Annotated in this window: 40 protein-coding genes and 1 pseudogene; 23 read left to right on the forward strand and 18 right to left on the reverse strand. The window is 52.4% G+C overall.

Annotated elements, in window-relative coordinates:
- Positions 1–115, forward strand: a pseudogene (locus tag DEQ92_RS20575) (IS630 family transposase); the annotation flags it as partial.
- Positions 116–351: 236 nt separating this feature from the next.
- Here the strand turns inward: DEQ92_RS20575 and DEQ92_RS20580 are convergent.
- The gene (locus DEQ92_RS20580; RefSeq protein ID WP_115821672.1) at positions 352–1632 is read right to left on the reverse strand and encodes an RNA-guided endonuclease TnpB family protein; all 1281 of its coding nucleotides are present in this window, start codon (positions 1630–1632) and stop codon (positions 352–354) included.
- Positions 1633–1826: 194 nt separating this feature from the next.
- On the opposite strand from DEQ92_RS20580, the gene DEQ92_RS20585 reads away from it, so the two are divergent.
- The 3 genes from DEQ92_RS20585 (at position 1827) to DEQ92_RS20600 (ending at position 6467) form a co-directional block, all read left to right on the forward strand.
- Positions 1827–3257, forward strand: coding sequence for a sulfatase (locus DEQ92_RS20585; protein ID WP_115821673.1), 1431 nt, complete (start codon positions 1827–1829; stop codon positions 3255–3257).
- A 72-nt stretch (positions 3258–3329) separates the two neighbouring features.
- The gene (locus DEQ92_RS20590; RefSeq protein ID WP_115821674.1) at positions 3330–4856 is read left to right on the forward strand and encodes a flippase; all 1527 of its coding nucleotides are present in this window, start codon (positions 3330–3332) and stop codon (positions 4854–4856) included.
- Between the two features lie 984 nt (positions 4857–5840).
- A complete protein-coding gene (locus DEQ92_RS20600) occupies positions 5841–6467 on the forward strand; it encodes a PKD domain-containing protein (RefSeq protein WP_115821676.1) in 627 nt (208 codons plus the stop codon).
- 486 nt (positions 6468–6953) lie between these two features.
- On the opposite strand, the gene DEQ92_RS24565 is transcribed toward DEQ92_RS20600, so the two are convergent.
- Together DEQ92_RS24565 and DEQ92_RS20605 are read right to left on the reverse strand one after the other, a co-directional pair.
- Entirely contained in the window at positions 6954–7079 is a 126-nt protein-coding gene (locus DEQ92_RS24565; protein WP_394338715.1) for a hypothetical protein, read from the reverse strand.
- Positions 7080–7625: 546 nt separating this feature from the next.
- Positions 7626–8405, reverse strand: coding sequence for a hypothetical protein (locus DEQ92_RS20605; RefSeq protein ID WP_115821677.1), 780 nt, complete (start codon positions 8403–8405; stop codon positions 7626–7628).
- Positions 8406–8719: 314 nt separating this feature from the next.
- Between DEQ92_RS20605 and DEQ92_RS20610 the strand changes: the two genes are divergently transcribed.
- Positions 8720–9196 (forward strand): type IV pilin, encoded by a 477-nt coding sequence (locus DEQ92_RS20610; protein ID WP_115821678.1) that lies wholly within the window; start codon positions 8720–8722, stop codon positions 9194–9196.
- 604 nt (positions 9197–9800) lie between these two features.
- Here the strand turns inward: DEQ92_RS20610 and DEQ92_RS20615 are convergent.
- A complete protein-coding gene (locus DEQ92_RS20615) occupies positions 9801–10373 on the reverse strand; it encodes a metal-dependent hydrolase (RefSeq protein ID WP_233516919.1) in 573 nt (190 codons plus the stop codon).
- 172 nt (positions 10374–10545) lie between these two features.
- On the opposite strand from DEQ92_RS20615, the gene DEQ92_RS20620 reads away from it, so the two are divergent.
- From DEQ92_RS20620 to DEQ92_RS20625, 3 genes are all read left to right on the forward strand, one after another.
- The gene (locus tag DEQ92_RS20620; RefSeq protein ID WP_115821680.1) at positions 10546–11790 is read left to right on the forward strand and encodes a glycosyltransferase family 2 protein; all 1245 of its coding nucleotides are present in this window, start codon (positions 10546–10548) and stop codon (positions 11788–11790) included.
- Positions 11791–11985: 195 nt separating this feature from the next.
- Positions 11986–12108, forward strand: a complete 123-nt coding sequence (locus DEQ92_RS24435) for a hypothetical protein (RefSeq protein WP_004975901.1) — start codon at positions 11986–11988, stop codon at positions 12106–12108.
- Positions 12109–13332, forward strand: a complete 1224-nt coding sequence (locus DEQ92_RS20625) for an RNA-guided endonuclease TnpB family protein (protein ID WP_115821681.1) — start codon at positions 12109–12111, stop codon at positions 13330–13332.
- An 11-nt stretch (positions 13333–13343) separates the two neighbouring features.
- Here the strand turns inward: DEQ92_RS20625 and DEQ92_RS20630 are convergent, their stop codons facing one another.
- Positions 13344–13814 carry a GDP-mannose mannosyl hydrolase gene (locus DEQ92_RS20630; protein ID WP_004975896.1) on the reverse strand — a complete coding sequence of 157 codons (471 nt, stop codon included), beginning with the start codon at positions 13812–13814 and terminating at the stop codon, positions 13344–13346.
- On the reverse strand, positions 13815–14747 hold the full coding sequence (rfbB, locus tag DEQ92_RS20635) for a dTDP-glucose 4,6-dehydratase (RefSeq protein WP_115821682.1): 933 nt from the start codon (positions 14745–14747) through the stop codon (positions 13815–13817).
- 53 nt (positions 14748–14800) lie between these two features.
- Here rfbB and rfbD point away from each other — a divergent pair, with 53 nt between their 5' ends.
- Positions 14801–15703 carry a dTDP-4-dehydrorhamnose reductase gene (rfbD, locus tag DEQ92_RS20640; RefSeq protein WP_115821683.1) on the forward strand — a complete coding sequence of 301 codons (903 nt, stop codon included), beginning with the start codon at positions 14801–14803 and terminating at the stop codon, positions 15701–15703.
- Here the strand turns inward: rfbD and DEQ92_RS20645 are convergent.
- Both DEQ92_RS20645 and DEQ92_RS20650 read right to left on the reverse strand, forming a co-directional pair.
- The gene (locus DEQ92_RS20645; RefSeq protein ID WP_004041942.1) at positions 15691–15870 is read right to left on the reverse strand and encodes a hypothetical protein; all 180 of its coding nucleotides are present in this window, start codon (positions 15868–15870) and stop codon (positions 15691–15693) included. The genes rfbD and DEQ92_RS20645 overlap by 13 nt on opposite strands.
- Positions 15871–15872: 2 nt before the next feature.
- Entirely contained in the window at positions 15873–16946 is a 1074-nt protein-coding gene (locus DEQ92_RS20650; RefSeq protein WP_115821684.1) for a glucose-1-phosphate thymidylyltransferase, read from the reverse strand.
- A gap of 112 nt (positions 16947–17058) precedes the next feature.
- On the opposite strand from DEQ92_RS20650, the gene DEQ92_RS20655 reads away from it, so the two are divergent.
- Complete coding sequence (locus DEQ92_RS20655) at positions 17059–18390, forward strand: sulfatase-like hydrolase/transferase (RefSeq protein WP_115821685.1); 1332 nt, start codon at positions 17059–17061, stop codon at positions 18388–18390.
- 2 nt (positions 18391–18392) lie between these two features.
- On the opposite strand, the gene DEQ92_RS20660 is transcribed toward DEQ92_RS20655, so the two are convergent.
- Positions 18393–18857, reverse strand: coding sequence for a dTDP-4-dehydrorhamnose 3,5-epimerase family protein (locus DEQ92_RS20660; RefSeq protein ID WP_115821686.1), 465 nt, complete (start codon positions 18855–18857; stop codon positions 18393–18395).
- A 215-nt stretch (positions 18858–19072) separates the two neighbouring features.
- Here DEQ92_RS20660 and DEQ92_RS23305 point away from each other — a divergent pair, with 215 nt between their 5' ends.
- Positions 19073–20695 carry a hypothetical protein gene (locus DEQ92_RS23305; protein WP_147299524.1) on the forward strand — a complete coding sequence of 541 codons (1623 nt, stop codon included), beginning with the start codon at positions 19073–19075 and terminating at the stop codon, positions 20693–20695.
- A 68-nt stretch (positions 20696–20763) separates the two neighbouring features.
- Here DEQ92_RS23305 and DEQ92_RS20665 read toward each other — a convergent pair whose 3' ends face one another.
- On the reverse strand, positions 20764–21696 hold the full coding sequence (locus DEQ92_RS20665; protein WP_115821687.1) for a glycosyltransferase family 2 protein: 933 nt from the start codon (positions 21694–21696) through the stop codon (positions 20764–20766).
- Positions 21697–21874: 178 nt separating this feature from the next.
- Between DEQ92_RS20665 and DEQ92_RS23310 the strand changes: the two genes are divergently transcribed.
- Positions 21875–22759 carry a hypothetical protein gene (locus tag DEQ92_RS23310; RefSeq protein WP_147299525.1) on the forward strand — a complete coding sequence of 295 codons (885 nt, stop codon included), beginning with the start codon at positions 21875–21877 and terminating at the stop codon, positions 22757–22759.
- 4 nt (positions 22760–22763) lie between these two features.
- On the forward strand, positions 22764–24290 hold the full coding sequence (locus DEQ92_RS20670; protein ID WP_158547642.1) for a flippase: 1527 nt from the start codon (positions 22764–22766) through the stop codon (positions 24288–24290).
- Here DEQ92_RS20670 and DEQ92_RS20675 read toward each other — a convergent pair.
- Positions 24267–25448 (reverse strand): glycosyltransferase family 4 protein, encoded by a 1182-nt coding sequence (locus DEQ92_RS20675; protein WP_158547643.1) that lies wholly within the window; start codon positions 25446–25448, stop codon positions 24267–24269. The genes DEQ92_RS20670 and DEQ92_RS20675 overlap by 24 nt on opposite strands.
- A 239-nt stretch (positions 25449–25687) precedes the next feature.
- Between DEQ92_RS20675 and DEQ92_RS20680 the strand changes: the two genes are divergently transcribed.
- The 4 genes from DEQ92_RS20680 to DEQ92_RS20695 all read left to right on the forward strand — a co-directional run bounded on the left by DEQ92_RS20680 (position 25688) and on the right by DEQ92_RS20695 (position 29518).
- Complete coding sequence (locus tag DEQ92_RS20680) at positions 25688–26836, forward strand: glycosyltransferase family 4 protein (protein ID WP_115821690.1); 1149 nt, start codon at positions 25688–25690, stop codon at positions 26834–26836.
- A 69-nt stretch (positions 26837–26905) separates the two neighbouring features.
- Positions 26906–27436 (forward strand): hypothetical protein, encoded by a 531-nt coding sequence (locus DEQ92_RS20685; RefSeq protein ID WP_233516920.1) that lies wholly within the window; start codon positions 26906–26908, stop codon positions 27434–27436.
- A complete protein-coding gene (locus DEQ92_RS20690) occupies positions 27429–27929 on the forward strand; it encodes a metal-dependent hydrolase (RefSeq protein WP_115821691.1) in 501 nt (166 codons plus the stop codon). The genes DEQ92_RS20685 and DEQ92_RS20690 overlap by 8 nt, the downstream gene beginning before the upstream one ends.
- Before the next feature lie 395 nt (positions 27930–28324).
- A complete protein-coding gene (locus DEQ92_RS20695) occupies positions 28325–29518 on the forward strand; it encodes an orc1/cdc6 family replication initiation protein (protein WP_115821692.1) in 1194 nt (397 codons plus the stop codon).
- Positions 29519–31170: 1652 nt separating this feature from the next.
- Here DEQ92_RS20695 and DEQ92_RS20705 read toward each other — a convergent pair.
- The gene (locus DEQ92_RS20705) at positions 31171–31479 is read right to left on the reverse strand and encodes a hypothetical protein (protein ID WP_115821694.1); all 309 of its coding nucleotides are present in this window, start codon (positions 31477–31479) and stop codon (positions 31171–31173) included.
- Between the two features lie 190 nt (positions 31480–31669).
- Here DEQ92_RS20705 and DEQ92_RS20710 point away from each other — a divergent pair, with 190 nt between their 5' ends.
- Entirely contained in the window at positions 31670–31906 is a 237-nt protein-coding gene (locus tag DEQ92_RS20710; RefSeq protein ID WP_115821695.1) for a MarR family transcriptional regulator, read from the forward strand.
- Between the two features lie 11 nt (positions 31907–31917).
- Here the strand turns inward: DEQ92_RS20710 and DEQ92_RS24175 are convergent, their stop codons facing one another.
- Positions 31918–32145, reverse strand: coding sequence for a MarR family transcriptional regulator (locus tag DEQ92_RS24175; protein WP_115821704.1), 228 nt, complete (start codon positions 32143–32145; stop codon positions 31918–31920).
- 295 nt (positions 32146–32440) lie between these two features.
- Between DEQ92_RS24175 and DEQ92_RS20720 the strand changes: the two genes are divergently transcribed.
- A complete protein-coding gene (locus DEQ92_RS20720; protein ID WP_115821696.1) occupies positions 32441–33088 on the forward strand; it encodes a hypothetical protein in 648 nt (215 codons plus the stop codon).
- Between the two features lie 231 nt (positions 33089–33319).
- Here DEQ92_RS20720 and DEQ92_RS20725 read toward each other — a convergent pair whose 3' ends face one another.
- The 5 genes from DEQ92_RS20725 to glmM all read right to left on the reverse strand — a co-directional run bounded on the left by DEQ92_RS20725 (position 33320) and on the right by glmM (position 41103).
- On the reverse strand, positions 33320–35959 hold the full coding sequence (locus DEQ92_RS20725) for a GtrA family protein (protein ID WP_115821697.1): 2640 nt from the start codon (positions 35957–35959) through the stop codon (positions 33320–33322).
- Positions 35949–37040, reverse strand: a complete 1092-nt coding sequence (locus DEQ92_RS20730) for a glycosyltransferase family 4 protein (protein ID WP_199522949.1) — start codon at positions 37038–37040, stop codon at positions 35949–35951. The genes DEQ92_RS20725 and DEQ92_RS20730 overlap by 11 nt, the downstream gene beginning before the upstream one ends.
- Positions 37037–37828 (reverse strand): polyprenol monophosphomannose synthase, encoded by a 792-nt coding sequence (locus DEQ92_RS20735; protein WP_115821698.1) that lies wholly within the window; start codon positions 37826–37828, stop codon positions 37037–37039. The genes DEQ92_RS20730 and DEQ92_RS20735 overlap by 4 nt, the downstream gene beginning before the upstream one ends.
- Positions 37829–39471: 1643 nt before the next feature.
- A complete protein-coding gene (locus tag DEQ92_RS23515; protein ID WP_158547644.1) occupies positions 39472–39645 on the reverse strand; it encodes a hypothetical protein in 174 nt (57 codons plus the stop codon).
- 135 nt (positions 39646–39780) lie between these two features.
- Positions 39781–41103 carry a phosphoglucosamine mutase gene (gene glmM, locus DEQ92_RS20745; protein WP_115821699.1) on the reverse strand — a complete coding sequence of 441 codons (1323 nt, stop codon included), beginning with the start codon at positions 41101–41103 and terminating at the stop codon, positions 39781–39783.
- A 578-nt stretch (positions 41104–41681) separates the two neighbouring features.
- Here glmM and DEQ92_RS20750 point away from each other — a divergent pair.
- From DEQ92_RS20750 to DEQ92_RS20765, 4 genes are all read left to right on the forward strand, one after another.
- Complete coding sequence (locus tag DEQ92_RS20750; RefSeq protein WP_233516921.1) at positions 41682–42014, forward strand: hypothetical protein; 333 nt, start codon at positions 41682–41684, stop codon at positions 42012–42014.
- 26 nt (positions 42015–42040) lie between these two features.
- Positions 42041–43789: a hypothetical protein gene (locus DEQ92_RS20755; protein ID WP_199522950.1), complete on the forward strand. Its 1749-nt coding sequence runs from the start codon at positions 42041–42043 to the stop codon at positions 43787–43789.
- Positions 43786–44625, forward strand: coding sequence for a hypothetical protein (locus DEQ92_RS20760; RefSeq protein WP_115821701.1), 840 nt, complete (start codon positions 43786–43788; stop codon positions 44623–44625). The genes DEQ92_RS20755 and DEQ92_RS20760 overlap by 4 nt, the downstream gene beginning before the upstream one ends.
- Before the next feature lie 2 nt (positions 44626–44627).
- The coding region (locus tag DEQ92_RS20765) for a hypothetical protein (protein WP_115821702.1) at positions 44628–45382 on the forward strand (755 nt) is incomplete at its 3' end.

Below are 45382 nucleotides of genomic sequence, written 5' to 3' on the forward strand. Positions count from 1 at the left end.
ACAGCTTCAAGCAGCTCTGAGTAACCGGTTCTTCGACTCACTTGACGAGCTAACAACAGCGATTGATACTGCCCTTGAGCAACTTTCAGTTCCAAAAGTGAGTAATTACTTCTAACGACTACTATAGTTGTTGACGGGATTTAGGAACACTACCGGCGGTCTCACGTCACCGTGTGCGGGCGGGTCACTAGATCACAGATGATTCATCAGTAGAGTGATGAGAATGTGAGACGTTACGAATATTCCGAATACAACTCGACTAGGCAAGCGTCCCTGTGGTGAACCGGACCAATTGACATCCTCCCCGCGCTGAAGTGCGAGGATTCCCGACCGCAGTTGGGATATTGTGGTTTACGACGTGACCTGTTCTTGAGGTGCGAACGCACCAGTTTCCTTGTCAAACAACAACGTCGAAGGCTGTGCCAACCAGCCGTTACTCCTATTCACCGACAAACTCGGTGAACTCGGAGATACTTTCTGTCGAATGTTCTCAGCACCGTTTACATCCGCGTTCGCCACCACACCGCAGTCATCACACACGTACAACCCACGCTCCACGCGATTCGCCTTACGCTTCCGACCACAGCACGAACACGACTTCGACGTATCTCGCTCAGACACCCGCTCAACCGCGATGCCCTCCATCTTGGCCTTGTATTCCAGCATTGAGGTGAACCGGTCAAACGCCCACGAATGCAGGTCGAGATTGCCGTGCTTGCCCCAATTCTTCGACTCATTGTTCCCCTCGTCCTCACGGATTCCGGAGAGGTCGCCCACCACAATCGTTCCAACCCCCTCCTCAACACACCGTTGGACGATGTGTTTCGAAAGGGCGTGGAAGTAATAGGTGCGACGAGCCGACTTCTTCTGGTTCAACCGCGTCGCTTGGTCGGAGTCGGAGTCGCCACATCGAGCGATGCGCTTGCTGAAGTAGTAGTCGTCCTGCTTCAGACAGTTGAGCGGATACAGTTCGCTGTGGCCGTCTTCGTAGGCGAGTGCGGCAAAGTTGTTGATTCCGAGGTCAACACCTACGGTTTTCTCACCGGGCGCTTCGCTCACTTTACCTTCGACTTTGCAGACGAACTGTAGTTTCCACTCGGTTCCTGTCCAAACTGCTCGAACCTGTTGAACGCTCTCTACGGTGGAGAGGTCAACGTCAGGTCTTGTCTTGTATTCACAGAGGATGAAGTCCGACCAATACTCCTTGAGGTTCGAACCTTTCGAGAGTCGGACCCTCCCGTACTTGGTGTCGAGTTTGAAACCGGCGGCTTTGAACGTCACCGTGCTTCGGGGGTGTTCGTTGCCGTGTTTACGGTACTTCGGCGGGTTAGCCCGTGTCTCTCCGTTGCGTCGTTTGCCGTACCAGCCGGTGAACGCCTCAGCGAGTTCTTGCAGGACTCGCTGACTTGACTGCGAATGTAGGTCATCATAGCGTTCGTGCGACTTGAGGTACGAGGTGAGTTCGTTGTGACCGGGAATGTGGCCTATCTCCGACCACACGCGGTCGCAAACCCACCGTCCGACGTTCCAGAGTTTCGACGCTGAGAACCCGAGCGAATCGAGGTCGTCAGACACCTGTTGCTGGTTCCTGATGGAAGCAGTGTAGGTGCGGGTGACAACCTGTTTCGCCATACGTAACCTATGTCGGGAAGATTACTTGAAGGTATGGATTACGCAGCGTGGAATATCCTGCCGTGCAATCAAGCAGTGGGTGTGTCGTTGATTGTCGGATTCATCCCCGCCCTAAAGGACGGGGCTTTCTCCTCGATTCTTCGTAATCTCTGTGTCGATGGTTTAATCTCCCACTTCACCAATCAGCCCACTAAATGAATATACTCGTTTACGTTATTGACTGTCTGCGGGCAGACCATGTCTCATGTTACGGGTATCAGCGTGAAACAACACCGAATATTGATGCACTGGCAGCTGACGGAATTCGCTATGAACAGTGCTTCTCCCCAGCAACGTGGACGCGTCCTGTAAGCGCATCTATCCTGACGGGACTATATCCACCAGCCCACGGTGTTCGCCATCGTGAGGACACTTTCTCAAAGGGTCTTCCTCGATTGCCCAGGTCCCTCAAGCAATCGGGATTCGAGACAGTCGGTGTTTCAACAATGGGGAATGTCTCAAGTGCATTAGGCTATGATGTCGGCTTTGACCAGTTCTTTGATCTGTATAAAGAAGACGAGATAATCAGAAAACGAACGAATACCTCGACAAACAAGCAGCGGCTCTGGCATGAAAATCAAGATAAGATTGCACTACCTAAAGCGGAAGATATCAATGACTATCTCCTTCCGAGTATCAACTCATCAGGCGAGGATCTGTTTTCGTTTGCATGGAGTATTGACCCACATATGCCTCTTAACTCGTCTCCACAGTATACAGAATTCGTTAACTCGGCATATGATGGTCCCATTGATGGTACTCATGAATCAATCCCAGATGAGCTAACGGAGGCTGACCTCAACCATCTCCGTGGCCTCTATGACTCAGAAGTTCGGTATACCGACGAGCAGTTTGGGCTCGTCATTGATGAATTAAAACGACAAGGCGAATACGACGAGTCATTGATCATCGTACTTGGTGATCATGGGGAGGCGTTTGGTGAACATGGTCAGTTCTTCCATGGTAATCGACCACATGATGAGGTCATTCACGTACCACTCATTATTAAACCACCCAGAGGGACTGTCTCGACGAACTCTTCGGTTGACACGCCGGTGTCTCTGATTGACATCTTCCCAACTGTTAATCACATCGTTGACGGTGAACCGCTACCGGAACGTGTCCAAGGGAAGGTATTACCACCGTACCAACCCACAGATGAGGATCGACCAATTTTCTCTGAGACAGAGGTTCGCGATATTGAACCGGCTTTTCGATCGGTCCGTACTAGTCAATGGAAGTATATCGATATCCAATACCCATCGCTTAGACATGTGATTGAGCAAATGTACCGGCAGCGAGATATGCTTCCAAGCACTCGATATGCACTTTCAGTAATCCGCGACGTGCTCTATAGTAAGCTCTCCAGATTTGACGAAGAACTCCTGTACCAGATCGACGATGATGCTGGCGAGCGAAACAATGTTGCAACCGACTATCCTGCTGCTCTTGAGCGAGTTCAGACCACTCTTGAAGAGTGGCTCACTGACTGTCAACTGATATATGACCAAAACGCTAGCGACGACAACCACCACATTGATGATGCAACTGCTGAACAGTTACGACAACTCGGCTATACGGACTAACCAGACGAATACTAGATATTAGATACGATGGCTCTGTCGAAGTGTACACAGATCTAAGAAGAATATGCACTAATGTCCAACGAATCCTCCTCTGTATTTGCGAAGCTCTTCGCCTCGGGTGGCGTCATCTTCTTAGGATTAGCGTTCAATTTTGGCCTCGGATTTGCTGGTCGTCTGGTAATCGCTCGCTTTGTCGGGAAAGTGGCGTATGGTGCAGTTTCTTTAGGAGTTACGCTGATGGTGGCCAGCTCCACACTCATTCTTCTTGGCACGCATAATGGGATCAGTCGGTATCTCCCTCGGTACGATGACCCACAACAACGGCGCGGAGTTCTGCTATCAGCATATTCACTTGTAATTCCGCTCTCGATCGCTGTTGGCGGGTGTGTGTTTTTCTTTGCCGAGGAGATCGCGACGTCCGCGTTTGGGGACCGTACGATCGCCCCAGTCCTTGCTGTATTCGGCCTTATTATCCCCCTCGCAACCCTTGTGAAGCTGACTATTGGTAGTATTCGTGGAATGCAAGAATCGCTTCCCCGAGTGTATATTAAGAATATCTCACTTCCTGTCGTCCGATTCGGATTGATCGCAGTCGCTGTTGCGGCAGGTCTCGGTTCATATGGGATCGCATGGGCCTACGCCGGTGCCTATGCAGTCGCCGTTGTTCTTTCACTCTATTATCTTGTCAAACACACCGTTCTGTTCAAACGAATCAAGGCGGCCTCAATGCACAGAGAGCTACTCCTGTTTTCTTTGCCCCTCATGATTACGGCCGCCATGGACCTCATCCTTTCAAACTTTGACACTTTCATGATTGGCTACTTTGATACGACCGCTGCTGTTGGCGTATATAATGTTGCGTACCCCCTAGCAAATCTATTGACAATTTTTCTCACCGCATTTAATTTCGTGTTCATGCCTATGATGTCTGAATACCATGCTAACGAACGCTATCAAGAGATTGTTCGATCATATCAGGTCGTCTCAAAATGGATATTCTTACTGACGCTACCGGTGTTCTTGCTCTTTACATTTTATCCGCATCTAATTATTCAATCGACATTCGGTGCTGAGTATCTTACTGGGAGCACAGCCTTGTCGATCCTTACTGTCGGATTCTTCCTTCACACAATTGCGGGACCCAATGGGAACGTGCTCATGTCTCTTGGTCGGTCTCGTCTAATAATGTACAATACACTTCTCGTCGCCGCTGTTAACGTCGCTCTCAACATAGTTTTGATCCCTCGCTACTCTCTTGTTGGTGCAGCTATCGCAACAACCGTGGGATATGCACTCTTAAACAGTCTGTATCTCTTTCAGCTTCATACTGAACTTCATGCACATCCGTTTCGGGCGGCTATTCTCCGACCCGGATTACTTGCGGTCCTCTTATGGATCGCACTATATCTTACAGTCTCGGCTGCAACTGTAGTTAGACCACTTGTTCTCATCCCAGTACTGGTGGTGTTTTTGCCACTCTATCTCGTAATCGTTCTTCGATATGGCGGGGTTGAACAAGAAGAACTCAAACTAGTTGAACAAGTAGAAGACAGGTTAGATATCAATCTCGGATTTATTCGTCGACTCGCCCAAGAGTAACACCACCACTATCCGTTCTTGAAATCCCCGTGAGGGGTACGACTGAAACAACAGCTTGGACAGGCACTTCAATCCCAAATGGGGATCAACTGTACCGAGTATTGGTTTGTCTGTGCGCGTAAGTATGTTGCTCATGTTGTTACTTGGGTCACCCGTCGGCTGGCTAGTCAGAAGTCGCGTGGTCTCTCCCGTATTGATTCGTCGGTCGACTGTGCTGGTTGATATACTCAGAGACCACAAAGCGGCTACTGCTGTTGGGGTTGGAAGCATCAACAGTGTCTCGTCTACTCACCAGCAGTACTAGTCACACCTCGAAACAAGATCAGTTGGAATTACGGAAAGTCAAGGAGAAAGCCCCGTGCTTCAGCGCGGGGATGAATCCGACACCCCTTCCACATACGGTGTTCGACGTGTTGAACGGCTGTTTTTAAGTAGTCCGTCAGGGTACTAACATCTATCCGAGGCGGCACGCCCACCCTACTAATCGGACAATATCGGGATTCCCCGATTCCAAGCAGAAAGCACCCCTTTCTGTGCCGGAACACGGGGGTGCAGAAAGCAAGTATCTCTGAATCCCTCACGGGATAGGAGTAACGGCTGATTGGCACAGCCAGTAGTTGTCCACACCGGGGGGCTACGAACCTTAAACATCCCAACCCAGCGGTGCGGTGCCGTGGGAATCCACGCCCTTCAGGGCGGGGTGGATGTCAATGCCACGGGCACGCTTCCATGCCCTTTTGGGTGTGGTATTCGGCATGAATTCTTCTTCTGCCGCGAAGGGTAGTGGCGAATACTCGACGTTCAGATTCAGTATTCCTCTATCCAAGCTCGCGCCTACGGGTGAACCATCACACCTAGACTTCTCTTCGGACAGAGATTAGTAAGCCAGATAATAGTTAGCTGTCTAACAAATATTCTTGGGTACCCCACACAAATGTCAGCTTGAAATATAATTATACTAACAGCAAGTGGCTACTCACATGGATGTCAGATCACCTGAACTCCACTCGACGAACTGCCCTCAAACTAACTGGCGGCCTGGTCGCAGGGTCAGCGCTGATTGGGTCAGCAACCGCTGCGTCCGTCTCAATTGCAGCAACCACTACGAGTCCCTCACTGGGGGATCGGACGACGTTCGAAGCAGTTGGTTACAACCCTGGTGGAAGCTATACCCAGTACAGTTGGAGCATCGAAGATGCCGATGGCAACGACGTGTATGGTGAATGGGGCGAAGCCATCAGCCATACGTTCTCCAGCCCCGGTGACTACACCGTGTACGTCATTGCCTCGAGTGATGTCGACGACAGTCGTGCAACCGCACAGATCGACGTAACGGTCGACGAAACCGTAGATATCGAGGCCAGTACTGACGCTCCGAGTACCGGTGAGACAGTCTCCTTTGAGGCGACAAACTATGCGGCCGAAGGTGGCTATACCCAGTACAGCTGGAGCATCGATGATGCCGAGGGGAACTCCGTCAGTAGCGAAAACTGGGGACAAACCCTCGACTACTCCTTCAGCAACCCAGGAGTCTACACTGTGTACGTCATCGCCTCAAGCGACTACAGTGGCAGTAAGGCGACAGAGAACATCAAAATCGGTGTGAACTGACTGGAATACGTTCCTGCACCGCCGCTCACTAGTCCACAGGACTTGTGGTGGGCTCTGCCCAAGTTCGGACGGTGCAGTCGCGGACTGATCACGGCTCACGAAGACGTGCTGAGGAGTGTTTCAAGCCGGTCAGTCCGAGACCAAATAACCACGTTCGGACGGGAGTGTCTCTACACGATCACCGCCACTCGCCGTCGACGCCAGCTAACACCTCCACATGCCGACTCCCCCGTTTTTTCGGCTGGCAGTCTGTACAAACAGTACCTGGGCGTGACCCAGCCCAAATTCATCGGCCCAGTGCTCAGCCATCTCGTCGAGATGGTGAGACTGTTTGACCGTCCATTGATCGTGAATCACAGGCTCTGTTGAAATCCTTCAGCGTTGACATTGGAGAGAACGCTCCTTCTGGCTAGTTTCCGTGGATCACAGTAAAAACTAGTCTCTCAACAAATCGCAAGACGGGAAGAGGGTTTCAACAGAGCCGAATCACACCGACTCGGGGTGGTAGAAGAGCGCATCGACGGTCTGGATGACGAACCGAATCGAGGGGTCGTGATTGTGATGGTTCCGGAACACGGTTTCGAGAACTGACAGGCTCTCCGTGTCCTGCATCAGATTACGCACTCACCGAGATAGAAGACGAGTTCCGCATCACTCGGCTTCACGCGTTCGTACACAGTGAGTTCAACAACTGTATCGTGAGTACCGTCTTGCTGTCGACACTGACCTCTCACTAGACGAGATCGAGGTAGCTGAGGTTCTCATCGCGAATATCGTATAGAATAGAACTGTCGGTTAGGACAACCAACGGAAACGTTGGGAGCGCGAGGCAGACGCTCACCCGAGCAGCAAATAGACAGCCCACAAACTAATATTAGTTATATGTTTGTTTCACACACTATTGGGCTTAAACATATGTATTTTATCCAAAGATATTGAAGTAATAATTATCATTCTATCTTCCTATTTACCATTCTATACAATATAGTGGGGATTTAATCTCAGAAACAACATATCTCTGGAGGAATAGAGATGATATAACTTCAATTTATACATCCATCTGATATGTGTGTTTAAACGAGTAATCCTCATTCACGTCGTACTGCGACAACAGCCGTCACACATCACGCCTCCCCATTTGGTGGTGACACTTGGTGCTCAACGCACACCGAGTCGACGCGCAGCTGTCGCCGACAGATAAACGCCGTTGGTGCCGACCGAGACGGGTTCGTCGGTCACTTGTGAGACGAGCGCTGCAAGGTCGCGCCGAAACGTCTCGTTTCGCTGTTCAAGTAGCGGTGTCGTTGCTTTCCCCTCGAGTTCCGATCCCCGGCTGTCGACGTAGATTTCGACGAAATCGACCTGTATCGACAGCGGCGCGTCGTCGAGATACGCGGGGAGCGAGAGCGTCTCCAACTGAGCTTTCGGGCCGACTGGTGCGCCAGCCGCAGCGAGCACGCGTCCCAATACTGCTCCATCACGCCGGGGAATGAGTTCAGTCGCACGCCGGTCATCATCAGCGTGGATCGCCCGACTGCCGGCACCAAGCGTGGCAAGCACCTCGGTGACACCCTCGCTAGTGGTGTCGTCGACGACAAACGACGGTCGGTAGTTCTCGAGAGCGATGCTTCCGCTGGCAAACACCGCTGCGACGAGACAGTTCAGTAGGCGCGCTTGCGGGTGGCGAAGCGACTCAGGAAGCCACCCGCGCTCACGTGCCGTACGGAGCCCACGAACCACGTCAGGGACGCTCCCATCCATCCACTCACGGACGCGCCCCCGTGGGAGATTGAGGGCAGTGCTAACCGCGGTTGATCCCGAATTCGGGTTGGCCGCAACGTAGTCCATCGTCTCGCGATACTGCAGAACGTACGCCCACGGGTCATCGATCGGTGTTATGTACGTCCGCGCGACTGCTGGTTCCGTCGCAAGCGGCATGAGAGTCCGAACGTGTTGCTCAGAGATAACTATCTCGATTCAAGACATTCAGGACGAACGTAACAATGGTGATTCGTTAGATCGGTTCTGATGGGTTGTTTAGATAGATTCTCTCTGTAATTGTCTGTGTTTGTGATTATCCCGTGCTATGAGATAGTCACTCAATCTATCTTTATTACTATAGCCAACATATGTTAATTTGTACACCCTTACAGGGGTCGCCAGTACGCAACAGGTACGTCATCTGTTCGCTGCGTGCGGCACGCGCCGACCTATCGGTCGACCGCCGTCTGTTTGGGCACAGGAGATATACAATGCAACTTACACACCTCTTCAACGACGACTCCGCTGTTTCGCCGGTTATCGGCGTCATTCTGATGGTCGCGATTACCGTCATCCTCGCGGCCGTCATCGGGACGTTCGTCCTCGGCCTCGGTGACCAAGTCGGTGACACCGCCCCGCAGGCTTCGTTTACCTTTGCGTTCACAGACGACGTTCCTGGCGGTGGGACGAACGCTCAACTCGTCGTCACCCACGAATCCGGCGAAGGTATCTCGGCGGACCGCTTAACCGTAAGCATCGATGGGGCCGATGTTGCTGCTACTGGGGACGTCTACAGTTACAGCAGTACGTTCCCAACGGATGTCGCGGCTGGGAGCTCGGCAACGATTGTGAAAACGGCCCCCGCTGGGACGGACCCCGCCTGGAGTGGTGAAGTCGTGCGCGTCGTCTGGACGTCCGAATCCGGCTCGAACTCTGCAACCCTGCAGAAGCAGGCCGCTCCGCAGTAACGACCTGATTCAATCTGTTTTTGAGAACTGAGTACGCTGTCCAAGGCTGACTACCGAATACATTCGCGCACCTACCGATCCAGACGTACAACGTCATCACACTCGGGACAGTCCGCGAACACGCCAGTCCCGCCGTCTTCCGTCTCGAACTCAATTAACACGTGATACTCGCGTAGTTCCATCTCGCAGTCCGGACAACGGCCAATCGTCGTTGACTCGTCGATCATAGGGTGGCTGAGAGCGTGTGTCGTACGCGCGTGCTCCTAGCCTTGACTACCAGAAGCACGAGTATATTGATTGGGATTGCACCAACCCGTGTTCGCACGAGATCGACGCCGACCGGGGAGCGGTCTTCGTCGACACGCACGCCAACCACCGAGAGGAGACCGCGGGGACCAATCCCCTGCAAGCGTCGCGAGTCAGTAACTCACCGACCGCTGGTGGTCACTCAGATACGCAGCCGTCGTTCGATGTTGGGTGCCGAGCTGACAACTCGTTCCTACCCCCAATATTGGCATATGTTAGCATGGAACAAAATAGTTGGGATTCTAACTACTTTCATCGGCTTGTGAAACACCCATATGTACGTTATATCTTTGGAGTGTCACGCCGCCGGTCGCCGGCGTCGTCGATAGACGCTCACGAGCCAGATCGTCGCGGCACCGGCGAACAACAGATACTGGAACTGCATCTGTGGGCTGTCGAAGCCGGCGTTGAGAATCCGGACCCACGGGGCGATGTCGTCGCTCGGGTACTGGAGGGCTGGGACGACGGGCCACAACAGAAAGCCGAGTTCGCGCCACTCCTGGCGGAAAACGAGGAGATACGAATCGCCGAGGAGGTGCGACCCGATTGCGACCGCGAGCACCCGCGCTTCAGTTCCGTAGCCTCGACGCGAGAGATACCGGACGCCCAGGAACACGACGGGGACGACGATGAGGAGTGAATGTGCGAGCGACCGGCCGTTGGGGAGCACGCCCGCGTAGGCCAGCGGCTTGTCGATGAGGTCGGGGAGTTGCGTCCCGACCGCGAGGAGGGCGAGCGTCAGTCCGTGAGGGTACTGAAACTCCCAGTCACGCACGCGAGCGAGGGCCACGACGGAGAGATAGCCGAATGCGAGGTGGCCAAGGGGATACACACACCGATGGATGTGCGTCCCGCCCATAAACTCACTCATCGAAAATTGTTTCTACATATATATTATCAATATTATATTCTGTCTATACAGACTGCTCAGACGATAAACTCTTTACGAGCCTCTCCGAGTCAACACAATAGAAGCCGTTCGTGGAGTGCACCGAACACTGCACAGTGATTCGGCGGTGCTCACAAACAGGTGGTCAATCTCTATGGGAACGTCAAGCACACACAACGACACTCAGCATGCAAAACAGCTGGGTGACGGCAAACACGGTACGTCAGCATCGGATATCCAACTCAGCGGTGATGAGTTGCTCCTGTCCGCAGACAGCGAGATCACGCCCACGCTCTCGGTCGTGATGCCCACTCTCAACGAAGAGGGTGGTATCGCCCAGTGTATCGAGTGGGTCAAAGCCGCCCTTGAGGACATGCAGATTTACGGCGAGGTCGTCGTCGCCGACAGCTCGGACGACCGCACGCCCGAGATTGCGAAGGAGAATGGTGCGGTCGTCATCGAACCCGACGGCAAGGGCTACGGCTACGCCTACCTGTACGCCTTCGAGCGCGTCCGCGGCCAGTACATCGCCATGGGCGACGCCGACTGCACCTACGACTTCAAGGAACTTCCCAAGCTGTTGAACATGGTTCGGTCCGGTGATGCGGATATGGCCATGGGCTCGCGGCTGGAGGGTGAAATCTTGCCTGGGTCGATGCCGCCGCTGCACGAACACGTTGGGAATCCGTTGTTGACGAAATTCCTGAACGTGTTCTACGGCGCTGGCGTGAGTGACGCGCATAGTGGGATGCGCGTCTTTACTCGAGACGCCTGGGAGACCATGGAGTGTTCGTCGACGGGCATGGAGTTCGCCAGCGAGATGATCATGGAGGCCGGCGCGAAGGATCTCGAGATCGAAGAGAAGCCGATTACGTATCACCCGCGTGAGGGTGAGGCCAATCTGGAGAGCTTCCCCGATGGCTGGCGACACGTTCGGTTTATGTTGGTCAATGCGCCCGGCTACCTGTTTTCGGCACCCGGGTTCGGCCTGTCTGTGGTTGGTGTGTTGGCGCTGGTGCTGGCGTGGAGTGGTCTGGAGATCGGTGGTGCGCAGTTCGGCATTCACACTGGGATTGGTGGTGGGTTGTTGACGCTCGCTGGGTTTCAACTGATGCTGTTCGGAGCCTTCTCGACGGTGTCTTCGGATCCGGTTCGTGGGGCCTCTGATCCGTTTACGACCTGGTTTACGAAGCGGATTTCGCTCGAGCGAGGGGCGACGATCGGCTCGCTCGTGTTCCTCGGTGGGTTGGCCTACGGTGGCTACCTTGCAGTGACGTGGGTGACCAGTGGGTTCAGTGCGCTGCCGATCGCGGTTGCCGACGTTGTGGCGACGGTTGCTGTGGTGGTCGGGTTGCAGATGGTGTTCGGGTCGTTCCTGTTGGGTTCGCTCGGCGAGTAACCCGGCACCGCTTCTCTCGCGACGTTCCCTTCGATTACCTGAAAGTAGGCGCTAAGGCCCCTTCCTCAACGAACGAGTGAAGCGAGTGAGTAGAGAGGGGATACAGCGCCGAACGGTTCTCAAACACGTCCGGCGCTCGGCCCACAGGCCCACGCAATCGCAATTCATATTTGTGTAGTTTGTGTATTGTGTGGTATGGCAACGCGCAAGAACATCTCTATCCGTGACGACCAAGCCGAGTGGGTCGAGGAGAACCACCTCAACCTCTCATCGTTCGTCCAAGAGAAACTTGACGAACTCATCGAAGAACGCTCGTAGATGAACTACAACTACAGGTATCGACTCCGACCGTCCGACGCTCTCGAACAACAGTTAGCGTGGACTGTCGATACCTGTAGACAGGTCTACAACCACTTTCTCCACCGTCTCAACCGAACCGACGACACCTCGGCATACAGCGAACAGAAACTCTTGCCGAGTCTCAAAAAGTGGTGGAACGACCTGAAACAAGTTCACTCGAAGGTACTACAGAAGGTCGTACAACGGCTGTACGACAACCTCTCGACGCTTCGCGGTCGCAAAGAGAACGGCTACCGCGTCGGCACCCTCAAGTGGAAGGCACCGGATGAGTACCGCAGTTTCACCTACAGTCAATCCGGCTTCAAGCTCAAGAACACGAGCGGTCAGACAAAACTGTGGCTCTCAAAACTCGGAGAAATTCCGCTCACCTTCCACCGCGACCTCCCCGACGACGCCGAAATCAAGACCGTCACGGTCAAGCAAGAACCGACCGGGGAGTGGTACGCTATCCTCGGCGTCGAAACCCCTGACGACCCGCCTGCGAAACCCAAGAATCCCGAGCGGTGCGTCGGCATCGACGTGGGGATTCTCAAGTACGCTCACGACACCGACGGCACCGCCGTCGAATCGCTCGACCTCTCAGACGAACGCGAACGCTTGGAACGCGCACAGCGTGACCTCTCGCGGAAACAGCACGGGTCTGCGAATTGGGAGAAACAGCGGAAGGTCGTGGCCGAACGCCACGCCGAGTTGAAGAACAAGCGCCGTGACTTCCTTCACAAGCTCTCGGCGTACTATGCTCGGGAGTACGACCTCGTGGCCGTTGAGGACTTGGACGCGAAGGGGTTGGTCGAACTGCCGGGCAATTCACGGAACCGAGCAGGTGCGGCGTGGGGAACGTTCCTTCGGATGCTCGAATACAAGTGCGAACGCGAAGGAACGCACTTCGTCGCGGTGAATCCGCGCGGAACGACCAAAGAGTGTGCGTCTTGTGGCGTTTCGACGGATAAGCCGCTGTGGGTGCGCGAACACTCCTGTCCGGCGTGCGGTTTCGAGGCGGATAGAGACGCGAACGCGGCGTGGAACATTCTTTCTCGCGGTGTCAAGAAGCGGTTAGGAGCGGGGCGCTCCGAATCAACGCCTGTGGAGACTGCGCTCCCTGTGGATACCTCGGTATCTGCAAAGCGCGTCGTTGAAACAGGAAGCCCCACCCTCAAGCGCGAGCCGTCAGGCGAGCGGTAGGGTGGGGTAGTTCACTCGAGTGCCTGGAGGTATCGCTCGACGTACGGGTGGAGGTTTTCATACGGTGGTTCGAAGACCTCCAGTCTGCTGTGTTGGGCGTCCATCTCGAGGGTGTCGTCGTCGAGTGTTACCTCGAACGCAGTCGCAAGGTAGTGTTTCGAGTCCACGCCCTCGACCTCCGAGGTGTCGTAGAAGTGTTCGAACGTCCCCAGTCGCGACTCAATAGTCACATCGACGCCTAACTCTTCGTCAGCGACGCGGTGGACGGCATCCGTCAGTGTCTCGTTTTTCAGCACCGTCCCACCGGGAACGAACCACTCACCGCGTGCGGGCTCGTTCTCACGAAGGCCGAGGATGACGCCGCCTTCGTGGCGAATCACGAGGTCGACGGAGACCAGCGGGACGTTCGCGACGATTGCTTCCCACTCGTCATCGGGAATCCACGTGTCCTGCTCGTCCGCCTGGGTGCGTTGGTCAGCCATCTATTCGTCGTCGCCGAGGTAGTAGTCGACGCAGGCCTCGAGGCCGTCTTCGAAGCTCCACGTGGGTTCCCAGCCGAGCGCCTTCGTCTTCGTCGCGTCGATGGCGTAGCGCTGGTCGTGGCCCGCGCGGTCTTCGACGAACTCGATTTGGTCTTCCGACCCACCGGCGGCTTCGATAATCTTCTCCGTCGTTTCGAGATTGGACAGTTCGACGCCGCTGCCGATGTTGTACACCTCGCCGATATCGCCCTCTCGGAGGACGACATCGAGCGCTGCACAGTTGTCTTCGACGTAGATCCACTCGCGGACGTTCGAGCCGTCGCCGTAGACCGGGAGCGTCTCGCCGTTCGCGGCGCGCTGGATGAACTTCGGAATAAGTTTTTCCGGGTGCTGTCGCGGACCGAAGTTGTTGCAGGTCCGCGTGATGAGCGTCGGTAGGTCGTGGGTTTCTCGGTAGCTCTGAACGAGCAGGTCCGCACCGGCTTTCGTCGCCGAGTAGGGGTTTCGCGGCGCGAGTGGGTCGTCTTCCGTGAACTTCCCTTCGTGAATCTCGCCGTACACCTCGTCGGTCGAAATCTGGAGGAACCGGTCGATATCCGCATCGAGGGCGGCATCGAGGAGTGTCTGAGTCCCCTGGACGTTCGTCGAGACGAACGGCTCGGCCCCACCGATGGAGCGGTCGACGTGCGACTCCGCAGCGAAGTTCACGATGACATCGGCATCGGCCACGAGGTCGTCAACAAGCTCGCGGTCTCGGATGTCACCCTCGACGAACCGATGGTTCGGGTGGTCGAGATAGCCGGCGAGGTTGTCACGCGACCCGGCGTAGGTGAGCACGTCGAGCGTGACGACTGAATCGTCGCCGGTATCGAGCAGATACCGCACGAAATTCGAACCGATGAATCCGGCACCACCAGTAACGAGTACGTCCATATGCCACCAACAGAGGCAGCATATATTTACATTTTCATCGACACAACGAGTACATGTACGCATTCGTCACCGGCGCTAACGGCTTGCTCGGGAGTGTCGTCGTCCGGACGCTCCGCGAGCAGGGCCACGAGGTCGTCGGCGGCTATCATTCCGAGGAACCCGCCTTCGACTGTCCCCTCCACCAAATCGATATCACGGATACTGAGCGGGTTGTAGAGTTGCTTGATGAGTACGACGTTGATCTGGTGATTAACTGCGCCGCCTATACTGACGTGGACGGCTGTGAATCGAATCCCGAGTTGGCGGCTGCAGTAAACGGAACCGCGCCGGGCGACCTCGCGGCGGTGTGTGACGACCGCGAGATTCTATTCGTTCACTACTCGACGGACTACGTCTTCGACGGCGAAACAGACGGGCTCTACGAGGAGGATGCCGAGACCGCGCCGATTCAGGAGTACGGCCGCTCGAAGCTCGCCGGTGAGCGTGCCGTCCGTGAGGTGAATGCTGATGCGCTCGTTCTCCGTCTGTCGTTCGTCTACGGCGCACGTGGTGACACGAGTGATCTCGTCGGCTTCCCCCAGTGGGTCGCTTCGACGCTCGCCGCCGGTGACACGGTCCCGCTGTTCACCGACCAGACGATGACGCCCAGTCGGGCCGGCAACGTCGCCACGACGACGCTGGAACTCCTCGATGCCGGTGTGTCGGGGACGTACCACGTGGCTAGTCAGTCGGCCGTCACGCCTTCCGACTTCGGTGCGGAAATCTGTGAGGTAATTGGTGGCGATCCGACGCTCATCGAGTCGTCAGTCATGGCCGACCTCGACCGCCCGGCGGCGAGGCCGCGACGCTCGTGTCTCGATGTGTCGAAGGTAGAAGGCGAACTCGGGCGGTCACAGCCGATGTTGGACGCCGACCTCGCGGCGCTCGAAGCCGCGTTCAGCGATTACAGTTCGTAGCTGGCTTTGTTGTCGAGGAAGTGCTCTTGGTCGGCCTGGTCGAGGTCCGTAAAGCGGAGGACGTTCTCACAGCCCAGTCCGGGGCACTTCATCACGCGGTTCGATTCGAGTTCGTTCGCTGAGACGACGGTTCCACACTGCGTACAGGCGTGGGTGATGATGTGCATGGTTAGAGTTTCAGTTGGGAGTTCTCGCCAACGACGAGGCGACGACCCTCCGGGAGGAAGTCGTCCGCACTGCCGATGTTCGCGCCCTTGCCGAGGAGGCTGTCGACGATGCGGCCGGAGGTGTTGATGCTCGACTCACCGATGACGACCGAGTTCTCGATGTGGACGCCTTCGAGTGTCGAGTTCGGACCGACAGACGTGTACGGGCCGACGTAGGTTCCTTCCTTGATGACCGCGCCATCCGCGATGGAGACCGGGCCACGGACGACTGCGCCGTCTTCGATGGTCGCCGACTCCGCGAGTTCGATACGGCCATCGACGGTTGCATCGTCGCTGACAGTGCCCCGCTTTTTGAGCGACTTGTCTTCGAGGACGAGTTGGTTCGCCTCGAGGATGTCTTCGGGCTTACCGGTGTCTTTCCACCAGCCCTCGACGACGTGCGAGTCGATGGCGTAGCCGTCTTCGAGGAGTGACTGAATCGCGTCCGTGATTTCGAGTTCACCACGCCACGAGGGTTCGAGTTGCTCGATGGCGTCGAAGACCGCAGGCGAAAAGACGTACATCCCGATAAGTGCGAGATTCGTCGGTGGCTCGTCCGGCTTCTCGATGAGTTGGGTGACGTTGCCTTGGTCGTCGACGTCCGCAATCCCGAACTGCTGTGGGTTCTCGACTTCCTGGAGCGCGATGCCCGCACCGAAGTCGCCCGACTCGAAGCTCTCGACGAGGTCGACGACGCCCTCTTTGAGGATGTTGTCGCCGAGGTACATCACGAAGTCGTCGTCGCCGACGAAGTCCTTCGCACAGCCCGCCGCGTGGGCGAGGCCGAGGGGGTTACCCTGGACGATGTAGGTAATCTCGACGCCGTAGTCCGAACCATCGCCGAGGAGGTTCTGGATTTCTTCGCGGCCCTTGTGGCCGAGGATGACGCCGATTTCGGTGATTCCCGCTTCTTTGAGGTCCTCGACCGCGTATTCGAGGACGGGTTTATTCGCGACCGGCACGAGTTGCTTCGGCCCGGTGTGGGTAATGGGTCGGAGACGGGAGCCCGTGCCTCCTGAGAGAAGTACGCCTTTCATGATTGTGTCTGTGATGTTATCATACTGACTCAAGTATGGTTCGCTTGCTCGAACTATTGGTAAAATCAGCTGTAGCAAAATCTTATAAATCTTCCCCAGAAACGAGGTCTCAATGATTAAAGAGATCGGCAAAGTCGGCCTTGATAAATTTCGACAGTTACGGAGTCGATTGGTATATGAAATGAGAAGTGGTATGAACTCTCCGACGGTTGATGTGGATAAGCAACAGAACGTCCTCATCATTACTATCGACTGCCTTCGTAATGATAGGCTCTCTGTGTCCGGATATCATCGTAAAACGACCCCTTTTCTTGACTCACTCAATTCATACTCTCCAGCAATTGCTGCGGCACCGTGGACGTTCAGTTCAGTTCCCTCTATCCTCACAGGACTTTACCCTCATAATCATGGGGCAGCGTACCCAGACGACTCCTCCAGAAATCAGGATCTGAGCAACCCTCCAAATGGCATTCGAGACAATGTCCACACGCTTGCAGACTTACTCGAATCAGTAGGATACAAAACCAGGTTTATAACTGCAATTGGTACCGCAGCAATCCCTATTAAAGGTCGGTTCAAATCCGTGAAACCACGCCATGATGTAGATGCTGGAGACATTCTTTCAGACATTCAACGGTGGTGGAATAACACATCTGGTCCGAAGTTCGGCTACGTACAACTGGGTGATCTGCATGAGCCGTTACACGATCCCCAAATCGAGTATTTCGACGAAATACCTAATATCGATGGAATTGATCGTTGGCGATTCGGCTCTCCCGATGAGGTTCAGAACGATAAGTTCGAACGATACCGTTCAGCAAGAGGGCTACTATATGATACGCTTCTTCGCTACGTTGATGAAGAGATTGAGCGTGTTCTTGATGAACTAGCTGAACTTAAGGATACAATTGTTATCGTGACAAGCGACCACGGCGAAGAGTTCTGGGAATACAAATCATTCGAGGAAGAACATTTCGAGGACTCTCGAGGAATTAGCGGTGTTGGTCATGGTCACGCGCTCGTCCCTCCAGTTCTCGAAGTTCCAATCATAACCAACCTTGAATCGATTTCTGGGTCTACAACACGTCGGAGTTCAACAGACATCGTCCCGACAATTCTCTCGGAAATGGATGCTACGGTAAATGTTGAGTTTGACGGAGAACCGTTACAAGAACCTTCAACTGGAGAGACTGCGTTACTTTCCCAAGAGATCGCCTACGGACCAAACCAAATTAGCGTTACTGAGGGGAATGAGCATCTCATCTATGTCCCAACAACAGATCGCTCGGTTCTCATTGACTTTGAAACTGGTGAACAAATTGACGATCCAGAGACTAAATCTCGTCTGATGAACTACGTCCCACGAGAACGCGCTACCGGTTCGTCTGTTGAGCTATCTGACGACGTGCAAAAGCAGTTGTCCGATCTTGGATACGCCGAGTAGCGTCAGCCGTGAATCTCTGCGTTCCAGTCGTATGGAATCCGGTCGTCGTCGTACGGAATCCGCTCTTCGTCGGGGTCTTCGTAGTCGTAGAGGTTCGTCGGGTAGTTGATGAGCAGCGATGGCTCGTCACCGATGGCCTTGAATCCGTGCCAGCAGTCACCTGGAATACGGATGACCTGCTGGTTGTGCTCGCCGATGACGAACGTGTCGAGTTCGCCCTGCGTGGGCGAGTCTTCTCGGTCGTCGTAGATGCCTACCGTGATGCGGCCCTTCGGACAGACGAAGTGGTCGATCTGCCCCTTGAGATGGCGATGCCAGGCTCGTACGACTCCGGGGTACGTCATCGAGTAGTAGGACATCTCCGGGTCGATTTCGTATTCGTCCCAGTCACTTCGGAACACTTCGACCAAGTGGCCGCGCTGGTCGGCGTTGACTTGGAGGTCGCGGACTTCGACGTCGTGAATCATCTCTTATTACTTGTTGGATTTTGTTTATCAACCTTACTGTGCATATTTACATCAGTCTTTGAAACTATTGTTTCATGTTATGCGCCCAATTTCACCGGTACTAATAGCCACAGTTATTTATCAGGTTGTCCCCTTGCTATGGAATGATTGAATGGCTACAGACGATTAACTGATGATATATTATCTCAAGTACTTCATTCAGTAATGAGACTACAATGAAACGGACACTCAAGTTAGAAATAATCTGCGTACTGGCAATGATATCTGTCTTTAGCTTAGTCTTCGTACAGGATGGGACTAAATTGCCATATGACCCGTACTGGAGGTACCAGGGTAACGTTTTAGCTGAAGTAATTTCCGAACAATCACGTCTACCAGGATATAACTCGTTTAGCGAAGGGCCCGAGTTAATCGGGTGGTTGGAGCGATTTGTGCAAAATACTGCAGGTCCATTAATGGTGGTTATCAGCTCGTATGTATGGGGTGTTTCGGTTATTAAGGTTCAAAACCTGCCGATATTTACTCCCGCGATGATTCTAACCCAGGCCTTATTAGCAAAACAGTTAGTTGGTCGCAGACCTGCGTTTTTTTCAGGAATAGTACTTGCAGTCGTGTTTAAGTTCCTCAATTTCTTTCAAATGACATCTGCCCACCGTGGAGCTATTGTTTGGCTGCTTTATTTACTGATAATATATACGTTGTCAATGGAAATCGAGTCTAGAAAGAGATTATCGCTATTATTTGTTGTTGCTCCAGCATTATTGTTTGCGGGGAAGACAGTCCCTGTGGCACACATGGTTCTTTTCAGTATTATTACGATTGGTCTCTTCCTCTCAAAATATACATCAACAGGCCATGTTGCAGCGAGTATTTATTTATTAATGGTAATTGCAACCTCTTCCATTATTTTTGGTTTTTTTGCGCATGCAACTGCCCTGGTTATACCATATCTTCAATCAGGTATAGATCTCGGTGGTACCAGTAGTAACTATATCTCTAGTTATTTGTATACTATTGACTACACATCGCCGTACCGAATCGCTTTTGTTCTATCTGGGATCGTGTCGTTAATCCTTTTAATATACTCGACAAAGCCATTACTCATACGAATATCATCGAAGTTTACATCTATTAACCGACAGGAACTCGCTCTTCGACCTCATTTCACATACTCAATTGTTCTAGTTGCACTGATATCACAAGGGATAGTCAATACTGTAGCATCATTTGTAGTTGGTGGGAGCGGTGGTTTGAATCCAATCATATTAGCCATTGTATTCACGCCAATCTTCGGCTCATACCTATTTGTAGAGTTTATTGACAAGATCCAGAAGGGTGGATCTAAAACTAAGAAAGTAGCTCTAATCTCGGTTGCGGTTATATTAATTTCAGTCCCAATGGCGACGACATATTCCGTTCAAGATTCTGTATCAGCGGAAGTAAACGGAGTCTCAAGTTCTGAATTACACTCTGGAAGGTGGGCTTCGACGTTTGCCTCACATGAAAAATTCATTAGCGATTTCAACTATCTGTCTGTTCTTCACACAGTTGATTCTGGAATATATACAGATGTCCCAGGTCCGGGGACACCACCTTACGCCACCCCTGATAAGGGGTCAAAACTGGTTAGTATCTACTACACCGATCCAAAACAGGCATTTTATGGGAGGACTGTATTCGTAGTCACCGGCGATATGAAAAATACAATGATGATCCACTTGGGATCAGTAGAAACTGTTCCAAACCCAGATCTCCCTGTGATGCTTTCTGCAGTTTCAAACAAGACATACACAAATGGCGGTACTGATGTATATATGTCCGATTCAGTAAATAGTTAGTGATTGTTTGTCAACGAAATTGGGATGGGAGATGATGTCTTCTTACACAATAACTATTTGTTAGATTCCTATGGATATCTCCCACGGTACTCTTCTCCTTTGAATCCGTCAATCGTACCTTGGACTAATGCTCTTGCACCCTGAATTTCTAGGTGAATTAGTCGATGCAATAACCTCGTGGTGAACCAATATATGAAGTGAGAATAGAATCTGTTTGATGTTCCTAATTGCTTTGCGAAAATCCACTTATTCCGAGCTGTGTAGTAGGATGGTATTGGTGTGAGTGACCCCCCCGAAGACGAGCTCACTTTATGCTCGACCCATTGGTCAGTTTTGGTCTTGATCTCAAATCCAGATTTTCGTATACGACGACAATACTCTGCATCTCCGTAGTATAAGAAGTAATTTTCTGGATAATGACCGACCTGTTCATACACATCTAGTGACAAAATAGCACAAGCAAATGGAATATAGTCATTCTGAATATATGCTGATTTAAAATTGGGGCTTGATCCAAACTTACTTTTCAGTATCGAGATCAGCGAACTATACCACTCATGGCTCGTTTCTCCCGTCTTTTTGTTGATATTCCCCTTTGAAAACCATATCTTTTCTCTATCCTCATCGTGATATATTAACGGAGTCACCAAACCAGTACTACTATCGACCTCATTGATAAGCGGTCTTAATTGGAAATCCTCTGGAAGAATAATATCATTATTCAACAACCATAGATAATCAGCACCGAGATCGATTGCACATTTTGCACCGATATTAACCGCACTCCCGAATCCACCATTTTTTTCAGCAAACACCATCTCAATATCATTGAAGTTCTTTTCAATCCGTTTTCCAGAACCGTCATCTGATCCGTTATCTACCACAATCACCTCCAAATGTTCTTTATCAATACTTTCCACCATGTTAATACATTCAGCAGTATCATTGTAGTTATTCCAATTAATTATCAAGCACGCGGTTACCTCTGAATCTTCACCCATCTATGTTAGAACCGAGTCAGTTCTAGAATAAATAGCTTGTCACAAAGCAAACAAATTTTCTATATGTTACATCTCTTATGAACTCTTCTGAAACCTCTTGAATACAAGATTCGGTACCAGTTTAGCGACTTAACCAACAAGTATAAATATAAAAATGTTGTTGATTCTTAACAAGTTCATGTACACGTTACCTCACATGATGAGATATGCTAATCTAAGATTCCACAACTACTTTTATCAGTCTCGTTTTAAGAATGGTAAAGATATTCTTTCTAGTGATTGGGATAATCTCCTCTTGCTTGATGCATGTCGGTATGACATGTTTGACAAACATGTCGATCTCCCTGGCGAACTTTCAAAGGTACAGTCAAAAGGATCAATGACAGCTCAGTTTCTCGAAGAGAATTTCGAATCACGAGATGCAACAGATACAGTCTACGTGACTGGAAATCCTATGTTGCGACGAATCCAAGATAGTCACAATTTCAATTTCCATAAGATAATTGATGTCTGGTCGGAGGGTTGGGACTCTAAGTTTGGAACCGTTCTCCCCGAAACTATTTTAAAAGCTGCAAAGTCTGCAGACCAGGAGTATCCAAATAAGAGATTAATTGTACATTTTATGCAACCTCACTTCCCTTTCATTACTAATACTGAATTCGATAAACAAATTCCGGACCCAGGTGAAACATCTGAAACTCAATTTTGGATCAAACTACGCAAAGGAGACATTGAATTAGAGCCCGATGAAATCTGGCCCCCATACGTGAAGAATTTAGAAAAAGTAGTACCGGCTCTCAGAGAACTTCTATCTATTCTCAGAGGAAACACAGTAGTCACTTCGGATCATGGCAACATGGTTGGTGAAAAGTCATCACCAATTCCAATTTCAGATTGGGGCCACCCGCGTGGTTTGTACACTCCAGAGCTAGTTGATGTACCATGGCTGTTCTATCAGTCAGATACTCAAAAGAACATAATCTCCGAGGAGCCAGAGAAAAAGGAGTCTTTCGACCAAGACGTAATTGGCGATCGGCTCAAAAACCTAGGGTATGTCGAATAACACCGTGAGTGAAGAGAAATCAAGCTCTTTAGCGTCGACAGCGTACGGCGCTGCTATATTCTACGTGGGGCGTTTGATTCAGTACCCTTTAGAGTTTATATTCAATATAATTTTATCAAATTACTTGGGGCCTGCAGGGTATGGTTTGGTGACATTTGCCGACACAATATTGAAGTCGTTGTTGAACTTCTCTGATTTAGGAACCGATAATGCCCTAATGCGATTTATTCCTACGTCTGATGATAACAATTATAAACAGGATATTGTAGGCCTGTCGCTTGTCTCTGTGCTCATTGTGAGTTCGGCTTTAGCGATATCAATAGTTGTGCTGTCCCCCTCGATCTCAAATTATACACTTGACTCTGATATATTCACACAAGTACTACGATACTTCGCCGTTCTGATTCCTCTATATGGACTAATACGAGTGATTCAAAACTCATTTCGGTCATTAGAACTTCCGCTGTTTCAACTCACTATTTCAGAAATTCTAGTTCCAACCTCTCGTCTGACAGCCGTTATCGGTTCAATTCTTCTCATTGAGTTTGGCGGACTGAATGGTGAGCCAGTTATTATAATATCTATTTTCTTTGTTGCCATCACCTTAGTTTTATCTGTCAGTTCCATGGTCGCGTTTTATCAAAAGACTGATTTGGAGTTTAGTGTACCAACTGAGAGAGGATTGCTAAAAAAATACTTTTCGTACTCACTCCCATTAACATTCGGTCAGACTGGTTATTTTCTAGTCAATCAAGCAGACATTATAATTGTGTCATTATTGCTGACTGGTTCTGATGTTGGACTGTACAAGTCTGCTGCAGTTATAGCTACTGTTGTTCTCTTGCCTCTCACGGGACTGAACCAGATATTCCCACCGCGAGCGTCCAATTTGTACGGTAGTGGTGAGTTCTCTGAACTGAACTCCTTCTATAAAACAATCACTCGTTGGTCTCTGACGGGGTCACTCCCAATTGTCATACTAATCGTGGTTTTTGGTGACATTATCCTTTCATATTTTGGTGATGGGTTTGCAGTTGCTTACCCAATCCTGATTATCTTAGCATCTCGGGGTATGATTGAATCATCTAGTGGTCCTTGTGGTTATATGTTAATGATGACTGACAATGAGCGTTTAGTATTGATAAATAACTGGTTGCTTGGGATGTCAAATGTAATTTTGAATTTCATACTGATTGATGCGATCGGTCTTAGAGGTGCGGCAGTTGCTACATTGATATCGGTTGGAATAGTTAACCCGATACGAATAATTGAAGTCTGGTACTTCGAAGGTTTTCACCCGTTTGAACGAAATATATATAAGCCTCTTGTCGCGGGTGGTGTTTGTTTGTCAAGTCTAGCACTTATATCATATCAGTTGGCTGGTATCTTGTCATTGATATTTGGCTTAATCGTAGCTCCTACGGTATATCTAATATGTCTTGCCCTGCTCGGATTTGAAGAAGAAGATTATCAGTTAGCCAATGAGTTAGGCATTATCAAATCATTGTCAAATGTCTGGGAGAATATCTAATAGATCGTCTTTGTAGCCCTCCCAAGTATAATTTTTACACGCGAACTCTTGGCTATTTTGTTGAATCTTGCGTCTAAGATCGTCATTGTCTAATAACGTTCTGATAGCATCTGCAAATTGAGTCGTATCTGTCTCACTTATCAAAACATGCTCCCTGTCTTTGAAACCAAAGCCACGAGAACCAAATTCGCTTGTGACAATTGGCAATCCAGACGAACAGTAATCAATCATTTTGACACTCGATCCACCTCCTTCAGTAACTGGGTTAAGTGCAATATCGAATTTGGAGAGAGTATCTCCTAAATCCTCAACATATCCAACCAGATTGATACAATCCATGTCAAGATCAGCAAAATGATTGGATACACTACCAACAATAGATGTTTTGAATCTTGGGTGGGTTTCTCTTACAATTTGGGTAGATTCAATTATTTTTTTCACTGCGTTCTGGTTCGGTTTTCGGTTCGCTCCAAGAAACACCGCGTGATTTGGGTCGTTTGTTACGTATTCTTTTTCAGCAAATCGTTCCTGACTTACAGAATTGGGAATCGATAAAGAAGGAATTTCAATCGAATACTTCTCGTGGTAACGCACAACATCTTCCTCAGAAACACAGATTAGGTGATCTGCACTAGTGAGGGCCTCCTCTTCAATATTTTTTACTGATTTTAAAAAGGCATCTCTAAGTGGAAAGTCTCCAAGAACAGAGTCGTATAAGTCAGATACAACGTCATGAGATGAATAGATGACATGTGTGTCATAATCGTTGCTAATGGTTTTTACAAACCACGGACGCTCGATAATGGTTACATCTGCCCACCTACATAACGAATCAAGGTCAGAAGGAATTCTCATGTTGAGAATCTTTGAAGAAATAAATTTCCCAAATTGAGACATTGATAAATATCCTATGACATTAGGCAAATCTAGTAACAAGCTGTTTGGTTGATACTCGGTTACACCATTCATTTCAAGCTTATAATCTAGTGAAATACTATCACTTCCCCACTGCTCATACAGCTTTGTCAGAATTCCATTAGTACAGTACCGAATTACATGATGATCCTCAGCAAGCGGATACGCAATTCCCTGTGTTCTTTCATCGCCACCGGTATTCTTCGGAAAGATATTATATGGACTCACCTGTAATATGTTCATATTCTGGTTAGTGAACGACGAACACGGCATATATATCTTTGGCTTATTGAGATTGAGCTGATATTCGATCTTGTATATTTCTCAACAGAATGTATATTGGCATCGTGATCACACTATAGTGATGTATTTGACAAACATCGGGTGACTAGAGAACCGTTGGAATAAATTCAATTTTGGTGGTGGTGAAAATAATGGGGCAGTAGAAAAAGAATTTGTGTCTAGAGGTGATGACCCGAATAATGGATGTGGCATTCACTTCAAACGTCGTTTACCCCTACATAACTGGTGGCGCAGAAAAGCGTATCCACGAAATCGCCACCCGACTCTCACAGCGAGGCCACGACGTAACCATCTACGGCCGCCACTTCTGGGACGGCCCGAAAGAGACGACTCACGAGGGCGTGACTCTCCGTGCAGTCGCCCCCGAAACAGAACTCTACACCGACGACCGTCGCTCGATCACCGAAGCGCTCGACTTCGCCGCCCGTCTCGCCTACCCGCTCGCTAAACGACTCCACAACGAGAATCACGACCTCGTCGTCGCCTCCGTCTTTCCGTACTTCCCTGTCCTCTCCTCGAAGCTCGCCGCTCTCGGGACCGACGTGCCCGTCGTCACGACCTGGCACGAAGTATGGGGCGACTACTGGGACGACTACCTCGGCGTGCTCGCCCCGTTCGGCAAGTTCACCGAACACCTCACCGTCAGAGTCCCCCAACACCCAATCGCCGTCTCGGGTATCACCGCCGACCGCCTCGCCGATATCGGCCGGGACAGAGACACAATCGAGGTCGTCCCGAACGGCATCGATGTCGATCAGATTCGGAACGCCCCACTCCCCGACGAGGGAGACTCCTTCGACGTGCTGTTCGCCGGACGGCTCATCGCCGACAAGAACGTCTCCATCCTCCTCGATGCCTTCGACCGCGTGGCCGACGAGTACGACAACGTGACCCTCGGCGTCGTCGGCGACGGGCCAGAGGCCGACCGTCTCGAACAACAGGCCAACTCGTTGGACCACGCCGACCGCGTGCGCATGCTTGGATTCCTCGACGAGTACGAGGACGTGTTGGGGCAGATGCGCGCCGCGGACGTGTTCGCCTCGCCGTCAACCAGAGAGGGTTTCGGCATCACCTACGCCGAAGCGATGGCCGCCGACTGTACGGTTATCGGCGTCCAGCATCCTGAATCCGCCGCGAGTGAGGTTATCGGCGACGCCGGCTATCTCGCTGAGCCGACTGTCGACTCAGTCGCAGACTCGTTAGCCCGAGCACTCGCGGGAGAGACACCGCCGACCGAACCAACGAAACGCGCCGAGAAGTACGATTGGGACAGCGTCGCCGACCAGGCCGAAGCGGCGTATCGTCGGGCAGTTAACGGTAGCTGGTAGCTGTTGAGGTGAACCAAGAGACACACCACAGTTGTGAAACTTATCGGCCAACCTCTAAACTGAACACCAATGACTCAACCCCCGCGTCGACGTGTCCTCAGCATCCTCGCCTTACTGGGGTGTCTGTTCGGACTCATGGTCTGGTTTGGGTCACTTGCACCTGCACCAGGGGTAGGCGCATACCCTGGATCCGAAGAGTTGGGCACGGACTACGACGCGTGGGTCGGCGATCAGGTGAGTCTCACGGGCACGGTCACCGATACTGACCCGCTCACGATCAGCGCTGAGTATGGGGCTGGTGAACAGGTCCGTCTTCGCGTTACCGACGCCGCTGTCGATGCGCAGCAGGGTGACAGTCTCTCAGTATACGGTGTCGTCGAACCAGATCGGACGATTCGTTCGTTGAACGCCTACACCGTCCCGCCGGGGAACTACCTGTACATGTACGCAGTTTCGTTCCTCGCTGGCCTGTGGGTGCTTGGAAGAATTATCCGGTCGTGGCGTCTCGACGAGACGTGGTCGCTCGTGCCACGGGAGACTCCACTCGGGATAGGTGACCTCACCTCCCAATCTACGCAGTCGGAGGACCACAATGCCTGACCTGCTCTCACACGTCCTGCTCGCATACACGATTGCCACGGTCGCCTCGTGGCGCTACGAGTGGGTCACGCGTCCGTACGTCACCGTCGCGATGGCTGGGGCGTTCATCCCCGACATGACCAAGGTCAGGTTACTGATTCCAAGCGCTCGAGTCGAACAATTGCTCGGGATACCGTTTGATTGGATTGGCCTTCACACCGCAGGTGCAGCCCTGTGTTCGGTCCTTATTGGTGTTCTTCTCGTCTCCGAGTCGGAGCGCAGCCGTGTGTTTGCGCTTCTCTCAGTCGGTGCGGCGTCGCACCTCATCGCGGACGCGTTCCTATTGAAACCGACTGGGTTATCGTATCCACTCCTCTGGCCGCTCACGCGACTTCACCCACCAACACCCGGGTTGTACCTGAGTACGGATTTCGAACCGTCCATCGTCTTCGGTGCAATCGCACTCACCGTCTATGTTATCACTCGATTGCAGACAGATCGAGCGTCTTCGTAATTCAGCCCTTCGTCTACCCCAGTTGTATAGCCCTACAGCTAACCTCCACACCCAGGCACCCGGGCAGCCTATATCACTCACTCCGATCCACGAATTGGGTTGATACACAGGAACCCATCGAATGTGACAGTACATTTCGTATGCTTTCTCTAGAATAAGACACCCCGATGGTAGACCGGAAGGGAGTCCACACACCATCGCTCGGTTCCAGTCACAGCACACGTGGTAGTCTCCGCACTTAGTGAGAGAGTACATTTCGTATGCTCTGTCTCACGAAAACGCCCTCGAAACGCCAGTATCGTCGGGTAGATCCAATCGTCGTTCGAGATGAGAAAGCATACGAAACAGACGAAGTGTGGTTTTATATAGTACACCGTCCTGGTTTCTGTAAGGACATGGCAGGACCGTTCAGCGACATGACGGAGACAATCTTCGCTGACAAAAGTGTACTCAGCGAAGAGTACCAGCCCGAAGAGATTCTCGAGCGGGACCAAGAAATCGAGGAATACCGATATGCACTCCAAGACGTTCTCTTTGGCCGGGACCCGAAGAACGTCATGCTGTACGGAAAGGCAGGACTTGGGAAGACAGCAGTCACGACCTACATGCTGGACGCATTGGCGACAGAGGTCGAGACGCGAGAACAAGCAGATGACCTGCACGTCCACGACGTAAACTGTAATGGCAAGACGCTGTTCATGGTCGTTCGTCGCTTGGTAAACGAACTGCTCCCAGCACACGCGAGCGACTTCCCCAAGCGCGGATTGGGAACGGGAGACGCCTTTGACGAACTGTACACACAACTCGATCGAATTGGTGGGACGCACATCTTCGCGTTCGACGAAATCGACCACCTCTCAGGTGCGAACTCCCTCCTGTACGAACTCCCACGCGCGCGGTCGAACGGACACATCGACGAGGCTCGAATTGGGATTATCGGCATCAGCAACAACTACACGTTCAGAGATGACCTCTCACCGAAAGTCAAAGACACGCTGATGGAGACCGAAATCTCGTTTTCCCCGTACGATGCGACCGAACTGAAGACCATCCTCCTCGATAGGGCGGAGCGTGCGTTCATCGAGGATGGCTACGACATGTCGGCGATAACCATGACGGCCGCGATTGCGGCCCGAGACATGGGCAATGCACGCCAAGCGATTGATCTCCTTCGTGTCGGCGCGGAGGTGGCTGAAAAACGAGGCGAGTACTGCGTGACCGACGAGCATATCGAGGAAGCTCGACGCCTTGTCCAACGTGGTCGATTGAGCAACCGCATCCGGGACCAAACCGAACAGGCACAACTCGTCTTGGAGACGATTGCTCGACTCGAAGAACAGGGGAACTGCCCTGTGCGCTCGAAGGAAATTCAATCCCACTACAAAACAGTCGCACGGTCCTGGGGCGTTGAACCGTTGACGACGCTCAAGAGTATTCAGGACCATCTCTCGGATCTCCACATGCTCGGCTTCGCCAAGCGATACGATCGAAACGAGGGATTGAGTGGTGGACAGTACTACGAGTACGAACTCGATCTCGATTCCGACCTCGTCTTGGAGACTCGCGAGCAAATCGAACACGACGAGTGACCTGAGAACGGGGGTCGAAGCATACGAAACGTACTCTCGTTTGGATCGGAATGGAGTCGCCGGCTTCGCCTTCGTCATCCCCAAGTTGTGTCTGCGTGCTCAGAGGTGAGTTTGAGGGGCGACGCTGTATGGCGAAAAGCATACGAAATATACTGTCTCACAACCACCCTGAACTGAACACGACTTCACCAGTACAGTTCGTCTGTTACTACTGTACGGCAAAACGCACGACGTACCCACGAAAAGCATACGAAATCTACTCTCTCACTCAGAAGATGACGTCCGAAGTCAGCTGAGATAGAGTACGTTTCGTATGCTTTCTTTCTTGGTTGAAAACGCAAGACAGCACCGTCGATAGCATACGAAACGTACTCTCTCAATCCGGCTTCGGATTGACGACGGACAAGACCCAGATCTCGTCGTCATCACGGGAAGAACGGAGTCTATTTCGCATGCTAAAATCTGTGTCCAAAAACGGCAGATGCCGACGTGGAAAGCATGCGAAATGTACTCCTCACTCAGAACGTGGTGGCCGAAGTGGGACCGAATAGAGTGCATTTCGCATGCTTTCGTTCGCCGTTGAAAGCGCAAGACAGCAGAGAGGAGAGCATACGAACTGTACTCTCTGACTCGGCCGCAGCTCAACGTGAGTATTGTTCGTCAAGAGGGTGCAACGCAGTCCGTGGCTGTATCTACCGCAGATACTGACGCCAGCGAGTGTACAGATACATCCCGCCGAAGATGAGGCCGATGAGCATCACGAGCGCGGTCACATGCGTTTCACGCACACCGACGGGAAAGGGAGGTGTTTGGAGGGACACACCGGAGCACAGTGGAGGGACTGAGAACACTACTAGCGGTGTCGAACGTCCATTTAGTTAGAGATTGTGTCCGTCGCATCGGTGTGGCCACGTCGTCGAACGGGTTACGCCGAGCAGTAACGAGGCAGCGTGGACGGCAGTCGGGGCCGAGTGGTATAACATCCATATGTTCGGTACACCTGCACGCAGTTTCCAACACGCAATGGGACACCACGAGCCAGACACAGCCTAGGGGTCTTGTTCAAAGTCTCACCACCTACTGCGTCGCTTGTGGAACACTGGTGGCCAGAATAGCGTGTTTGTGGATCTTCGGTTCGGTCCAAAAATGAGTGATAGCTATCTAAAAATGGTAACAATCAGTTTTGATACTATTTTTGTCTGTTGACTGAATATACTATTCAGGGTTTGGGACGCACTCCACGGAGAGTCCTTCCGGTTGTTTGAGGTCCCAAAAAGCATCACAGACGGCTGCAATGCCGATTCGTGCATTCGCAGAAGTCGACTCGGCTGTTTATCGAGGCTCGTCTGAGGAACGCGATCTCAACAGAGCCAATTTAAATACCATATTCACAGAATACTCAAGAAAGTGGTATTTCAGCGTTATAATATAGTTTTGCGCTGAGAGTATTTGAGACTCGATCTATCGACGCCGACAATCGTGTATCTCGATCCGTTCTGGCAGCCCCACCGCACCACACGCAGGACACGCCACGAGCGTCATCGGCAACTCCTGACAAGACTCTAACGCGGCGTGCAGATGCGCCTGCACCTCCGGCTCAGTCGTTCGCGTCAGCGCTTGGGCGAGGTGCATCTGCAGTTCTTCGTGGGCACTCATGCGCGGCAGGCCTCCTTCCACTCGGTATCCACCTGGAGCCCGATGGGTGCAAGTTGGCCCATCGAAGCCCACCCACGTTTCTGGGAGACGAACGCCTTCCACTCGCGAAGTGGCCGGCCATCGAGTGGCTGGTAGTGGTCGAGGGTTCGGCCAGCAAAGACGACGACGGCGTCGGCAGGTCGGAAGTAGTGGTGTGTGAATCCCTCGGTGTCGATTCCAAGGGTAAACGAGCGTGCGAGGGCGTTGGTAAGTTGCTCGGCTAGCGATACGGTACGCTCTTGTGTCGCGGTGTTCGTAGTTGACATTGGCTTTCTTGCTCCAATCGAGAAGCCACCCGGTCACGTGTGCCAGCACGTGGCCTTTCTGCGAAAGGCGAACCCGGTACTTCTCAGTTACAACTCTGTTCTTGAGCAACTTAATGCTATGCATTATGCCAAGTCAATCTGCATATTGATAACGCCATGGTTTATACCATATTGCAGTCTAACTGCGACTATGAGCGCCTCAAACCTTACTGGGACAGACAAAGCGATTCTCGACGTGCTCAAACGAGGACGCGATGGCAATCATCCGTGGGGACTTGCGACGAAAGGCTATCTCGTCGATGAGACCGGCTACTCACGAAACAGTGTGTATAATCGCCTCGAAGTACTCGAGGCTCGCGGCTACGTGAAACTAGTCCACGAACCAACTCGGCTCTTCGAATTCGTGAGTGATCCGCGAGAAGACTAGGAACAGAGGTACTACAGTTCGGATGCGTCGACGTCTCCAGATAGATAGCCAAGACCCTTGTCTGAGATTTCGTATTTGCCACGTTCAACACGTGTTACAAGCCCCTTCTCGACGAATTCTGATAAGCGTCGATTCACGTGGGACCGATCAAATCCAGCATTGAATGCGACAACAGTAGGCGTCAATACGAGACCGGAATCACCCAATATCTCTAGAATCTGGTCGTCCGTTGGCTTCATCCAATCCCCCCGTTTGCGCATACAGACCCAAGTCAGAACATCCTGTTAACAGAATCGATATGTTAGATAATAGTCACTATATTGTGGCCATTAGTCACCAGTTAGTGACTAAATTGAAGTGGGTGGACTAAGTTAGCTAGCGTAACGACTCACCGGGTCATCAGGTCCTCTCAGAAAGGACCCGTGTTGTAGCACGGACCCGGTGCGGTCAGTTCAAGCCAAACCGCATGTCTCCGAACACACCACCCACGCAAAAAGGTCTCGTCGCACAGCCACGCCGCACGGAGGGCCACGAATGACCAAGCCCTCCATCGAAGACCTCGCCGCCCGGATCGACGAACTCGAAGACCGCGTCGACGAACTCGAAGCTGACACCGAACAACTCGAAGCGACCGTCGACGCCCAAGCAGAGACAATCGCATCCCAACGCGGCCAACTCGCCCACTACGAAACCCGCACCCAAGACCTCGAAGCCGAACTCGACGCCGCAACGGACCACCGCAAGCATCTCCAACAGAGTCTCTACGCCGTCGAATCCGAAGACACCCCCAACGACGAGCCCAACACACAGCTCTCGCCACTCCAACAACTCATCCGACTTCCCTCGAAGGCGCTGTCGAATCTCACCGCCAACCAAGAGCGTGCTCGCTTCATCGCCAAGGACATCAGCGAGTACGCCACGAACGTCCCTGCGGGCTTCGCACTCGACTCGAGTACCATTCGCACCGTCCTCCACGCAAAGGAAGGCCGCACCCCCCACACCCAAACCGTCAGTCGCGTCATGGACTTTCTCGATGACCTCGGCAAAGAAGGCGTGAAGATCGTGAAACGCCGCGGAACCAAACGCGTCATCTTCTCCGAACACGTTGTCTCGGAACTCGCAGAGACACCAACGGCCTCGGGGAAGAGTAGCATCACGGATGTTGTGATGGGGTGGCGCTAGCGAGCGTGTGATCAACCGTCGATAGTCGGAACGCACTCCACGGGTCGTCGACACCCACCGCGGGTACAGCCCCCCAAGCTAGCAGCAGCACTCGAGAAAGCCCTCCTGTGGACAAGGGTAATGTGGGTGAGGAAAACGAGTTTCCGGTGGCGAGCCGAACGAGCGATATCACAACGGGTGTGATTCACTTAGGAGAGGCCCGATCGGGTTTTGGTCACTCTGAAAAATGAATCAAACGTAGCAAGGTTTCCCATGTGGGCTATGTCCTTTCTCGTCAGACCCTTGGTCAGGCTGTGGGTCAAACTGTGCCGGCCCGTATGCGCCGCATCCTGGATTCTCACCAAACTGTCCGGGCGAGAAGACTGGTGCACCATTCGCTTGCAGCACGACCGGGCCATCGTACATCGGCGTAGTCAACGAATTCTCCTCGCTCACTTGACCGTCTTTACTGTCCGTGGGAGTGACACTAATTCCTTTGAACTCTATCGTTCCAGCATCACCAGTCCGGAACCCTCGGTACTCCATGTTCGAGTGGAACTCGTTGAGCGTCATCGTCATCGTCACTCGTTGCCATCCGTCAGTGTCGCCAATCACTCGCTTCTCGAATACCCCACTCTCATCTGCCGACCCGACATCGACGTACAATGGAGTCGCCTCAGCAGGGGCAGAGACACGAACTTCGAACGTCACGTCGTAGGTCCCCGGTGGTAAGGAGTCGTACGGGCCGAACCAGATGGTATCGCCTGCGGAACCGTACTTACTGATTAACCGCCGGTCGTATCGCTGCACATCGATAGACTGGCTGTTCAAGCGGTAGACATCGTCGATTGAATATGCCACGCTCGGGAGCTCGTACGCCGAGGTGATCCCTCTAGGTTCCCCTTCGTACCCACGCTTGAATATCCAGACGCCATCCTCGTACATATACAACCGATACTCCTCGCCGAGCTCAGAGGCGTAGACTCCCGAAATGATAGTATTCCAGTCTTCTCGACGTGAGTCGAGTTTCGTATCGAAGACGAGATACTCAACCGGTTCGACTGAATTCTGTTCGGTGTACTTCTGGTACGTTGCCGGGGTTGCGATGAACAGCGCGTTTGGGTGTTTGGCTAGATGGGGGTACACGTCGTTCTGAGTAACAACCGATGCGTTGGCCGGTATCTCTTCTAGGCCGGCTCGAAGGACTTCCATGTGTGTAGTGTCTTGTGGGACTGCCTGTGTATCTGCGACTGCCCCCCCGACACCGAGGATACTGACTAGTAGCATGCCTACACAGAGGTGGACAAATATCTTCTTGGAGGGTCGAGGGGGGTCGAGTCGGCCGAGTACACGGATCGCCCCAATGTACAAGAATGGAAGCAGATACAATGGGTAGTGTGCTCCAAACGAGTAGTACACGTCCATTCCTGCGAACACCCATGCGAATCCGATGAACGGGGCAATAGAGGCGAGCGAGAACTCGTCGAAGATGGACAAGAACCCCACCGGAACGAGCAATAAGATAAGGAAGGCACCCTTCTGCCAGAAGTCGTAGACCAATGCCCCGAGTGCTGCATCCGGGTGGTTGATGAGTATTTGCACCAATGCCCCGGTGCTCACTCGCTCGCTCTGGACGAACGGTCTGATGGATTCTGCGAGACTCCTGACCGGAATTCCACTAAACTGGTTGTATTGACCAATCACGTATCCTGCGAGGATATGGACCCCGATGATTAACGTCGCCACGCCGACAAACACGGGCCACTCTCGCTGAATTCGGTCTTCGCGGAGAGAAACGAGTACGTAGCCGACCAATGCTCCAGCCATGATGATAACTAAGAACTCGTTCGTGAGCAGGACTGCAGCGGTCAACGCGAGAAACAGACCGTAGCGCTGTCGGCTATACATAAGATACGCGGTAAACAGCAATACTGGCAGGAAGATCTGTTCTTGGAAGTCGAACAACCACGCCGAAAACAAGAACGGGTTGAGCGCGTACGAGATCGTGATGATGGCGGCAAAACGGTCTGAGTTTAGGATTTCACGACCGAGGATCCAGACAAGCGGGATGCTTGCAGCCAAGACGAACGACTTGACGACGATGAGCGTGTATGCGGATGGGGCTATTGCATAGAACGCGTAGGCGACAAATAGAGTGAGCGAAAAGTGTTCGCCCCAGTACGCGCTCGTTGGGTTTCCGACCCGGTACCGACCGGTGTGGAGGAACCCCGTGCCAGTACGGAGAGTTTCGAATCCGTGAACATATGAACCGAAGTCACCACCGGTCAACCAGAACCCCCGATACAACAGACTCAGATAGAGCGAGAAGAGTACGAAGAGTACAAATGAGCCGAGTAGTACGATTCGGGTGTTTCGATCCGGGGACGGGATCGTGGTCTGGATATGTCTTTTCACCGCTTCGATTTGAGGGTCCAGAGTCGTATCTCGATTCCAGACGATGGTATCGCTCGCACCAAATCCCCAGAACGTCCCAACAACGATCGCGATGAGGTTCGCTACGAGATAGTTCAACTGGACGTACTCGACAAGTAATACGAGTGCGACAAGGTGGATTCCCATGCCGACGAGCCTTGTACTCCCGTATTTCAGTCCTCGCCAAAGCCAAGCTTTGATACCACCATCGCCGTACTCCCTCCAAGTCCACGAATCATTGATAGTGTAATTAATCGCGGTACTGATGAATTGCCCCAGTGCCCCACCAATGAGGTAGGAAATGCCGAGGATCCCGGTGGCGACGAACAACACGCCTTCGTTGATCACGATCCCGAGCAATCCCACGATAACGTACTTACTGAATAGTATCTTTCGTTGAGACGTTACTACTCGTACCTTATCCTCAACTGACTGTTTGAGGGTGTTCTCAGTAGTCATTTGAAATCGGTGAGACGAACGTTGAATCTGTTGTCGTGGCTTGTCTATTCCCCGTCATCGGAGGCTGCTCACCAGTGAGCATAGCCTGGAGTTGGGGGAACACGGTCTGAGATTCGTGCCCACGGACGGATTGGTGGGCGGCCTTGCATCGAGACTCGTACAGTTCGGGAGCGTCCGACCACTCTCTGTAGAGTTTCTCGAGACAATACCTCATCTCTTGGACGGTTCCCGCGTGGAGGACGCCAGCGTTCTCACGGATGTGCGTTGGGATCGGACTCGTCACGATAGGCGTCGCGCTCGCACAGCTCTCGTTGATTACCATGCTGTCTGTGTCCACACGAGAAGGGTGGAACACTACGTGCGATCGAGCGTAAGCTGCTGCCAATTCCGTCTCAGAGAGGAATCCCAGCCCGGTGATGTCCGGGTGAGACACCTCGCCTGTTGCACACACTCGAATCTCATTGGGTAATTGTTCTGCGACCCTCTCGACGAAATCCCATCCTTTTTCTGGGATGTGCGCTGCGGTCACGAGGACGGTGAACTCCGAGTCTGGAGTACCGGTAGTAGGGTGGAAAATGTCCGTGTCGACGAAGTTTGGTATCGTGACAAGGCCAGGATGATCCACTCCGAATGCAGGCGTGACAGTATGGACGAGGTCGTACCACCTGAGGTCTCGTGACCCGACGAACTTATACAGCGTCTTGACGGCCGTTGGGACGAGTCCATAATGAGGTTCGTAGAGTCTCTGTGAGATGTACGCCCACGAGTGAATCCCAGCGATGTATTGATTTGCTCTGGGGAACGAAAGTCGCGCCCCAGGATGGTAGAAGACGTACGCCGTGTCTACTCCAGATAGGTCGTGGCGCCAGCGTTCCGTGTACTCGATCCGCTCGTCGAGCACGTCCTCAACGCTCACTCGACGAGTGCCGTTCGGGGCGTACGGATACGCATGAATGGCAACCTCTGCATCAGTGTGCTGAACGAGATAGTTCGCGAGAGTCACAACCCACTTTTCACCACCTCGGAAGTGTTCAACCGAGAAATGAGGACAAAGCGCGACCCGGTGCGATTCACCGGTCATCGTATGTCACCTCTCAGGTCGAAAATATGAGTCAGGAAATTCAAATACTCGCTAATCGTCAAATTTGATTCGCCACGGGTCCGTTCGTCAAAGACGTACGGGACTTCTACTGCTCTCGATATTCCACCTCGAACCAACAATTCGAGAAGGATTTTATATCCGTTTGGTTGGAGCTGTTCCGCTTCGATACAATCCCGTCGGACGATAAAGAATCCGCTAAGCGGGTCGTGGAACTCTCTAGTGGTTGGGAGTAGACTCTTCGAGATGAACGTTGCACCGGCACTAACGAGTCTTCGGGTGAGAGGCCACCGTTTAATACGGCCGAAGTCTGTGTGACGACTCCCAATTACAATCTCGACGTCGTCGTCCATATGGAAGAGCAGTTCCGGGAGTTTCTCTGGGGGGTGTTGAAGATCTGCATCGATAACTGCACAACACGTGTACGTGCTTTGACTAAATCCGCACATAACGGCGTTTCCGAGCCCCTTGTCGCGTTGGCGCCGGTAGACCTTCACCAGTGGATCGTCTTCGTAGGCAAGCTCAACAATTCGCCAGGTATTGTCTGGGGAGTCATCGTCGACAACGATAATCTCATGTTCCACATCTCTGAGTGCCTGCTTCGTACGTTCGATGACAGCTAAGATGTTATCTGCCTCGTTGTATGTCGGAACGATAACCGAGATACTCTCAAGGTGATTTCCTCGATAGATGTCGACACTATCTGTTTCTCTCTTCGGTGCACCAGTTTGTCCTGCTTGGTATCGTTGCTGTATCTCTTCCACAGCCATACCGCAGAAATGAGAATAGTTGGTATTGTTATGAAGTATATATTATATACTAATAACCAATTATTATCATCAAACGAAGATTTTCATTTCTGAAGTTCATATTTAGTATTGGCCATGTTAGATTACCATATGGTAATGGCCGTGAATTTGCGTCAATCGGCTCTCTATAGGCAATATCTTGATCCTTTGTTCCGGAAAATGGATGCCATTTGGAATCGTTAATATGTACTGAATTGTGAAATACTCTTTCAGTTCATCTATTTATTAGATATATCTAGATTTGACAATTTCTGCAGAATCTATCTTTAGTGAGTGCTACTCGTGGTGAGTGACACTCTCTCCCATTATGCGCATCTCCAGTTCCTGTCCTAGCAGCTATTCCCCAAAGTTCTCCGAGATGACAACAATATATGGTCCTCCTGTCTACAGAGAGAAGAGGCTCTGTTGAAATCCTCAGTCAATGGTAGGGTTCGGTTTCCGTGCTGAATACAGCGCGCTAGTCGGTCAACGAGATGGGATTCGTTTTATTTTCACGTGTGCAAATAGTATCATATGAGGAGCCCAGAGTCAAGCGAAAGTGCTGGTTCGTGGGTTGATTCACATCCGACTGCGTTTTTTATGTACTTAGTCACATCCGGCGTTGTAGCAGGGCTCATCTACTCATTCGTATTGAATCAGCCGCTTTCCAGAGGACTTTTGTACGGCATCACTGCTGGGATTACATTCGCTACTCTCAACGCTGTGGTTGGAGAGTAACTCTCGAAGAGATGCAAGATACACCCTTGGAGTAGAAATTGCTCGTGTCATCGTAGCCGACCACGGTTTCGGTATCCTCGACGTGCGAGGGGCAGATATTCTCAATTAAAAAGTGGTAACCAGTCGAATCACTAGGACGCAAGAACCAAACTGACGAACTTCATCCGTTCGTACCACTACTCACTCGGTGTGAGGTGTGCCCCAAGTACGTTATTCAGGCTGTGATGAGTATCGGCATTGTCCAACCCACGTTGAGGAGCACCCCCTGCCGAAATACCCAACTATGCGCCGTGAGTGGATTCGCTCACGATGTCGGTCGAATCGTACGGTCCCACTCGTCCAGACCCGCTCACTCGGTTCATGGCCGCCTGTCAAGGCGCTGGTATCGCCTCGATCGCGTTTCCAATGATTGGAAGTGCGTCGATCCTCGCCGTGAGTGCCGTCACCCATTGGACGCCTAGTGAGCTCCTGCGTTGGAGTGGACAAACGCTGTTGTTGCTGTTCGTGTGTGCAATTGCGGTCGGCTTCATCGCAGGGTCGTACTGGCCAGTGGTCGATGGCCTCCCACAGAAACGCGAACACGAACTGTACTGGGTTCGAAAGCGGTTCGCGATGTGTCTCTTTGGCGGGCTCGCGTGTTACGGCGTGTTCTCGCTCGTGTTCGTTATGACGGTTACAGATCTACTGCAGAATATCGTCGGTATTGGCGCAGCGATTCTCGTGTGTACCTATCTGTATGCATACTCCACGGACCGACGTGGGATGAGGTGAGCGGTCGAAGTCACGCGTCCAGACACCACAGAGAATCGAACGATCAGGACTCCAAGTCTGACCGTCTGAATCACCCAATGAACAGCCCCTAGAGCAATTGTGGTAGAGAAACCCGATTAGCGCCAGCGCTCGTTGCCCCACAGCCCACAACGGGCTTCGGCTTCGCTGATGTAGCTCACTTGAATGACTTTCTCGGTCGTTTCAACCGATAGCTCACCAACCTCGTCTTCAATCGTACGTTCGTCAGTAGTCTCTGATTCCTGAATATCTTTGAAATCGTCGCGTTCCATAGCGCTCGGTACGAAGGTCCGATAAATAACCGTTACTAGGAGTTACACTTGCATAGACGATGATCCAATTAAAGACAGTCACGAGATCAAGAATGACGAGCTGAGCGAATCAGGGATCGCACGCAGAATGGACGATTATATCCCTGTCTCCTCAACGGCCCCACGCGCAGTCTCGAGCAACGCATCTGCCTGGGCCGCGGACCGTGCTTCGGCGGTCAGCCGAATCAATGGCTGTGTGCCGCTTGCACGGACGAGAAACCAACCATTGTCGTGTTCAACACGGACGCCGTCGAGCGTGGAGACTGCGGTCGTATCGTACTGTTCGAGTAGTGACGAGCGGACGGCTTCCATAATGTCTCGCTTATTGTCGACCTCAAGGCTTGTCCGACGAAGTGGATACGATGCAAGCTCTGAACGCTGGGTTGCAAGCGAGCCACGTTGTTCAACAAGCTCAACGAGTTTACACGCTGCAAGCGGGCCATCAGGGCAAAGCGTTTCATCAGGCCAGATCCACGCACCACTGGGTTCACCACCAAAGACAACGTCACCCGCTTGTGTTCGTTCGGCGACAAACACATCACCAACTTTCGTCCGCGTGAGCGATGCATCCTGTGCCGCAAGCACATCGTCGACGAGGAGACTCGTATTCAGCGGGGCAGCGACACACTCACCAGCAGAAACCACGTCGCGACCGAAGAGTGCAAGTAGTTCGTCACCCTCAACGAACGAACCTGTTTCATCGACCGCCATCATTCGGTCTGCGTCACCATCATGTGCGATTCCGAGGTCGGCATCAGTTGCTTCAACGACAGAGCACAACGTTATACACGTCTCTGCTGTCGGTTCGCTCGGTCGTCCGGGGAACCGGCCGTCTGGCGTTGCATTGAGGGTCTGAACATCACAGCCCATCTCCAGCAGCGCGTCAACAGTTGCGCCACCCATCCCGTTTCCGATGTCGACGACAACAGAGACATCACCGTCGATATCGACTGCGTCAGATAATTCGCTGACGTGGGATTCTGTAAGGTCTGGGGAGGTTGTTTCGTGACCGACTGCGTCCCACGAAACAGAGACCGCATCACCTGCTGCAAGTGCTCTCTCGATTGCGTCACGCTGTGCTTCGTTGAATGCTTGTCCCGAAGGTGACCAGAGTTTGAATCCGTTGTCTGCCGGCGGGTTGTGTGAGGCGGTGATCATCACGCCGGCGTCAGCATCAGTTAACGACACACCTCGTGCGAGCGTTGGTGTTGCGACACGGCCAGCACAGATAACATCGGTACCTGCCCCACGAAGTGCCGAACTCACGGCGTCTGCGAGGAGCGGACTCGTTGTTCGCGCGTCGCGACCGATGACAATGCGGTCGTAGTCACACGCAGCGAGTGCGTGTCCGAGCGCAGTAGCGAATTCAGGAGTGATGGTATCCCCAAATCGACCACGAACCCCACTCGTTCCGAACATACAGACATATTCATACAATTCGCAATGAGCACTTCGTCTCGTCGTATCGAAAATCGAAACCAGCGCATGTATGTGTCATCCCAACACAGGCGTCTGTCGATACACTCGAAGCTCTCTACTCCCGCGTGGAATGGCTCCTGCCTTACGAACTAAGCCGAGACGTACAAGTTCGCCATCGCTAGGGGTAATGACACCGAAGAATCAATCGCCGTAGAACACCCCGGCCAAGCGTGTACAGCACGGTGATCTTCGTACACCCTCCGAAAACCGAAACGTACTGCTGGAGGTCTGTTCGACACGCATATCAAGAGTAACAATTCCTCGCATCCAAGACAGTCATGAAACAAAGAACTACCACTGAATTCTAGATATCTCACAAGTATTAGCACCCAAAACACACATTCCACAATCAAAAGAACTTAATTATGGCCTAAAAGTTTGATTTGTAGGAATTGTCGCCATCGAGACGCAATTCACAAGCAACCCACATGTCGAACGAAAAAGACAACGCACCCAATACAGTAGTCAATTCAGCTCACGATTCAACTCGATTTGTTTCGTCCGGCCGTATCGCCGTGATGATTGCCCTCGGTGGACTCATTGTTCTCACACAGCCTGTTGCAGCCCAGGATGGAGTCATCTGCAGTGCAAGCAAACTACCACAGATGCTGGAGGGCTTCTTTCAATTAACTACGGGCCTCGGGCTGATCGGTCTCGTCGTTGTCTGGCAAGGGGACTCTCTCTTCCAGATGTTCACGACGAACCACGAGCAGAAAGCTCAACTGAAAGAACACATGCGGACGACGTTGAAATCCGCAGTCACCCTCCTCGTACTCGGTCCCTTATACACCGTTGCAGGGTCGTTAATGGGACTCCCACTTGCGCAGTGTGTTGACCTCGCCCCCTGGTGACCACGGGCCGAACATTGCCTTCCCGCATGCGTACTGAACCGTGGGCCGTCGTCATCGTCTGGCTCGTCGTCACGAGTGGTCTCGGTCTCACCGGTCTCGTCACAGCAACGCCACCACTTCCGGGGACAGAATCCAATGGCTTGACCGAAAACGAGACGGCAACGCTGTGGTCTCATGACGCAGATGAGTACGTGAACGAAACGGAGTATCGCCACCGCTACGGGGAACGCCGAAGCCCCATCCAGCAACTCGCCAATGGGACAGATATCACGTTCACACGCCCACCGGCGACCGCAGCAACGTGGACACGCAATGACTTCGGTGACCTACGCGCAGGCAGTACACAGACATCGGTGTACCCGGACCACGCGTCTCTCAAAGACGGGGTCTACATCGACGATGCACATGCGACGTTCTTCGCCGTCCATCCATCGACACGAGGCCACCTCGAAGCAGGGGAGACACCACTCTATGTCGCACCCAACGGGAGCGTTCGTGGATTTGTGGATTACCGTGTTCGGATTCCCGATGGCCACCACTCCAATCGGTCATCTGTCTCGTGGTCTCTCGTTGACGACGAAATTTCGGAGGTCCGTCTGAAATCGGATGATGACGTCATTACGCGATCAGTTGGAACTCACACACCAGTCCTTGCGTACCACCTCGACGAGACATGGAGTACAACACTCACGCTCGAAGCCGATATCGACGTCCAACTCAAGAAGACGACGACACGCTCAGTCGGGAACCGAACCCAGACGGACGTCGCTTATCCGACTGAGACGATCACCGTCGCCGATTCAATTCCTGTCGAAGTCTACAACCTTCATGCATACGCCTACGACGCGGACTATCCAGACGGCGATACAGGAGTCGCAATCTTCCAGTCGAGGCCGTGGCAGGGCTACACACTCACCGAGGATGGCGACTCACGCGTTCGTGGTGTCTGGCGCTTCTACACAGCTCGTGACCGCCGGTGGGACCGGCTCACGCAGGCAACAGCCACAGCCGAGACCGAGGTCCAGTCCGAAGCACTCCCGGTGTATGTTCATGCCTACCCATCACGCATCGGGCCACGAACTGCCCCAATTCGTAATGGCCCGACGATACTCGACTCGTGGGGGCGCGAACGAACCTCGCCACAGTCGACACTCGCAGACACGGTGGCTGTCGAAGTCGTCGACCAGTCATATACACCCACCTACGGACTTGCAGTCCGCACAACTGAGCTTGACCGCGACGCACTCCGTGTTGCTGGCATCGTCCGTGGCAGCAACGCAACGCCCATCACGTCATCTGTTGGCCGTGGTCCGGATCGTGAACTTCGCGAGAGTCGACTCACTGCCGACGTGGTCACGCAGACGAACGATCAGGCGACTGTTCACATTGCACTTCGAGATAACGAGACCGGCTCTCCGATTGACCTCACGGCTGACGAACGCCAAACCTCGCTCAACGGTGAATCTGGTGGGGGATACATCACCATTGCTGACCAGCGTGTTCGGACGAACGAGTCCGGCCTCGCAGTCGTGACCATCGACCAACCAGGAGTCTACACCGCACGCTATCACCCGGGAACGTGGCTTGTCGCAAACCCAGCCTATGTTTCCGAGACGGCGACTGTCCGGTGGCATCCACTGGGAACACTCGATGGGTGGGTTGGGTTACTCATTGAGGTCGGCTGGCAGTTCATCCCCTTCGTTGTGACGTTCTATGCCGGCAGGCAAGTTCTCCGATTTTTCGGGCCACGCGATGATTCTGAACGATATCCATGACACACGATCACTCACAATTCGATCGACGTACCGTCCTCCGAACAACAGCAGGACTCTCACTCGCTGGCATTGCTGGCTGCCTCAACGGCAGTGAGTCCAGTGGCGGGACGACCAGCACGAATGGCGATTCTGATGATCAAGGAGCCTTGCGTCAGGTCGCTGTGGAGGGGACCACGCTTGTCGTCAGACTCGGCTCTGAGAGTGATGTCGAACAGATCAACCTCATCCAGCCGAATGGAGAGCTATTCGGGACGCGTGAGGTCGCGACCGGCGTTCAGCAAGTCTCATTCGAGATTGGGACTGCGTACGACCCCGGTGACTATCGAGTGATTGCCGTTCAAAGTGGTGAGACCGTATCCGAGACGAAGTTGGAGATCCGACCGCAACTCGAAATCGTTGACGTCGGTCTCTTCAGGAACAACCCAGACAAGCCGTGGGACGAGGTCTACGGGGAGAGCGAGACTAATCGAAGAAAAGACAGTGAAGCGTTTGTTTCAATCCATAATTCTGGAACTGGTCCTGATGCAGCAATCTCACTCCGATTCTTGGGAGATGTTCCTAATCCAGCTGAGAACCCGCGGAATGAGGGGACCTATGAGGCAGATACAGTAGTTATCCCGGCTAGTGAGACCAGAGATGTGTACAGTAATTCTCTGCCATTCAGTGCTCAGACCGGCGACGAGGGGATGGGTTGTAGTGTGAATATGGACACCGGAAAATTTTCTACCCATATTGAAACACGAGTTTCTGGTAACGAGATCTCTGAGAACTTCGAGATTAAATACTCTGGTTCGGTGGCAATGACCGATTGCGAGATCAAGATTAGTGTGATCTGACCGTGGTTGATCTCATAGACGTTGTTTTAGAAGGATTCAAAGATGTCATCAAGTGGCTCACAGACTCGTTCATCGATGGAATCCAGACAGGTTACACTGCACTCTCTACTGAGCTATTCGGCACACCTACCCCACAGACAAACGGTGCATTTGTGTTTGGTACCCCGTTGAACAGTCCGTGGATTCAAATTCGGGACGCGCTCGTTGGTGGTGAAATTATGCTCGTTGCACTGTTACTCCTAATGATCAGTGTCCAAGCTCGGCACGTGATCCGTATTTTCGATATGGGGAGTACGTATGAAGCGCGAAAAACAAAGAAAAATGCCTGGAATGGTGCAATTTTCATCATCTCGTGGTACTGGGTTGGTACCGTCTCTCTGCTCCTCGTAGACGGATTTACAATCGCTCTCATTCCATCTCTTTCTAGCTTATCAAGGGTACTCAGTGGATTCCTGAGCACAATCACTTTCAACCCCATCTTAGGCCTCCTCCTCGCCGCAATCGGCGGCATCTCGATGTGGGCGATTCAAGCCCTCTTTTTCATCCGCGAGATCTTGCTGTACGTCTACGTCTATGGGATGCCCATCGCCATCGCGCTCGGATATGGAAACATCCCCATTCTCTCCGACATCGCGACTGGCTTCGCAAAACGATTCGTTCCGTTAGTCGTCCTTCCACTCCCCGCAGCGGTCGTGTTCAAAGGCTATGACCTCCTGTTCACCAGTGGGACATTCAATCCTGCAACCGCCTTTCTCCA

The sequence above is a fragment of the Haloferax sp. Atlit-6N genome (genome assembly GCF_003383195.1).
Lineage (GTDB): Archaea > Halobacteriota > Halobacteria > Halobacteriales > Haloferacaceae > Haloferax > Haloferax gibbonsii.

Bases quoted from the DNA above. Each gene is read 5' to 3' on its own strand.
- DEQ92_RS20655 (WP_115821685.1), top strand. From the start codon at position 17,059: ATGATTAAAGAGATCGGCAAAGTCGGCCTTGATAAATTTCGACAGTTA.
- DEQ92_RS20725 (WP_115821697.1), bottom strand. From the start codon at position 35,959: ATGACTACTGAGAACACCCTCAAACAGTCAGTTGAGGATAAGGTACGA.
- DEQ92_RS23515 (WP_158547644.1), bottom strand. From the start codon at position 39,645: ATGGAACGCGACGATTTCAAAGATATTCAGGAATCAGAGACTACTGAC.
- DEQ92_RS20580 (WP_115821672.1), bottom strand. From the start codon at position 1,632: ATGGCGAAACAGGTTGTCACCCGCACCTACACTGCTTCCATCAGGAAC.
- DEQ92_RS20590 (WP_115821674.1), top strand. From the start codon at position 3,330: ATGTCCAACGAATCCTCCTCTGTATTTGCGAAGCTCTTCGCCTCGGGT.
- DEQ92_RS20675 (WP_158547643.1), bottom strand. From the start codon at position 25,448: ATGAACATATTACAGGTGAGTCCATATAATATCTTTCCGAAGAATACC.
- DEQ92_RS20615 (WP_233516919.1), bottom strand. From the start codon at position 10,373: ATGAGTGAGTTTATGGGCGGGACGCACATCCATCGGTGTGTGTATCCC.
- DEQ92_RS20755 (WP_199522950.1), top strand. From the start codon at position 42,041: ATGCGTACTGAACCGTGGGCCGTCGTCATCGTCTGGCTCGTCGTCACG.
- DEQ92_RS20690 (WP_115821691.1), top strand. From the start codon at position 27,429: ATGCCTGACCTGCTCTCACACGTCCTGCTCGCATACACGATTGCCACG.
- DEQ92_RS23310 (WP_147299525.1), top strand. From the start codon at position 21,875: ATGTACACGTTACCTCACATGATGAGATATGCTAATCTAAGATTCCAC.
- DEQ92_RS24565 (WP_394338715.1), bottom strand. From the start codon at position 7,079: ATGCAGGACACGGAGAGCCTGTCAGTTCTCGAAACCGTGTTCCGGAAC.
- DEQ92_RS20610 (WP_115821678.1), top strand. From the start codon at position 8,720: ATGCAACTTACACACCTCTTCAACGACGACTCCGCTGTTTCGCCGGTT.
- DEQ92_RS20735 (WP_115821698.1), bottom strand. From the start codon at position 37,828: ATGGCTGTGGAAGAGATACAGCAACGATACCAAGCAGGACAAACTGGT.
- DEQ92_RS20705 (WP_115821694.1), bottom strand. From the start codon at position 31,479: ATGTCAACTACGAACACCGCGACACAAGAGCGTACCGTATCGCTAGCC.
- DEQ92_RS20730 (WP_199522949.1), bottom strand. From the start codon at position 37,040: ATGACCGGTGAATCGCACCGGGTCGCGCTTTGTCCTCATTTCTCGGTT.
- DEQ92_RS20660 (WP_115821686.1), bottom strand. From the start codon at position 18,857: ATGATTCACGACGTCGAAGTCCGCGACCTCCAAGTCAACGCCGACCAG.
- DEQ92_RS20625 (WP_115821681.1), top strand. From the start codon at position 12,109: ATGAACTACAACTACAGGTATCGACTCCGACCGTCCGACGCTCTCGAA.
- DEQ92_RS20720 (WP_115821696.1), top strand. From the start codon at position 32,441: ATGACCAAGCCCTCCATCGAAGACCTCGCCGCCCGGATCGACGAACTC.
- DEQ92_RS20605 (WP_115821677.1), bottom strand. From the start codon at position 8,405: ATGCCGCTTGCGACGGAACCAGCAGTCGCGCGGACGTACATAACACCG.
- DEQ92_RS20750 (WP_233516921.1), top strand. From the start codon at position 41,682: ATGATTGCCCTCGGTGGACTCATTGTTCTCACACAGCCTGTTGCAGCC.
- DEQ92_RS20600 (WP_115821676.1), top strand. From the start codon at position 5,841: ATGTCAGATCACCTGAACTCCACTCGACGAACTGCCCTCAAACTAACT.
- DEQ92_RS20680 (WP_115821690.1), top strand. From the start codon at position 25,688: ATGGATGTGGCATTCACTTCAAACGTCGTTTACCCCTACATAACTGGT.
- DEQ92_RS24435 (WP_004975901.1), top strand. From the start codon at position 11,986: ATGGCAACGCGCAAGAACATCTCTATCCGTGACGACCAAGCCGAGTGG.
- DEQ92_RS24175 (WP_115821704.1), bottom strand. From the start codon at position 32,145: ATGAAGCCAACGGACGACCAGATTCTAGAGATATTGGGTGATTCCGGT.
- rfbD (WP_115821683.1), top strand. From the start codon at position 14,801: ATGTACGCATTCGTCACCGGCGCTAACGGCTTGCTCGGGAGTGTCGTC.
- DEQ92_RS20695 (WP_115821692.1), top strand. From the start codon at position 28,325: ATGGCAGGACCGTTCAGCGACATGACGGAGACAATCTTCGCTGACAAA.
- DEQ92_RS20645 (WP_004041942.1), bottom strand. From the start codon at position 15,870: ATGCACATCATCACCCACGCCTGTACGCAGTGTGGAACCGTCGTCTCA.
- DEQ92_RS20685 (WP_233516920.1), top strand. From the start codon at position 26,906: ATGACTCAACCCCCGCGTCGACGTGTCCTCAGCATCCTCGCCTTACTG.
- DEQ92_RS23305 (WP_147299524.1), top strand. From the start codon at position 19,073: ATGAAACGGACACTCAAGTTAGAAATAATCTGCGTACTGGCAATGATA.
- glmM (WP_115821699.1), bottom strand. From the start codon at position 41,103: ATGTTCGGAACGAGTGGGGTTCGTGGTCGATTTGGGGATACCATCACT.
- DEQ92_RS20650 (WP_115821684.1), bottom strand. From the start codon at position 16,946: ATGAAAGGCGTACTTCTCTCAGGAGGCACGGGCTCCCGTCTCCGACCC.
- DEQ92_RS20665 (WP_115821687.1), bottom strand. From the start codon at position 21,696: ATGGGTGAAGATTCAGAGGTAACCGCGTGCTTGATAATTAATTGGAAT.
- DEQ92_RS20760 (WP_115821701.1), top strand. From the start codon at position 43,786: ATGACACACGATCACTCACAATTCGATCGACGTACCGTCCTCCGAACA.
- DEQ92_RS20585 (WP_115821673.1), top strand. From the start codon at position 1,827: ATGAATATACTCGTTTACGTTATTGACTGTCTGCGGGCAGACCATGTC.
- DEQ92_RS20620 (WP_115821680.1), top strand. From the start codon at position 10,546: ATGGGAACGTCAAGCACACACAACGACACTCAGCATGCAAAACAGCTG.
- rfbB (WP_115821682.1), bottom strand. From the start codon at position 14,747: ATGGACGTACTCGTTACTGGTGGTGCCGGATTCATCGGTTCGAATTTC.
- DEQ92_RS20630 (WP_004975896.1), bottom strand. From the start codon at position 13,814: ATGGCTGACCAACGCACCCAGGCGGACGAGCAGGACACGTGGATTCCC.
- DEQ92_RS20710 (WP_115821695.1), top strand. From the start codon at position 31,670: ATGAGCGCCTCAAACCTTACTGGGACAGACAAAGCGATTCTCGACGTG.